Raw genomic sequence first — 57671 nt, 5'->3', positions numbered from 1 at the left:
GCAGGGTGAGCCTGCCCGCCTGCCGATTCCGGCGTTGGATTGGACGGGTGTCTGGGCGACGAAGGCCGACGCCATCGCGGTGCCCGAGCGGGTTCGCTTCGAGCGTTCCTTCGATGCCGCCACCGGTCAATCGGTGCTGCGCGTGCGGGCACCCGCAGACACGCGCGAACTCCGTGTACGGCTGAAGAGCGGGGCGGTGGTGCGTAATGTGCAGTTGCAGGGCGAAGAAGTGCCCCTGCTGGACGAGGCGGACCGCTGGTCGCGTCTGCGCTGGCAGGCACCGGGGCCGGACGGCATCGAATTGCGCTGGCCAGCGGACAGCGGTCCGGTCGAGGTGCAGGCCGCGGCGGGAATCGATGGCTGGCCGAGGGATGCGACGCCACTGCCGGCGCGCTCGGCGCATGTCGTGCCGTGGTCGACCTCTGACATGACCTGGATTCTTGGCGCGACGCGCGTGAGCCCGGAGGGCGCCGCGCATTAGGGCGCGGTAATGCGCCCGACGGGATGGAGAGCCGGTGGCCCCTCCGTCCCAGCCAGCATCCACGGCGGCTTGTTGCGATCTACCGGAACCCATACAAACAAACGGCCCGCAGTGCGGGCCGTTTCTTTGGGTGCCTGTAACGCGTCCGAGCATGGCTCGGACCTACAGACCTGCCTCAGATATGCAGCGCATGCCCCAACGCACGCAGCGCCGCTTCCTGCACCGCCTCAGCCAGGGTCGGGTGCGGGCTGCGCATTGAACCGCTTCCAATTGCCGCCGGTCACCCTGCTTTTTCTCCACTGGCTCCGGCACTGCCTCTTTCTCTCTGGATTGCGGGTCCGGTGGGCGATGCTGCGGTGGATGGTCGCCCACGATGCGGCTGCGTGCCATTGAGCAGCGCATGGGCAATGAGTCCGACCACCAGGCCCCAGAACGCGCCTCCAATGCCCAGCAAGGTGATGTTGGCCGCTGCGGCGAGAAATGTAATCAACGATGCTTCGCGCGTAGTTGCGTCGGCCAGGGCGGTGCTCAGGCTGCTGCCGATCGCTCCCAGCAGCGCCAGTCCCGCCAGCGTGGTGATGAACGTGGCCGGGAAAGCCATGAAGACGGCAGCCAGCGTCACGCCGAAGAGCCCTACGAGGAGGTAGCACCCGCCTGCGGCGACGCCCGCCACCCAACGCTTGGAGGGGTCATCGTGCGCCTCGCGGCCGGTGGCGATGGCCGCCGTGATGGCGGCGATGTTGAAGGCATGCGAGCCAAACGGCGCCATCAGCAGCGAGCCCAGGCCGGTAAGCGTCACAATGGGGTTGGCGCTGGTCCTGAAGCCGTCGTTGCGCAGCACCAGCATGCCGGGCATGTACTGCCCGGTGAGCGTAATGAGAAACAGCGGCAGCGCGACGCTCAACAGCGCGCTGAGCGAGAACGCCGGCATGGTGAACAGTGGTGTGGCCAGTTCCAGTCGCAGCCCGGACAGATCGATCCTATCCTGACTCAGCAGGAAGGCCAGCCCCAACACCAGGATGCCGACCACTGCATAGCGCGCGGAGAACCGCTTGAACACCAGATAGGCAAGGATGAGCAGCCCTGCCAGCAACGGGTCGATGCTCATGCCTGCGAATGCGCCGATGCCGAACTGCAGCAGGATGCCCGCGAGCAAGCCTGCGGCTACGCCCGGCGGGATCAGGCGGATGACACGCTCGAAACAACCCGACAGGCCGAGCAGCACAAATGCCGCTGCTGAAATCAGATAGGCACCCACGGCCTCCGCGTAGGACGTGGTTGCCAGTGCCGTGACCAGAAACGCGGCCGCAGGCGTGGACCACGCGGTGATGATCGGCTCGCGGAACCTCCAGCTCAGGATGATCCCCGTCACCCCCACGCCGATGGAAATCGACCACACCCAAGAGGCGGTCAGTTCCGGGCTCAGGCCCGCGACCTTGGCGGCCTGGAACACAAGAATGAAAGTGCCGCCGTAGTTGACGATGACCGAGATCAGTCCAGCCACGATGGGATGGGTGAGATCGCTCCAGCGAGTCGATGAAGGTGGAGAAGGGAGTGACATGGGATGACGGTGGTTCCTGGCGACGGCCTGAAGGCCTGTGGAACGTATTTTTAGTTCTAAAATGGACTGGTGTTCCCATCCATTTATTTCGAAACGGGCAGGCCAATTGTTCAAGCACGCGCAACTTGAGTCGGTCAAAGCCTGGATCGGGGACCCCGCGCACGGGGCTTTGCCGCTGCATGCGCGTCTACAGCGGGCCGTTCGCCAGTTGATCCTCGACGGGGTGCTTTGCGTCGGCAGGCCATTGCCTGCGTCACGGGCGCTGGCCAAGTCCCTGGGGGTTTCACGCGATACGGTCGAATCGGCCTATGGTCAATTGCACGCGGATGGCTTCATCGAGCGGCGGGTGGGCAGCGGCAGCTTTGTGTCCGAGCGCGCCCGACATCTGCCGTGCCGCGGCCGGCCCCGGCGGAGCGGGGTGGACGGTAAGGCCGCGCTGCGCCTCAGCCGGCGTGGCAGCGCGCTGTTCCAGAGTGGCGGCGTGCGCGACGCCCGGACACCTCGCCCGTTCGCGCCCGGGGTGCCCGAAACGCGCAGCTTTCCGTTACAGACCTGGGAGCGATTGGGGCGGCAGGTAATAAAGGAATACGGCACGCTTGCGTTGTTGCACGGCCCGCCGCAAGGCGTGGAGCCGCTGCGCCGCGCCATCGCCGATTATGTCAATCTTGAACGTGGCGCGCGGGCCAGTCCCGAGCGCGTGCTGGTGCTGACCAGTTCCCAGCAGGCCTTGACGCTGTGCGCGACGGTCTTGCTCGATCCGGGCGAGCGGATTTTCATCGAAGATCCCGTGTACCACGGGGCACGCAAGGCCTTTGACGCCGCCGGACTGGTGTGCGTGCCCGTGCCGGTGGATGCAGACGGCCTGCGGGTGGAGCAGCTGGTCGAGGCCAGCAAAATGCCGGGCGAACCGGCCAGGGCAGTGTTTGTGACGCCATCGCACCAGTTTCCGACGGGGGCGACACTGGCGCTGGAGCGGCGCCTGGCGGTCATCGAATGGGCCCGACAGCACCAGAGCTGGATCATCGAGGACGACTACGACAGCGAGTTCCATTACGCAGGCAAGCCCACCGCATGCGTACAGGGACTGGATCCGCATGAGCGCACGATCTACATCGGCACGTTCACCAAGTCACTGTTTCCCGGCCTGCGCATCGGTTACATGGTACTGCCACCGGAGCTGGTGGCGCCGATGACCGTGGCCCGCACCCTGCTGGACGGCCACAGTGCAGCGATTCCACAGCTTACGCTGGCGCGTTTCATGGAAGGTGGCCATTTCGGCGCGCATGTACGCAGCATGCGCGCGGTCTACGCCGCGCGCCGCGACGTGCTGGCGATGTTGCTGCACGAGCATCTGGCCGACGTCGTGGAGCCGGCGGTGCCCGACGGCGGCATGCAGATGCCGTGCATGTTGATCGGCGACATTCCCGAGTGCGAGGCCGTGGACGGCGCCCGCCGTGCCGGAATCGAGCTGCTCGGGCTGAAGGAACTGTATGCGTCGAGCGGGCACAGGGCAGGTTTCCTGATGGGATTTGCCGCCCACGCCCCGCATGAACTGGAAAGTGCGGTCAAGCAGCTTGCCACGGTGCTGCGTGGGCTGCGTCGTCCACATCCAAGTACGAACTGAGGCTTCTGACATCACACGTTGTCCGAGCATGGCTCGGACCTACACGCCTGCCTCAGATATGCAGCGCATGCCCCAGCGCACGCAGCGCGGCCTCCTGCGCCGCCTCACCCAGGGTCGGGTGCGGGCGGATGGTGCCAGCGATATGTTCCAGCGTGGCGCCCATCTCGATGGACTGCACGAAGGCGATCGACAGCTCCGACACCTGCACGCCCACGGCCTGCCAGCCGAGGATGCGGTGGTCGCGGCTGCGCGCCACGACGCGCACGAAGCCGTCGGTGGATTCCAGCGACATCGCACGGCCATTGGCCGCGAACGGGAATAGCGCGACCTTGGTCTCGATGCCCTGCGCCTTGGCTTCGTCCGGCGACGGCCCGACCACCACGATTTCCGGGTCGGTATCGAGTGAACTCACCTGCTGCGCTGGAAAGCGGCAGTCGGCGACATTGGGTCGGACCGGTGTTTAGGCGAGGATAGCCTGGCCGATCCTGCTGCGCGCAACAGGCCCTGGAAAGTAGGGCAGTCAGCATGATTCTCGGCCGGGCACACGGCCGCGTGCCGCAGACCCTTGCTCAGCGCTTTTAGCCTTGCGACTGTAGCGTCCACCTCGTCGGCTTTCGCTGTCAGAGCGCTGCGGTTGATGTTCGTCCGCCCATCCGCGGAAAACATGACCTTGATTTCATCGAGGGAGAAGCCTGCAGATTGCCCCAGTGCAATCAGCGCAAGCTGGTCTACGACAGAAGGCGAAAAGATTCGCCGGAGCCCGGAGCGTCCCGTCGAGGCGATCAAGCCCTTCTCCTCGTAGTAGCGCAGCGCTGAAGCGGGCACACCAGACCGCTTTGCCACCTCGGCGATGTCCATGCGAAACCCCTTGACCTCAAGTTGACTTGAAGTTGCATAGTCCAACTCACATCTCATCACGTCAAGGACAGCAAATTGAACGACATACCGGTCAGCCCTGAACGTTCCCGGTCCACGCAGAGTCTGGAGACAGACTCCATTCGTAGCTCGTTGGACGTCGCGATGGAGGCCATAACGAAGGAATGGGGTCCACTCAGCACCAGGGTTGTCGCTGCGTGTCGAGGCCACTTGGAGCATCTCCTCAAGGCGCCGGCCACTGAGGGTTGGCTGGAGGAACTGTATCGGGATGCGCCCGCGAACAAGGAACTGCACCGCGACGCCCTCAATGGGTTCGTCCTCTTGGCACATACCGAACCAATGGGGCTGTATAGGCCGCCTCACGACCACGGCCGGGGGTGGGTCATCTATGCACTTCAACAGGGTGAAATCGAAATGGGTACCTACGCCCGCTTGGTCAGCGCCGACGGCAGCGTTCAGTTGGTGCAGAGAGGGTCGACGACGGTGCGTCCAGGCGAGGTCCAGGTCTATCTTCCGGGGGATATCCACGACACACGCTGCGTGAATGGACCCGCGTTGCTGTACCGCTTCACGGAGCGGGACCTGAAGAAGGAGGACAAAGAAGAGCATCGCGTCACCCGGTACGTTGATCGCGATGGCACATGGATGCCGGAAGGCTCGTGACTGCCCCGCTCGCACCGGTGGCCGCAATGGAACAATGCCCAAAGTTGCCTGGGCGACGGAGGGCTGCCGCGACTGTTGCCGTGTTAATGGCCATGGTTCTCGCCGTCCTCGACGCAGCCGTGGTCAACGTTGCACTACCGAGCATGGCCCGCTCTTTACAGGTGTCCCCGGGAACATCGATCTGGATCATCACTGCTTACCAGCTCGCGTTGGTGATGGCCCTGCTGCCGTGCGCTGCGCTGGGGGATAGTCTTGGCCATCGCCGGGTTTTCACCGGCGGAGTTGCGCTGTTCACGGCCGCGTCCGTGTTGTGTGCAGTGTCGCCATCACTTCCTTGGCTCGTCGCGTCACGTTTCCTTCAAGGTCTAGGTGCTGCCGCGATCATGGCGCTCGGCATCGCCTTGCTTCGCGCCATCGTGCCCCAGGACCGGTTCGGAACCGCGATCGGCTGGAACGCGCTGGCCGTGGCGCTCTCGTCTGCGGCGGGCCCCACCATCGGCGCAGCGATCCTCGCTGGCGCAAGTTGGCCGTGGCTATTTGCTCTGAACCTGCCGTTGGGTGCAATGGTTCTTCTTGCCACGCGCGCACTGCCTGACGTCAAAGGCACGGCGTGCCCCCTCGACAAGATCAGTGTCGCCTTGAACGCCGCCGCGTTTGCATCGCTCGTCGTCGGCATGGAACTACTGACTGCGCATTCCGTGCCAGCGGGATTGCTGATCGGTGCCGCAGCCATCACCCTGGCGGCCTTGATCCGACGGGAACTGCCGAAGGAGAGGCCGTTGATTCCTCTAGACCTGCTGCGCAGGCCTTCGTTTCGCACTTCGGTGGTCGCATCGTTCTGCTGTTTCGCCGGCATAACCCTCGGCTTGCTGGCGCTGCCGTTCTACCTGCAGCACAATCTCGGGCTGGACCCCTTGATGACGGCGTTCTACATGGCGCCCTGGCCGCTGACTGTCGCGATCGCGGCGCCATTGGTTGGCCGTCTTGCTGATCGCGTCTCAACAGCTTGGCTGTGCGTCGTAGGCGGTGCATGCCTGGCGGTGGGGCTGTCTGCGACCGCAATGTGGGATCTACAGCAGAGCGCACGCCCCTTGGTGATCTTCATGGTGCTGTGCGGGCTGGGTTTTGGCCTTTTCCAAGTGCCCAACAATCGCAACCTGTTCCTGGCGGCGCCCCGCGCAAGAAGCGGTGCTGCCGGGGGCATGCAGGCCACGGCCCGTCTGGCGGGGCAAACCGTCGGCGGGGTCGTCATGACTCTGATCTTTGCCCGTTTCGCCGTCGACACGGCGCCGATGCTTGCGTTGGGGGTTGGTGCCACGCTGACGCTGGCAGCTGGTGTTCTGAGTGCGCTTCGGGTGGACACGTAGGAAGGTGTTGGTGGCGATACGCCGACGGTCTTCCCGCAAGCCTCCTGGGCGGAGGCGCACTATCCGGGCATGGCCCGGATCTACCATTGCCCGCTAGAACAAACGGCCCGCAATGCGGGCCGTTTGTTTTTCTAGATATGCAACGCATGCCCCAACGCACGCAGCGCCGCTTCCTGCACCGCCTCACCCAGCGTCGGGTGCGGGTGGATCGTGCCGGCGATATCCTCCAGCGCGGCGCCCATCTCGATGGACTGCACGAAGGCGATCGACAGTTCCGAGACCTGCACGCCCACGGCCTGCCAGCCGAGGATCCGGTGGTCGCTGCTGCGCGCGACAACACGCACGAAGCCATCGGTGGATTCCAGCGACATCGCACGGCCATTGGCCGCGAACGGGAACAGCGCGACCTTGGTCTCGATGCCCTGTGCCTTGGCTTCGTCCGGCGACAGCCCGACCACCACGATTTCCGGATCGGTGAAGCACACCGCCGGAATCGCGGCCGGCACGAAGTGGCGCTTCCTGCCGCTGATGATCTCGGCCACCAGTTCGCCCTGCGCCATCGCCCGGTGCGCGAGCATCGGCTCACCGGCGACATCGCCGATCGCCCACACGTTGCGCATCGAGGTCTTGCACTGGTCGTCGATCTTGATCGCCTTGCCGGTCAGATCCAGCTGCAGCGATTCCAGATTGAAGCCGTCGGTCTTCGGGCGACGACCCACCGCGACCAGGATCTGGTCGGCGTCCAGCGCGATTTCGTTACCGTCCTTGTCACGTACGCGCAGCTTGCCGTTGTCGGCCAGGCCGAGCACGCTGTGGCCGGTCAGCAGCTTCACGCCGGACTTCTCCAGGTGCGTGGCCACCGGCTTGGTCAGCTCGGCGTCGTAGGCCGGCAGGATCCGCTCCTGGGCCTCGACCACGGTGACTTCGCAGCCGAGCTTGCGGTACACCGTGCCCAGCTCCAGGCCGATGTAACCGCCACCGACGACGATCAGCTGTTTGGGCAGCGAGGTCGGCGAGAGGGCTTCGGTGGAGGAGATGACCTTGCCGCCGAAGGGCAGGAACGGCAGCTCCACCGGCACCGAGCCGGACGCCAGCAGCAGGTGCTCGCAGGTGATGCGCAGCGTGCCGCCATCTTCGGCGGCACCGGCGATCTCGACGGTCTTGCCGTCGACGATCGTGGCCCAGCCCTTGATCAGCTGCGCGCCGTTCTTTTTCAGCAGTGCACTGACGCCACCGGTCAGCTTCTTGACGATGCCGGCCTTCCACGCCACGGTCTTGGCCAGGTCCAGCGACGGGGCCTGCACGCTGATGCCCAGCGGCGAGGTACCTGCCGCATACGCGGTGACCTTGGCGAACTCCTCGGCGGCATGGATCAGCGCCTTGGAGGGAATGCAGCCGATGTTGAGGCAGGTACCACCCGGATTGACGCCCTCGACCACGATGGTCTTGACGCCGAGCTGGCCGGCGCGGATGCCGGCGATGTAACCGCCGGGACCGCCGCCGATGATCAGCAACTGGGTTTGAAGGGTATTGGACATCGCTTACTCCACGAACAGCAGGGCCGGGGTTTCCAGGCGGGTACGGATCGCCTGCACGAACTCGGCCGCATCCATGCCATCGACGATGCGATGGTCGAACGAGGACGACAGATTCATCAGCTTGCGCGCCACCACCTGGCCCTCGCGGAACATCGGGCGTTCGATGATGCGGTTGACGCCGACGATCGCCACTTCCGGATGGTTGATGATCGGGGTCGAGACCAGGCCACCAATCGCGCCGAGGCTGCTGAGGGTGATGGTCGAACCGGACAGCTCCTCACGGGTGGCCTTGCCCACGCGCACGGCACTGGCCAGGCGCGCGATCTCCGCGGCGGTCTGCCACAGGTCCAGCGACTCGGCATGCGCGACCACCGGCACCGACAGGCCGACCTCGCTCTGGGTCGCGATGCCCAGCTGCACGCCCTCGTAGCGGGTCACGATGTTGGCCTGGTCATCGTAGCGGGCGTTCATCTGCGGGAAGTCGCGTGCGGCCAGCACGACCGCGCGTGCCAGCAACGGCAGCAGGGTCAGCTTGCCGCGTTCCTTGGCCCAGCGCTCATTGAGCCTGGCGCGCAGGGCGTCCACTTCCGTGACGTCGATCTCTTCCACATAGGTGATATGCGGAATGGTCGACCACGACTGCTGCATCTTCTGCGCGATCTTGCGGCGCAGGCCCATGATCGGCACCTGCTGCTCGCCGGTACGGCGTGCGTAGCTGCTGCCGCCGGCACTGCCACCGACCGGCTGTGCCTTGCCACCGGCGGCGGCGTAGGCATCCAGGTCGGCCTGCAGGATGCGACCCCCCGGGCCGGTCGCCGGCACGTAGCGAAGCTCGACACCCAGGTCCCAGGCACGGCGGCGCACGGCCGGCGAGGCCAGCGGGGCTTCACCGGCGTTGAGCACACCGTTGGTGACCGCGCCACGCGGGTCCTGCTTGGCGGCGCAGGCGGGTGCGGAGGCAGCGGCGGCCTTGGCCGGCGTCGCAGCGGGTGCAGACTCAGCGGCGGCCGCAGGTGCCGCTGCCGGTGCAGCCGCCTTGGGCGCAGCTACCGGTTCGGCCGGCGCCGCGGCGGCCGGTGCACTGGCGGCGCTGGCGTTGCCCGCACCGTCCACTTCCAGGCGGATCAGCTCGCTGCCGACGGCCATCATCTGGCCAGGCTTGCCGCCCAGTGAGACCACGGTGCCTGACACGGGCGAGGGGATCTCGACCATGGCCTTGTCGGTCATGACCTCGGCCACGACCTGGTCTTCGGCGACCGGGCCACCGACCTCGACCTTCCAGGTGATCAGTTCGACTTCGGCGATACCTTCACCGATGTCCGGCATCTTGATGACGTGATGTCCCATGGTTCAGTCCTCCAGCACGCGCTGCATTGCATCGATGACCCGGGACGGACCCGGGAAGTAGTCCCATTCCTGCGCGTGCGGATACGGGGTGTCCCAGCCGGTAACGCGTTCCACCGGTGCCTGCAGGTGGTAGAAGCAATGCTCCTGCACCAGCGCGACCAGTTCGGCGCCGAAGCCGCAGGTGCGGGTGGCTTCGTGCAGCACGATGCAGCGGCCGGTCTTCTTGACCGAGTTGACGATGGCCTCCAGATCCAGCGGCCACAGGCTGCGCAGGTCGATCACTTCGGCGTCGATCCCGGCATCTTCGGCGGCGGCCTTGGCCACCCACACGGTGGTGCCGTAGGTGATGATCGTCAGGGCCTTGCCTTCGCGGGCGATGGCGGCCTTGTCCAGCGGTACGTTGTAGTAGCCCTCCGGCACCAGGTTGTCCGGGTACTTGGACCACGCGGTGACCGGGCGGTCGTGATGACCGTCGAACGGGCCGTTGTACAGGCGCTTGGGCTCCAGGAAGATCACCGGATCGTCGTTCTCGATCGAGGCGATCAGCAGGCCCTTGGCGTCGTACGGGTTGGACGGCATGACCGTGCGCAGGCCGGTGGCGTGCGCGAAGATCGCCTCCGGGCTCTGGCTGTGGGTCTGGCCACCGTAGATGCCGCCGCCACACGGGGTGCGGAACACCAGCGAGGACGTGAAGCTGCCGCCGGAGCGATAGCGCATGCGCGCCGCTTCGGAGACGATCTGATCGTAGGCCGGGTAGATGTAATCGGCGAACTGGATTTCGGCGACCGGGCGCAGGCCGTAGGCGGCCATGCCGATCGCCGCGCCGGCGATGCCGTTCTCGGAAATCGGTGCATCGAACACGCGCTGCTTGCCGTACTTGGTCTGCAGGCCGTCGGTGCAGCGGAACACGCCGCCGAAGTAGCCCACGTCCTGGCCGAAGACCACCACGTTGTCGTCGCGTTCCAGCATCACGTCCATCGCCGAGCGCAGCGCCTGGATCATGGTCATCGGCGTGCCGCCGGTGTTGTTCTGTTCAATCCCGCTCATGGTGTTCAGACTCCCAACTGCTGACGCTGGCGACGGAGGTGTTCGGGCATGTCCTTGTAGACGTCTTCGAACATGAGGGCCGCGCCAGGACGGTTGTCGCTGCCGAGCAACCCGTGGGTTTCGGCTTCCTTGAGGGCACGCAGGACCTCGGCATCGAGTTCGGTGCGCACTTCGTCGTGCTGCTGCTCGCTCCACAGGCCGCGCTTGATCAGGTGCTGCTTCAGGCGGTCGATCGGATCGCCGAGCGGGAAGTGCTGCGCGTCGTCGGCAGGGCGGTACTTGGACGGATCATCCGAGGTCGAATGCGGGCCGGCGCGGTAGGTCACCCACTCGATCAGGGTCGGGCCGAGGTTGCTGCGGGCGCGTTCGGCGGCCCAGCGCGAGGCCGCGTACACGGCCAGCAGATCGTTGCCGTCCACGCGCAGCGACGGAATGCCGTAGCCCACGCCGCGCGCGGCGAAGGTGGTGTTCTCACCGCCGGCAATCGCCTGGAAGGTGGAGATCGCCCACTGGTTGTTGACCACGTTGAGCACGACCGGGGCGCGGTACACGTGCGCGAAGGTCAGCGCGGCGTGGAAATCGCCTTCGGCGGTCGCGCCATCACCCACCCATGCGGTGGCGATGCGGGTGTCGCCCTTGATCGCCGAGGCCATCGCCCAGCCCACCGCCTGGATGTACTGGGTGGTCAGGTTGCCGGAGATCGAGAAGAAGCCGTAGTCCTTGTACGAATACATGATCGGCAGCTGGCGGCCCTTCAGCGGGTCGGCCGCGTTGGACAGCACCTGGCAGATCATGTCGACCAGCGAGACGTCCTTGGTGATCAGGATGCCCTGCTGGCGGTAGGTCGGGAACTGCATGTCGTCATCGCGCAGCGCCAGGGTCTGGCCGACGGCGATCGCTTCCTCACCCAGGCACTGGATGTAGAACGAGGTCTTCTTCTGGCGCTGGGCGATCAGCAGGCGGGCGTCGTAGGCGCGCGTCTTGAGCATGGCGTGCATGGCACGCAGCAGCACGGCGTCGTCGATGTCGGCGGCCCACGGACCCACGGCGTCGCCGTTGTCGTCCAGCACGCGGATCAGCTGGCCGGTCAGCGGCGCGGTCTGGCTGGCGCTCACGTCCACGGGCGGCTTGTCGACCGCGCCGGCGGGGCTCAGCTTCAGATAGGAAAAGTCGGTGGCCTGGCCGGGACGGGCGCTGGGCTCGGGCACGTGCAGATGCAACGGCTCGCTCGTGGCGGGAATCTGGGGTGATGACATGTCAGGGGCCTCGCTGGGCTTGGGTCATGGAGCTACAGGCATACCGCAGGCGGGGGGCAACGGTAATGGCGATGTTGGCGCGCCGACATCCGGGCGGGATCTCGTCGCGAAGCGGGTAAGGACCAGCGCTTGCAAGGCGGCTGGGGCCATGGCGCATTGCACCCAGTGTGAAGTCTAGAGGCACAGCGGCTTATCGTAAATTTGTTTAATTGCGTATGAGGTATTGTTTATTCAGATATCCTCATTCCGTGGGACCCCGTGCATGCAAATCCCCGCCAACATGACCCTGCGCCAGCTACGTTACTTTGCCGAAGCGGCTGAATTGGGGCAGTTCTCGCAGGCCGCGCGCAAGCTGCACGTCTCCCAATCCGTGATCACCACGGCGGTCGCCCAGCTGGAAACCTCGCTGGGCCTGAAGCTGTTCGACCGCATGCCGCACGGGGTCGGCCTCACCGCCGAGGGTCACCGCTTCCACCAGCATGTGCGGCACATCCTGGATACGCTGCAGGACGCGCTCAGCGAGCCGATGTTCCTGGCCAACACCCTCCCGGGCCGGGTGCGGATCGGCGCGTCCTATACGGTGCTGGGCTACTTCCTGCCGAGCCTGCTGGCGCGCTTCAAGCGCTCCTACCCACAGGTGGAGGTCGACCTGGTCGACATGGACCGTGCCGCGATCGAGCAGGGCGTCAGCAGCGGCGACCTCGACTTCGGCTTGTGCATCATTTCCAACATGGCCGAGCCCTATGTGCTGCGGCGCCAGGTGCTGATCCGCTCGCGCCGCCAACTGTGGCTGGCCGAGTCGCATCCGCTGCTGCAGCTGCCGGTGATCAGCCCGGCCGACGTGGAGCCGTATCCGTACATCATGCTGATGGTCGACGAGGGCCAGGAGTCGGCGATGCGCTACTGGCGCTCGGTCGGGCGCGAACCCAACGTCGTGTTCCGGACCTCGTCGCTGGAAGCGCTGCGCGGCATGGTCGCCTACGGGTTCGGGGTCAGCATCCTGTCGGACATGGTCTATCGGCCATGGTCGCTGGAGGGGCGCCGGATCGACGTACGCACCCTCACCGACGCGGTGCCGCCGATGGAAGTCGGCCTGGTCTGGCGCCCGGACGAAGACCTGTCCGCGCCGGCACGCGCACTGCATCAGTTCCTGGTCTTCGCCTGTGGCGGATGAGCGCCGATGGCATCGGCCAACGCGGGACGCGGATCGGGCAGGTCGCCCACGGGCGCGGTGAAGGCCTGCCCGCGGCGTGACCCGATCTGCCACGCCGAATAGGCCAGCAACGGCACCACGTAAGTGGCCAGGATGGCGTAGGCCAGCAGCCGGTATCCCTTCGCGATCAGTGCCACCAGGCCGATCCCATCGGCCATGAACACGGCCATCAGCAGGATCGCCACGATGATCGCCACGCGTACGCCGCGCTTCGGTGCGGCACCGGTGCGTTCTTTCCAGTTGACGCTGATGCGGCCATCCACGGAGGCCATCAGCGTGACCCCGGTTTCCACCAGCGCCACCATGATCATCAGGCGGAACAGCCACTGGAACCACGGCAGGCCGAGCTGGCCGAGCATGAGGTCCGACGGCAGCGGCGCGTCGGCGATGTCCGGCAGGAACGCGATCATGCAGACGTAGAAGACGATTGCCGGCAGGATCGCCAGCGGGCCGGCCAAGGCGCCTGCGATCACCGCATCGCGGCGGCACAGCAGGTGGCGTACGACCAGCAGGATCGAGACCGCGGCGAACATGTTGTAACCGGCGTAGGTCACGCCGTTGAGCACCCAGTCCTTGCCCAGTTCATGGGTGTTGGACAACTGTGCCATCGCGCCGCCACCGAAGCGGTACAGGATCAGGCACGCCGCGATGGCGTAGACCAGGTACATGAAGGCCGACATCAGCTTGAACATGCGCTCGACGGCGGTGGTGCCGGCCTGCACCACGCCGGTGATGATCGCCACCAGCACCAGCGTGCCGACGATCCGCGGCCAGCCGAACATGGTCGCCGCCAGTTCGCCGGCGGCCGCGCCGAAGACCGCCAGCACCACCACGATCAATGCCAGGTAGGCGACTTCGAAGGTCCACCAGCCGCGGCCCAGCAGATGCCGGAAGAAGGTGCGGTAGTCGTTGGCACGGATCGCCCGTGCCAACAGGAACGTCAGGATGCAGATCACGCTCCAGATCAGCATCGACAACACCATCGCGGCCAGGCCACCCCACGGGCCCGATGGCAGGAAAAACTCCGCCAGCTCACGGCCGGTCGCGTATCCGCCGCCGATCACGGCGGACTTGAACGCCAGACCGGGCAACAGATACCGCTGGAACCGGCTGGCGGCGGCGGTCACTTGCGGGCGGCCGTGGGCTGCAGCAGGTAGAAGTCGCGCACGGTGCGCGCGATCTCGGCGATCACCCGCTCACGTTCGCTGCGCGGGGCATTGCTCGCTTTGACGAAGACCGAGATGGCGAACTGGTTGCCGTCGGGCAGGGTGACCACGCCGACGTCGTTGACGGTGCCGGCGACGGTGCCGCTCTTGTCCGCCACCTTGGTGCCCGGCGGCAGGCTCCCGCGCAGGCGTGCGCTGCAGGTCCGGCAACGCTCCATGATCTGCACCAGCACCTCGGTGCTGGCCGGGCTGAGTGCCTTGCCGGTGAACAGCTGGGTCAGCAGGGTCGACATCGCACGCGGCGTGGAGGTGTCGCGCGGATCCTTGTCGAACGCCTCGCTGCCGGACTTGGTGCGCTTGGCGACCTCGGGGTCGAGGGTCAGTTCCGCGACGCGTTCCTTGGTCAGCGGCTCATCGCCGAGGCCGAAGATGTCGCTCAGCAACTGCCGGGTGTTGCGGTCCAGGCGCTGGCCTTCGATGCCGTGTGCGCGCAGCCAGGCGGTGACCGCGGCCGGTCCACCGGCCTGGGCCACCAGCACGTCGGTGGCGGTGTTGTCGCTCTGGGTCAACATCACTTCGAGCAGGTTGTGCACCGACAGGCTCACGCCGTCGTGGATGAAACGGTCGGCGATCACTTCCGAATCGACATAGAAGGATTTCGGTACCGGCACCATCGTGGTCAGCGCCAGTTCGCCGGCATCCACCTTGCTGAGGATCACGGCGGCGACGGCGACCTTGAACGTGCTGGCCATCGGGAAGCCTTCATCGGGATTCAGATGCACCTGCTCGCCCTTGCCATCCAGGCGCCATGCCGAGACACCGACCTTGCCGTCGATCAACGTGGCCAGGCGTGCGACTTCGGTTTCCACCGGACTGGTCCGGCTGGCGCTGAAGGCGGCGAGCGGGCTCAGGCCCAGCATGGCCGCGACGCACAGGCTCAAGGTACGGGATGTCATCTTCATGCGATGCAGGCCTCCAGCAAACGGTTGAATTCCCCATCTTGCCGCATCGGATCCGCCACCGGCAGACCCAGGCGCGCGCTGACCTCGGCGCAGGCGGCTGATGCCGCTGCCTCGGTCATGCCATGGGTGTTGAGACTGACGCCGACGCAGCGGATGTCCGGGTTGGTACGACGCCCGAGCTGCACGGTCAACGCGATCACTTCCTCGATGGAGGGCAGCGGATAGTCCGGATAGCCGAGCACATGCTTGCGCCCCGGCTGGTGGCAGACCACGAACACATCCGGCTGGCTGCCATGCAGCAGGCCGAGGCTGACACCGGCGTAGGCGGGATGGAACAGCGAGCCCTGGCCTTCGATGACATCCCAGTGGTCGTCGGCTGCATTCGGGCTGAGCAGTTCGGCGGCGCCCGCCGAGAAATCGGCGACCACCGCGTCCATCGGAATGCCGCTGCCGGCGATCAGGATGCCGGTCTGGCCGCTGGCGCGGAAGTCGGCATCCACGCCGAGCCCGCGCAGGCCGCGGGCCAGGGCCAGTGCGGTGTACTTCTTGCCCAGCGCGCAGTCCGTGCCGACGGTGAGCACGCGCTTGCCGGTGCGCTTGCGCCCGTTACCGACCGGAATACCACGCGGCGGCACGCGGACGTTGATCAGCTCGCGCCCATGGCGTTCGGCGGCGGCGGCCAGTTCCGGGATGTCACCCAGTTTCTGGTGCATGCCGCTGACCAGGTCCAGGCCGTTTTCGAGGGCGTCGACCAGTGCCGGCAGCCACTGCGGGGGAATCACGCCGCCGCCGTTGGCCACGCCGATCACCATCGCACGCGCACCGGCGGCGCGCGCCTGGGCCGGCGTCATGGTGGGCAGGCCGGTGGTGATCGGGCAGCCGGGCAGGCTCCATTCGGCGACACACACTTCCGGCGCCCAGTCGTGCAGCCCGATCGCGGTCTTGGCGAAGCCGGCTTCGGTGGTGTCGCCCAGGAACAGCAGGTACGGCTGGGGGAGGGCGGGGAGGGCCTGTACGGCAGCGGTGGGCGTCGGGCTCATGAGGGTTCCAGTGGTCGGGGGAGAGAAGAGAGGAGAGGCATTCACGGCGAGAACTCGCTGTTGTTTGACCTGGCTCGATCTGTATAAGTCCTAATCAGAGAATATGCAACCTAATCAGGATAATTCCTCACTCTCTTCTGACGGTGTGTCCGAAGCCCCTCAGTAGCGATAGTCGATCGACATGCCGATGGTGCGCGGCTGCAGCGGAACGCCGGTCACGGCGACGTAGCGGTTGAGTGCGTCGCGCACGGCGCCGGTCGAGACATAGGCGCGCTCGTCGGTGGCGTTGCGCGCATACAGACGCACGGTCCACGTCATGTTGGTCAGCTCGGCATGCAGGTCCAGCGCGTTGTAGCTGTCGATGTCGTACGCACCGGCCACCCGCTCGCCGGTGACGCGATACCCGGCGCCGATCCGGCCCTGCCACTGGTCGCTCACATCGATGTCGTAGTCGATGGTGGTCGACCAGCTCAGCCGCGGCGTCATCGGCATGCGGCTGCCGGAGACCAGGCCGCTGGACGGCGGCACGTCACCGATCTTCGAATCGATGTAGGCGGCATTGAGACCGATCGTCAGGCGCTCGGCCGGCCGCACCATGAAGCTCAGTTCCGCGCCCTGGCTGCGCGCGCTGCCGGCGTTGCCCATCCAGCTCAGGCCGTTTTCCGAAACGCGCACCTGGATGTCGTCCCAGTCGATCCGGAACAGGGCCATGTCGATCATCGCGCGACGGTCCCAGAAGTGCGATTTGAAGCCGAGCTCGAGGTTGTCCAGCGTATCGGCCTTGGTCATCGGCACCACGCCGGAGGTCGATACGTTCGGCCCGCCCGGGCGGTAGCCGGTGGCGTAACGCGCGTAGATCATCGCGCTGTCGTTGAGGTGCCAGCGCGAGGCCAGCTTCCACGTCGTCACGTTGTCATCGGCGGAGTCGGCCAGATCGATCGGCCGCGGGCCGTACAGCAGGCCGATGCTGTGCTGCTCGAAATCCTGCTGGTTGCGCGCGTGCCGGACACCGGCGGAGACATCGAAGCGGGGGCTGAACTTGTAGGTGACATCGGCGAAGATCGCCTGCTCGTCATAGCTGCCGGGCAGGCTCGCGGTGCCGGGATTGAAGGGCAACGGGATGCCATTCGCATCGTAGGCGCTGACCTGCTGGCGGTTGGTGTTCTTCTCACCGGTGAAGAAGGTGCCGAGCAGCCATTCGAAGCGCTCGCTCTCCTTGGAGCTGAGCCGGAACTCCTGGGTCCACTTGCGGGTGCCGAGGAATACATCGAACTGCGCCTGGCCGGCCGGGTACCGGGTCAGCAGGGGCCACGCCGCGCCGTACACCAGCGTGGAGTCCTGCACTTCGTCCATGCGGGTTTCGGAGAAGCTGGTGGCCGACACGACATCGACGTTGCCCAGATCCCAGTCCAGGATCGCCGAGTAGTAGTCGGTTTCCATCCGGTACGGCGTCGCGCGCTGCAGGATGCCTTCCAGCGGGCCGCGGATCGGCTCCAGCGTGGGATAGGTCAGGCCCACCGCGCTGGAGTTGTCGGCATCCACGATCTGAGACAGCGCCTGCACGCGCAGGTTGGCGGTGTCGCTGATGCGCCAGGTCAGCGCCAGGCGCGAGGCCAGCTGGTAGTAGCCGTTGCTGTCCTTGGCATCCTCGCCGCTGAGGTCGGGCTGGTCGACGTAGCCGGGGGTGCCCTGGCGCGACAGACTGGCGCGCATGCCCAGCTTGCCTTCGATCAGCGGCACGTTGAAGGAGGTGCGCACGCCGGTGCCCACGTCACCGGCTTCCTTGGTGGCGTTGACGTCCATGCCGGCGCGGAACTCGAAGCCGTCCGGATCGGCCGCCTTGGTGATGTACTTGAACAGGCCGCCCATCGAGCTGGCGCCGTACAGCGTGCCCTGCGGGCCGCGCAGCACCTCCACGCTCTGGATGTCATACGGCAGCAGATCCAGCGCGTAGGTGGTCGCGCGCTGCTTGTTGCTGCTCGGGCCGATCGGGGTGTCATCGATGTAGGTGCCGATGATCGAGCCGCCGCCAAGCGGTGCCACGCCGCGCAGCGCCATCGTGGTCTGGCCCGGTGCGCCGCCACTGTCGACCTGGAAGCCGGGCACGTAGGCGGCGAAGTCGTTCAGGCGGGTTGCGCCGAACGCTTCCAGCCGCTCTTCGCTGATCACGCTGACGCCGGCCGCCACCTCCATGACGTTCTCGCTGCGCTTCTGTGCGGTGGCCACCACGCGATCGAGCTCGACGACATCGGGCGGGCTGCGGCCGCCTTCGGCATCGGCGTCCTGGGCCATCGCCGCAGTGGCGAGACTCATGCAGCACAGCGTGACGGTGGAGGCGAGGATCGAACGTTTCATCGGCTTGCGCATGTGGCGGGCTCTCTGGAATCAGGAACGAAGTCGGGCGGTAAGCACAACGGTCATCCACGGCCGGGGCGGCCGTGTGGCGAGCTGACGCGGGGGGAATACGGGCACGCGTGCGGTCGAGACCGCGCCGTGCCGGCACGGCGACCTCATCGCGCGGTCACTGCATCGTCAGCCGGGACGGCCTCCTGCGCTGCAGGCGACCCATTGCCGGCAAGCAAGGGCCGAGCACGTCGCTCCAGGCGCAGCAACAGCACAGCGACGATCAGGCAGGTACCAGCCATCAGCGAGAAGAACACCGCGCTGGAGAGCGTCGACCACAGCGTGCCGACCGCGCCGGCCAGCAGGTTGCCGCCGAACGACGCGAGGAACCAGAACGCGATGATCGTGGCGCCGAAGCCGACCGGCGCCAGGCGGGCGAACAGGCCCAGCCCGACCGGCAGGATGAAGAGCTCGCCGAAGGTGAAGATCGCAAAGAACAGCGCGGCCCACAGCCAGCCGACCTTGGCCGTTGGTTCGCCACCGAGTATCGCCACCAGCGCGAACGACAGTCCGACCACGGCGGCACCGATCGCCATCTTGGTCAGTGCAGCCGGCTCGCGGCCGTCGCGGGCCTGCCGCATCCAGCGCCGCACCAGCAGCGGGGTAATCAGGAAGACCAGCAGCGGGTTGAGCGAGAAGAACCACGTCATCGGAAGGGTGAAATCCGCGGTGAGCACGCGGTCCACGCCGGTATCGAGCCAGATCGCGATGGTATTGCCGATCTGCTCGTAGGCCAGACGGAACACCACGATCAGGCCGGCAATCATCGCCATCAGTTGCAGCAGCGGGCGATAGGCCGGTTGCCACAGCGCGGAGAAGGGCAGCGTGGCGCGCGCGCTGCGCGGCGGATCCGGCGGCAGGTGGCGGCGGCCGGTGATGTAGATCACCAGCCCCAGCAGCATGCCGATGCCGGCCGCGGAGAAGCCAACGTGCCAGCCATACACCTCACCCAGCGTGCCGCAGACCAGCGGGGCGAGGAACGCACCGAGGTTGATGCCCACGTAGTACACATTGAACGCCGAGCCACGGCGCGGATCATCGCGCTGGTAGAGGTCGCCGACCTGGCCGGGCAGGGTGGGCAGGAACAAACCATTACCGAGCACGATCGCCAGCAGAGCGGGATACAGCAGCGCATCGAAGGCCATCAGGAAGTGCCCGAACGCCATGATCGCGCCGCCCAGGATCACCGCACGGCGCTTGCCCAGCCAGCGGTCGGCGAGCATCCCGCCGAACACCGGACTGAGGTAGGCCAGCGCGGTGTACAGGCCATAGACCATCGAGGCCTGTTCCTGCGAGAACAACAGTTGCTTGGTCATGTAATAGACCAGCAGCGCCCGCATGCCGTAGTAGGAGAATTTCTCCCACATCTCGGTGAGGAACAGGATGGTCAGGCCTGGCGGTTGCCCGAACCAGGCCTTGCGCGGTGCGTCGAGGGTCATCGGGCAGGGCGTCCGGGGGTCAGAGCTGCAGGCCGGTACTGATCAGGCGCTGAGTGATGGCGACGAACGCGACGACCAGGCCCGACAGTGCGACCATCCATGCGCCGGAGCGGCGTAGACGCGGCCAGCTGGCGGGCTTGCGGACTGCCACCCAGACCAGTGCGACGGCGGCAATCACGCTCAGCCAGGACACCGCCTGGACCAGGAGCAACGGTCCGTTGCTGTAACTGGAGATGCCGCCCGGCGCGGACATCGCCTTCACATACGCCAGCCAGGCGATCACGCTGCCCAGCAGCACAGTGATCGACAACGTCTGCAGTCGACGCAGGCCACGGCCTTCGGCCGGCGCGGGAACCCGGTAGTAGCGACGCACGAACACGCCACCCACGCGCAACACCGCCGACAGCAACAGCAGCCCCAGTGCGACAATCAATGCGGGGCGCAACCAGCTGGGCGACCGCCAGCCGGGCATCGGTTCAAACCCGAATACCGACGCGAACGGGCCGCCGGAGAAGTACACCGGACGGCCATCGACCACCTTCACTTCAAGCAGGCTGCGGCCATGCTCTTGCTGCCACAACCAGGGTGACACTTCGCGCCAGCGCAGCAGCTGGCCATTGAGGCCCTTCTGGCCATCGACGGTGATGGTGCCGTCGTCCTGCGGTTGCACGCGCACCGGCGAGAACAGCGACAGCAGGCGCAGATACGAGCTGTCCGAGCGACGGGTGCTGTGCCAGTCCACCTTGGCCAGTGCGGCGGCATGCTGGCGGGCGGTGTCGGCGTCCACGCCGGGACCGGCGGCCTGGATCGGCAGGGGCGGCAGGAAGTTCTCGACGAAGCGCTCCCATACCTGGGCACGCAGCGCCGAACCGGCCGCATCACGCCCGACGCTGTTGGTGGAAACGAACACGCCGATGTTGCGCTCCGGGATCATCCACAGCCACGAATAGAAGAACAGCATCGTGCCGCCGTGTGAGCGGGTGTCGTAGCCGCCGGTATCCGAGGCCATCCAGCCCAGGGTCATGCGCGGCAGGTGCGGCAGCACCGCCGGCTGCGGGGTCAGCATCTGTGCGTTGGTCTCGGCGCGCATGATGCGCTGGCCATCGAGTTCGCCGTGGTTGAGCGTGGCCATCATGAAGCGTGCCATCGCCGAGCCGGAGGCATATAAGCCACCCACGCCCGGAGCGGTGTTCTTCTCGGCCGGGTAGCTCTTGCCCGAACCGAGCCGGTAGCCCTTGGCGGCGTGTGGCAGCAGCTCGGCCGGCAGCTTCTGTTCGAAACTGGCGTACTTCATGCCCAGCGGCTGCAGGATGTGCTGCCGGGCATAGTCCTCGAACCGCTGGCCGCTGACCCGCTCCACGATGTAGGAGGCGATGCCGGTGGCGTAGTTGGAATAGGCCGGCACGGTGCCGGGCCGGTTGATCTGGTTCGGCATCCATTCCTTGAGATAGTTGTCGCGGTTGGCCGGATGGTCCGGGCCCAGCACGATCAGGTAGCGCATGCGCTCTTCCAGACCGCTGGTGTGGGTCATGATCTGGCGCAGCGTGATCGGCTCGCCCTTGGCCTGGACTTTGATGTCCAGGTAGGTGTTGATATCGGCGTCCAGGTCCAGCTTGCCCTGTTCCACCAGCTGCATCACTGCGGTCCAGACGAACAGCTTCGAGATCGAGCCGGGACGGAACAACGTGGTCCTGGGATCGACCGGCGTGCGCTTCTCGACATCGGAGAACCCGAAGCCGCGTTCGGTGACGACCTTGCCGTTCTCGACCACCGTGACCACGGCACCGGCGAGATCGCCCTGGGCCATCAGGTAGGGCACCAGGCCATCAAGGAAGGTATCCACGCGCGCGGCATCCAGCGTGCCGGTGGGTGTCGGCGCGGGCGCGATGCTGTCAGCGGCTTCGGTCGCCGCGGGCACCGCCGGTGCAGCGACGGGGGCCGGTGCCTGCGCATGCACTGGCGAGAACGCGGCAGTCGAGGCCAGCAGCAGCCCGGCGGCCAGGGTGCGCCACTGCGTGGCGCGCGGACGATGCGATGTCATGTTCATGCCTGTACTCCCTTGCCCCACACGGCGTCGTCGCAATGCACCAGTCCCTCGTCGTAGCGCAGGCCGGGAACGCGGTCATCGCGCAGGAACAGCGGACCATCGAGATCGACGACGTCGCAATGCTGGCCCACGATGAAGGCCGGGCCCATCGCCCAACTGCTGCCGATCATGTTGCCGACCATCACCTGCATGCCCAGCGAGCGGGCCTTGCCGACCATCGCCAGGCTTTCGGTGAGTCCGCCGGCCTTGTCCAGCTTGATGTTGATGACGTCGAACAGCCCGGCCAGCGCCTCGATCTCCGACGCATCCTGCACGCTCTCGTCGGCGGCGAAGGGTAATGGCCGCGCGAAGCCCTTGAGGTCGGCCTCGCGGCCGCGCGGCAGCGGCTGCTCCAGCAGTCTGACATCGTTGTCCAGCAGCACGGGAATGAGCGCGTCGAGCGCATCCACGTGGTAGCCTTGGTTGGCATCCACCCCCAGCCACACGTCAGGTCGCACCCGGCGCACCGCGCGTACGCGTTCGATATCGATGTCGAGCTCGCCGCTGAGCTTGAGCTTGAGTGCCTTGGCCGGCGCATAACGGCCGGTGGCGATCGATTGCATCGTCGCTGGATCGTCAGCACCCAGGGTCCAGGTGGTCAGCAGCGGTCGCGTCTGCGACAACCCGGCCAGTGCCCAGGCGGGCTTGCCGGCGCGGCTGGCTTCAAGGTCCCACAGCGCGCAATCGAGCGCATTGCGGGCACCACCGCGCGGCAGCAGTTGCTGCAGGTCGGCGCGGCTGATGCCTGCTTCGATCTGTGCCCGCAGTGCTTCCAGCGTGGCCAGCATCTGCGCGGGCGTGTCATCGAAGTAGTACACACCGCTGGCTTCGCCACGGCCCCGATGGCCGCCGTCGTCCAGTTCCACGCGCAGTACCGGCGCATGCTGGAACACGTGGCCGCTGATCCGGAAGGGCGCCAGCAAGGCAAGCGAGTCGATCTGCAGGGTCAGTTTCACAGAGAAAATCTCCAGCCCCCGGGAGGGCGACGGGTCAGTAGTTGAGAGCGAAATCGGCCAGGCCCATCAGGAAGATGGCGTAGCCAAGCAGGATGGCCGAGGCCAGCAGCAGCAGCGCCCACAGCCGCGCCAGCCAGCCGCGACCGGCGCGCACGGTGTGCAGCAGGTTCCAGCCCATCGCCGCGATGCCGCCGACGATGGCGATCACCGAGGCGATGCCCAATGCGATGACGGCCGGATCCAGGCGGTCGTCGATGCGGGCGAAATCCACCGACACCCAGGCCATCAACGCCATGGCCACTGCCGGAACCAGCAGCAGCAACCAGCAGGCCGCGCGGCTGAGGCTATAGGCACGCAGGGTAGTGCGTGGCCAGCCCAGTACCCGACCGTGGCGGCGGCGTACCAGCGCGGCGATCGGCCAGGCCAGCGCCGACAGCGCCAGCACGCTGGCCGCGGCGATCAGCAGCGGCATCAGCCAGCGTGCCGAGCGGTAGCCCTCTGCGCGCACGAACACGTTGTAGGGCGAGGACGAGTCCACCGCGAAGCCGATGGGCTCCCCGTCCTTCACGATGGCAGCCAGGCGCAGCTCACTGTCGGTCGCCTGCCATACCCACGGTGCGATTGGCCTGAAGGTAGTGGGCTGTCCGTTCGGCTGTTTCATGCGGTCGAGGCGCAGCGCGCCGTCGTCCAGGGCATCCAGCCGGGTCTGCGACAGGATGCCGGTGAGGCCGATACCTGTCTGCGCGCGGCGCGAAGTGAGATAGCTCTGCGCGGCCAGTGCGCGTGCCTGCTGCCTGGCCAGCGCCAGGTCGACCACCGGCGCCGGTGTGGCGGTGGCTTTCGGGAAGTAGCGTTCGGCGAAGCTCTCCAGCAGTTGCCGCCGGATCGGCCCGGTGATGCCCTTGGCGCCGGCACTGTTGAAGGAGACGAACAGGCCGACGTCGTGGTCACGGAACAGGGACAGCTGGGAGTGGAACAACAGCGTGTCGCCGGCATGCGACACCACCCGCTGGCCGTTGACGTTGCTCTCGTAGAAACCCAGCGCCATGGTGCTCAACGGCGGGGCGAAACGGACCTGGGGGGTCAGCATCTGCGCGCTGGTGGCTGCCTTGAGGAGGGCGGTGTCGGCGCCGCCCGCGGCACTCAGATGAGCGATCATGAAGCGCGCCATGTCGGTGCCGCTGGCGGTCAGCGCACCGGCCGGCGCCGAGGGGGTCACCTCGAACGCACGCGGCGTGCCCGAGCCGAGTGCATAGCCTTGGCTGACCATCCGGCGCAGGGCCGGCGGCAGCGGCTGGCGGAAGCTGGCGTGCTGCATCTGCAGGGGCGCGAAAATGTGCTGCTCCACGTACTCGGCGAAGGGCTGGCCCGAGACGCGCTCGACGATATAGCCGGCCAGGCTGGTGCCGTAGTTGGAGTACGCCGGCACGGTGCCCGGCGGGAAGATCTGCGCCGGTACCCGCTGCTTGAGGTAGGGGCCCAGTTCGGCACCGCCGCCTGCGGCCACCGCCTCGGTAGTCCACATGTACTTGAGGTTGGCTTCGAAGCCACCGGTATGCGTCATCAGCTGGCGCAGCGTGATCGGCAGGCCGCGTTCGGGCACCTTGAAGTCCAGGTACTGGTTGATGTCCGCGTCAAGGTCCAGCTTGCCGGCCTCCACCAGCTGCATCACCGCAGTCCAGGTCATCAGTTTGGAGACCGAGGCCATCCGGAATAGCGTGCGGTCCGGATCCACCGGGGTCTGTTTTGCGACGTCGGAGAAGCCGTAGCCGCGACGGACCAGGATCTGGCCGTCCTTGACCACGGTGACCACCGCGCCGGCGATATCGCCGCGCGCGATGGCATACGGCATGAACCCATCCAGCCAGGTGGCCGCGTCATCCGCAGTCAATCGGGCAACGGTGTCCACGCGGGTGGGCGCGGCCTCCGGGAGCGGGGACGACGGCCGCTGTGCATCGGCCTGGAAGGACAGCAACAGCCCACAACACAACGCGACAAGCCCTGACAACGCACGCATGTGACGATCCCCTCTGGAACTGGAAGACGAGGCACCCCGCACAAACGATCGGAGGACCAAAAACCATCTCAATCAGACAACAATATTCCTGATTAGAGAAATGTCAATTGCGCGTGATCTCGTCCGGCTGCCGCCGAGCGGGGGCGATTGCGACTGTTGTATGCCCTGGATGCGCCATTTCGGGGCCAATGAGAACGATTACAGGGCGCTGGGCGTCGCCATATGAGGCGAACGCGACAAGAAACCATCCTGATCAGGATGGCATTCATCTGTACGTAGTATCGTATCCACAACTTCACCAGCAATAGCCCAAAGGTCCTGTCGATGAGCCCCAAAAGCCCGACGCTCGGAACCCTGCTGCGCGGCCTGCGCACGCGTCAGGGTTGGACGCTCAAAGAAATGAGCGAGCACACCGAAATCCCCCTGTCCACGCTGTCCAAGATCGAGCACGACCGCCTGACCTTGACCTACGACAAGCTCCAGCACCTGGCGCAGCGCCTGAACCTGCGCATGTCCGATCTGTTCTCCGAGCCCGACGCCGACAGCGCGCCGAAGCCGGTCACCGCACGGCGCAGCCTCGGCTCGCTCGACAAGGCGCTGCGGGTCCAGACCGACAACTACGATTACTACTATCTGTGCACCGAACTGCGCCGCAAGCGCATGATCCCGATCCTGACCAAGGTGCGGGCCAAGACCACCGCCGAGTTCGGCGACCTGGTCCGCCACCCGGGCGAGGAGTACGTGCACGTGATGGAAGGCCGCATCCAGGTCCACACCGAGTTCTACGATCCGGTGGTGCTGGAGACCGGGCAGGGCATCTACATCGACAGCCAGATGGGGCACGCCTACATCGTCGATACCGGCTGCGAGGAAGCGGTGCTGCTGGCCGTGTGTGCGAGTGCGGACGAAGACCTGATGGAATCGCTGATCACCCTGCATGAGCATGAGGGGAGCGTCTGAGCGCGCTGTCGCGTGCAGCGGTCGCGCGACACGTGTTGAATGAAAAGGGCGCCTACGGCGCCCTTTTCTGTGATCTTCCCGCCCTGCTCAGCCCAGCGGCCTGGCGAAGACGTCCATGCCCTTGCCGGTTTCCAGCAGGGATTTGAGGCTGGACAGGACGATCGGCCAGCCCTGCCGGATGCCGGTATCCATGCCGCTGCCCGGCTCGAGCTGGTCATGGGTCACGGTGAGCCGGACCATGCCGTCATACGGCACGATATCGAACGTCACCCGGCTGTAGGCCTGCGCGTCATCGGCCTGCGACGCGGCGGCCCAGGTGATGACCAGGCGCGAGGGCGGGGTGCTTTCGACCACCTCGCCGACCAGCTCGACCTTCCTTGCCGCGTCGGCACGGACGTGCTGCCAGCGTGAACCGGGCTGCCAGTCCGATACGTTCTCATGGCCCCAATAGGTGCGGGCGATCTCTGGCCGGGTGATGGCCTCGAATACGCTTTCGGCGGTGGAGGCGATATAGATCACGTGGATGAAGCAGGTAGACACCGTGGACATCGTCATTCTCCTTCGAGTTCTTTTTTCAGGTCATGCAGCAGGCTCAGCCGTTGGTGCTCGAACTTGCGTACCCACCGCTCGTAAACCTCGTGCAGAGGCACGGGGTTGATGAAGTGCAGCTTCTCGCGGCCGCGCCTGACGGTGCTGATCAGGTTGGCCTCTTCCAGCAGGCCCAGATGCTGGGTGACCGATTGCCGTGCCATCTGCAGGTGCGCGCAGAGCTGCCCCAGCGACTGACCGTTGGTCTGGCAGAGCGCATCCAGCAACGCCCTGCGGGTGGGATCGCCCAGCGCCTTGAACACCTTGTCTGCATCCATCCACGTTCCTCGCTGCTCGTGATCCAGGTAACGCCCCGGGCCTTTGATGGCGCCCGTCGACGATTCGATAATATGCAGGCAAATGCCTGCATGTCAAGGCGGGTCATGCCGGGCACTGCCACGACGGGACCAAGGCTTGCGTCGTACCGTCGACCGGCAGGGCTGACCGGGCTCTAGACCTTCATCGGCCGACAGAGCATCGCCATGCCGGCGGAGTGCAGCTCACCACGTCGCCTCCAGCCGACGGAACGGCTGCTTCAGCAGCACCCCGCGCGCGTCGTAGTCACTCACGACGCGCCCATCTACCCGTACCGAGGTCGGGCGCGTGCGGCTCGGCCACCACACACGGACCGCGGTGTCCGTGCGCAGCCCCTTGCCCAGCCTGAGGTCCAGCGTGCCGTCGCGCTGCCGTGCCTGCAGGGCCAGGGTGCCGTAGGCGGTCGGCAGGCGATCCACCGCCAGCCCGTCGCCGGCCACCCACGAGGGCGGGGTGCCTGGCAGCAGCGACAGCGCGTCATCGTCTTCGCGCATCAGCATCCCGAACAGCGTGCGTCCGTACTCGGCGCCGATCCAGGTATGCGGCATGTCGCCGAGATAACGCGGGAAGCGCAGCCGCGAATGGACCACCTCGGCGAGCACCTGCCATTCCAGCGGGCGGCGGTCATGCAGCAGGCCCTGCAGCAGTTCGTCGGCGGCCTCGGGCTGGTCCAGATGCACATAGCTCAGCACGTTGCGGATTTCGTACGGGGTATAGGCATACAACGCGCGCGGCTCGCCGCGCTTGCGGACATCGTCCAGATAGCGGGCGAACGTGGTGCGCAGCGCCTCGGCCGGCAACACATCCTGTGCGCCGGTGGGATCGAGCGCGATCGACACGCCGGTCGGATCACCATCGCCAAGGTCGGCCGAAGAGGGAATGAAATCGATGCCCTTCCACGCCATCGTGGCGCGGATCGAGGCAGCCAGCGCATCGTGCAGGGCGGTGTACTGTTCGCGCGCCCACGCGGCGGTTTCATGATCGCACAGCGACTCCGCCAGCCACGCACCGTCATGCCAGCCCTTCAGGCCCCAGTAGTCGTCCCAGTAGCTGTGCGTGGGCGAGGGATAGCCCTCATGGCTGATCGAGGGCGCCAGGATGCCGGCGAAGCGTTCCGGCGAAGGCTGGCTGGCCATGTAGCCGGGCACCAGCGTGCGCTCGCGCAGTTCCTGCAGGAAGCGCATCGCGGCTTTCACCTTGGGCAGATAGGCGCGTACGGAGTCCGGTCCGCCATCCAGCCGCGCGACATCGGCCACCAGGCTGATGTACTGGCCCTGGCTGTCGTACTCGATGTCCGAGCCGAAGCCGGTGTTGACGCTGCCGTCGTCGTTGAGAATCGGCGAGACCAGCCCGTTGGCATGCACGCCGTGCTCGCTGTACCAGGCCAGGTAATCGCGCGCGACCCTGGATTCGCCCATGCGCAGCAGCACCGCGGAGGTGGCCATGCCGTCGCGGATGAAGGAGCGGTTGTAGTTGCGCGGGCCGGGCTGCATGGCCGGGCCGGTCTGGTTGATCAGCATGTACGCCGCCTGCGCGCGCAGCATGTCCACCAGCGAGGGATCGGGCAGGCGCAGGCCGACCTGGCCCAGGCGTGCCTGCCAGTCGTCGGAGGCACGCTTGGCGAGTGCGTCGTATGCCGCATCGGGTGCACGCGGGACGCCAGACAGCGCCAGTGGTGGTGCATCCGGCAGCGAACCGTCCTGGGCCGAAGCGGCGGTGCCCAGCGGGAAGGCGACCACCACCGAGCGGCTGGCACCCGGCGCGAGCTGCACGCGGTAGGCCAGCGCCGCGGACGCGAGACCCTCGGCATCGCGTGCCTGCGTGGCCGCGGGCAAGGTACCGCTGGCGATGGCCGCGGTGATCTCGGTGCTGCCCTCCGTGCCGAACGGCGCCGCACCCGCGGCATCGACCGGGGTCAGCGACTGCAGCAGGGCGCGCCCGTTGATGCGCACCTGTCGACCTTCCACGGCCACCTCGCGGATCGGCGAGAGGCCGCCGTTCTGCCACGGGGGGTTCATCTGCATTGGCCGTACCGCCAGTGTCAGGGTGCCCTCGAGAGGGGCGCTGCCGGTGTTGCGCAGTCGATGGCGCACGAAGGTGACCGGCTGTCCCCCCAGTTCGACCGCGAACGCCTCGCTCTGCAGGTCCAGCCCGGGTTGTGGCGACCACGTCGCCGAGGGCATCGGCTTCCAGCCATCGCGCAGCGCGTGCTGCACCGGCTGGTCGGCGGCGCCTGCGGCAACACCGTCCGCGTTGCGCCAGATCGGCTGCACCAGCGGCGCGCCCTTGAAGGCTTCGATGTTGCCGTACTCGTCGAAGATCGATTTCTGTCGGCCGGCGTGGATGCCGACCGCGGTCCAGTAGGTCTGCTGCATGTGCAGCGAGGCCGGGAACAATGCGCGCTGCGCGCCACTGGCGGCGATCTGGTAGCGCTTCATCGGCGTCATCACTGCCTTGGGGCCGAGCAGGCGCAGGCGCTCGACCCGGGGGGCGTCACCGTCCACCGTCAGCCGCAGCGCGGTGGCGGTCACGGCAGCAGCGCCCGCCAACCAACTCTGCTGGCGTGTACCGGCCTGCGGATCGCGTGCGAGGTCTATCCAGCGGCCCTGCGCATCGCGTGCCTGCAGCCGTGCGGCACCGTGCTCACCGTTCCAGTCCACGGACAGGCCGGTGGTGGAGACGGCACGCGGCAACGCGATCTCGAGCGTATGCGTACCGTCCTTGCCACGCGGAACGTCGATGGCACTGCCGCCCTGCCACAGCGCCGCGGCCTGGCTCGCATCCACGCCGGACACGCGCGCGCTCGTGGTGGAATCCAAGGGCTCCAGCTCGAAGATCGACACGCCCCAGTCCGAGGTGCGCGCCGGGCTGGCCAGGCGCAGATAGCGGGCGTTGCGCGGCGCAAAGAACAGCGTCTCGATACCGCCGAGCGAATCGCGCATGGTGTAGGCCGGCTGCCATCGTTGGCCGTCCAGCGAGGTCTGCAGGCTGTACCCCTCCGGATTGGAGACGTCCCAGGTGATCTGCACGCCGCTGAGCGTGCTCGGCCTGCCCAGGTCCACCTGGAACCAGTGGCCCGGGCTGAAAGCACCGCCGGTGACTGTTTTAGGGTCGCCGTCGATCAGGTGCCCGACCGCCATCGCCGGCACCTGCTGGGAGGAGCTGCTGGCCTGCCACTGGCTGCGCGGTGGCAGGTCCTGGGCGGCCGCGGTGAGGCTCAGTGCGAGGGCGGAGAAGAGCACGGTGCCGGCCATGATGCGGCGCGGTTGGTGCACGACGGTCGAACGGTCAGCCTGCAGCCTCATCAACATGCTCCTGATCTGAAACGACCCCGGCGGCGGGGTGGGAACACGCTAGCAGGGGATGTAATCGTTTACATGACGCGTCGCAATATTGAAGTCGCCATCAGGTGATCGGATTTGCGATCTGCTCGCGCGCGTCACCGAATGTCCGTACGCAGGCTGCCGCGGATCTGATCGCGCCAGTGTTCGGCGACGCCGGCCTCGTCGGCAAAGTGCGGCCAACGCAGCACGCTTTGCCGGACCTGCTCAATGATGTCGCGGGCGCGGCGGGCATTGATCGAGGCCGTCGCTGCACATGCGGCCAGGTCGGCCACGTCGAAACCCTCGCGCTTGCCGTTGATCGACATCTGGTGCCGCGCTGTCCAGTCGCCGTCCGGGTTGTACGCCCAGGTGATGTCGAACGCAGGTGACAGCGACCACTGGCCCTGCCGGTCCATCAGGTAGGCGATGTTCTTGACGTGGTCGTCCTGGTTGCGTGCGATCACGTTGAACACCATCCGCCGGAACTGTTCCTCCAGCTGCGCCATGGGCAGGCGCAACTGGCGCATGACCAGCAAGGCCTGCTCGTAGGAGTAGGCAGTGGGATCATTGAAGTCGAAGTGGGCCATCGCCGCCAACGACTGCATATGGCGCTTGCCTCCTGCATCGGTGCGGTCGAAGCGTTGGGTCATGAAGTGGCGGCGGCCGCCTTCCTCCAGCAGTCGGCACTCGCTGATCTGGATGCCCGCGTCACGCGCCATCAGCGCGTACGCGTACTCCACCACGCCGTAGCCCTTGGGGTCAGCCAGTTCCTTGTCGCGGTTGTTCTGCACGCCATCGAACTTGAGCAGCCAGTAGCTGAAGCCTGGCGCCGCTGCGGCCTGGCCCGATCGGACCTCGCCCGTGCCTTCGTTCCAGGCGATCACGGCTTTGGCCCGTGCGCCACCGGCCGAGGTACCCACGCGCAGAATGTCGCGCAGCGCATCGGCGCGCGCTTCATCGCCGAACGAGGCACGCAGGTTGTCGCGGTTGCTCAGGACCTCGGTGGCCAGCGCAACCAGGGCATCGATCTGAATCTTGTGCGCCGTGCGGACGCGCGGCCCATGCACCGGCGAGAACTCCAACGCCCCCATGCCGCGCGTGCCGGTGTAGCAGAGCCGCTCCACCGCATTGAAGCTGTCCGGGGTGCGGCCCTGGGTGGCCAGCCAGGCATTGATCAGGGTGTTGCCGTACTTGTCCGGCAGGGCGTCGGCGAGCAGGCCGGGCAAGCCATGGAAGCCTGCCGGGTTGAGGGAGGGGAAGCCGTAGATCCGATCCGCCGCGAGCGGCATGGTCAGCGGGGCGACCTCAATGCTGGAACGTGCGAATGCCGGGTCGTAGGCAAATTGTGCGATCCGCTCGCCGTCGGCCAGCGTCACCGCGCCGATCCGGCTGCCCCACAGGCGTACCTCGGCCGTGGTGTTCATTGCTCATCGCCCCAGGTCCAAGGCTTGGCCGGTGCCGGCTCTGCCACCCCCGGTCGCGCGCGCTGGCGCTGGTGGCCGCGGCGCTCCAGCAGATCGATCGGATTGGGACCGTCGCTGGGCAGCATCACCTCCAGCGCATCCAGCCTGCCGAGGGCGCGCAGGCACCGGATCAGGTTGGCCAGCTGGGCGGGCGTGCCGTCTTCCAGCCGCTGCACGGTGCGTTTGGAGACGCCCGCAGCATCGGCCAGCTGCTCCTGGGTGATGCCTTGCGAGAGCCGCACGCGGGCTAGACGTTGCCCCAGCTCAGCCAGAACAGCCTCGTCCGTCATCAGATGTGTGATCGTCATAAGGTGACCCTCCTGGCGCTTTGTATCGCACTATTGCGATAAAGCGTCAAGTTTGGCTTTTTACGACATTTACATTGTATTTCGATAAAGAGACAGATATGGCGCGTTATGGCAATTTATACAGTTAAGGCGGCAGAATTGACGCTTAACGAGGTGCATTTGTGGCACTGGCCCCGCGACGTTTGCTAAAATTCACCGTTCGACTCTGGACGATGTACGCAGAAGGATCCTGAATGAAGATTGCCGTCGCCGGTACCGGCTACGTAGGCCTCTCCAACGCGGTGCTGCTCGCGCAGCATCACGAGGTGGTGGCGCTGGACGTCGATCCAGCCAAGGTGGCGATGATCAACGCGCGCCAGTCGCCCATCGAGGATGCCGAGATCGAGGAGTTCCTCGCCAATCGCGCGCTGAACCTCACCGCCACGCTGGATCCTGCGCAGGCCTATGAAGGCGCGGACTTCGTCATCGTCGCTACGCCGACGGATTACGACCCCACATCGAATTACTTCAACACCGGCTCCGTCGAGGCGGTGATCGCCGATGTGCTGCGGATCCATCCGTCCGCCGTCATCGTAATCAAGTCGACCGTGCCGGTGGGCTGCACGCACGCGTTGCGGGCCACGTTCGGGACGGACACGATTCTGTTCTCGCCGGAATTCCTCCGCGAAGGCCGCGCGCTGTACGACAACCTGCACCCGAGTCGGATCATCGTCGGCGAACGCTCCGAACGCGCCGCGGTGTTTGCCGGGCTGCTCAAGGAAGGCGCGATCAAGAAGGACGTGCCAGTGCTGTTCACCGACGCCACCGAGGCGGAGGCGATCAAGCTGTTCTCCAATACCTATCTGGCGATGCGGGTGGCCTACTTCAACGAACTGGATACCTACGCCAGTTCGCACGGGCTGGACACGCGGCAGATGATCGAAGGCGTCAGCCTGGATCCGCGCATCGGCGATCACTACAACAACCCGTCCTTCGGCTACGGCGGCTACTGCCTGCCCAAGGATACGAAGCAGCTGCTGGCGAACTACAGCAAGGTGCCGCAGAACCTGATCCATGCCATCGTCGAGTCCAACCGCACCCGCAAGGATTTCATCGCCGATGACATCGTGGCGCGCAACCCGAAGGTGGTGGGCATCTACCGGCTGGTGATGAAGGCCGGCTCGGACAACTTCCGTGCCTCGGCGGTGCAGGGCGTGATGAAGCGGATCAAGGCCAAGGGTATCGAGGTCATCGTCCATGAGCCCGTGCTCACGGAGCCGACCTTCTACCGCTCCCGCGTGGTGAACGATTTTGCGGCGTTCCTTGCGGAGGCGGACATCATCGTCGCCAACCGGCTGACGCCGGAGCTGGAGGGCGTGGCGCACAAGGTCTACACGCGCGATCTGTTCGGATCGGATTGATCGTCGGAGTGCATCCACGCATGGCGTGGATCTACCCGAGGCGGTCGATTGTCACAGCGCGCATCCATGCATGGCGTGGATTTACCCCGGAGGTGGTCGGTTGTCGCGGGTAGGGCCACGCCGTGCGTGGACGAATGCTCCGGGCCACGCATTACGAATGGGCTGATGGACCCGGATCGGGGCCCATCCACGCCATGCGCGGGTCTATTCGCCCGGCTTGGCGGCCGCTGTGACCGCCTGCGATTTCGCCCGCCGTGCCAGCACCGCTTCGCGGTGGGCGATATAGGCGTTCGCGCCGAGGATGATCCCGGCGCCGATCACGGTCCAGCGGTCCAGGGCTTCATTGAACAAGAGCCAGCCCAGCAGGCTGACCAGCGGCAGCTGCATGAAGCTGATCGGGGTCAACGCAGAGACCTCGCCCAGGCGCAGGGCGCGCGTCCACAGCAGCTGGCCCAGCGTGCCGAGCACACCGGTCGCGACCAGCCAGACCCAGGCCAGGCCAGTCGGCCAGACCCAGACGAACAGCGCCGGCACCAGCGACAGCGGCACCCAGAACACATAGGTGTAGAACACCACCGTATCGGCGCTGTCGATGCGGGTGAGCTGCTTGATCTGGATCGCCACCAGCGAGCTCAGTACCGCAGCGCCGACGGCGACCAGGGTGCCGGGCGTGAAACTGGTCGAGCCGGGGCGCACGATGATCAGCACGCCGATGAAGCCTATGATCACCGCCGCCCAGCGGCGCATGCGCACGGTTTCGCCCAGCCACAGCACGGCAGCGATGGTCACGAACAGCGGTGTCGAATAGGAGAGCGAGATCGCCTGGGAGATCGGCAGGTGCCCGATCGCCCAGAACGCGCACAGCATCGAGGCCAGACCGATCGCGCTGCGCAGGAAGTAACGCGGCAGCTGCTGCGTCTTCAGCGGCGCGCTGCCGGGGCGGATCAGCATCGGCAGCAGTGCCAGCAGGCCGAAGGCGTTGCGGAAGAACGCCACTTCCTGGGTCGGCACGTAGCGGGTGGCGTAGCGGATCGCGATCGCCATCAGGCCGAAGGCCAGCGTACTGCCGAGCATCAGCAGGGCGGCCCGCAACGGCGTGGCCACCGGTAACGCGGGGGCGGGGTTCACCACTGTGCGCCGATCAGCCTGGGTTCCGGTTCGATCGGCACGCCGAACCTCTCCAGTACCGAGGCGGAGATCCGCCGCGCCAGTGCGAGCAGTTCTTCGCCGGTGGCCTGGCCGTGGTTGACCAGCACCAGCGCATGGCTTGGGGCGACGCCGGCATCGCCATCGCGGTAACCCTTCCAGCCACAACTTTCGATCATCCAGCCCGCGGAGATCTTGCGGCGGCTGTCGTCGTCGGCCGGGTACACGGGCAGCTCCGGGAAGTGCTGCAGCAGCACCTCCACCTGTTCCAGCGGCAGGATCGGGTTCTTGAAGAAGCTGCCCGCGTTGCCGAGCACGTCCGGATCCGGCAGCTTGCGGCGGCGGATGTTGATCACCGCGTTGGCCACATCGGCGGCCACCGGCAGTTCAACGCCCATCGCCTCCATTTCCTCGGCGATCCCGGCATAGCCCAGGCGCAGGCCATGCAGCAGCGGCAGGCGCAGCTCGATCGCGGTGATCAGGTAACGGTCCGGGTCGTGCTTGAAGATGCTGTCGCGGTAGGCGAACTGGCAGCCTTCCGCATCGAAGCGCACCCAGTCGTTCTCGTGTCGGTCCCAGGCATCGACCGCCTGGATGAACTCGCCGACCTGCGCGCCATAGGCGCCGATGTTCTGGATCGGCGAGGCGCCGGCGGTGCCGGGGATCAGGGCCAGGTTTTCCAGCCCGGATAGCCCGTTCTGCAACGACCACATCACCAGCCCATGCCAGTTCACGCCGGCACCGGCACGCACGATGGTGTGGTCGGCGCGGTGCTCCAGGATCTCGATGCCGCGGTTGGCGAACACCAGCACGGTGCCTTCCACGTTGTCCGCGATCAGCACGTTGCTGCCGCTGCCCAGCACCAGCAGCGGCTGCTCTGCGACGCGTGGCAGGGCCAGCACCTCCGGCAGCACGGAAGGATCGAACACCTCCAGCAGCTGCGCGGCCGTGGCGTCGACATGGAAAGTGTTGAGCGCCTTCAGCGAGGCGTTTTCAGTGATGGCCCAGGCAGTCATGGCGTCGTTCACAGCGGTGCCACCGCGCCGCGGCTGGGCGCCTCTCTGCGGCGACGGATCGCCTCCACGCAGTCATGTACCAGCTCCGGGCCACGGAAGATCAGGCCGCTGTAGCACTGCACCAGCGCGGCGCCGGCGGCCATCTTGGCCACCGCGTCCGCACCGGATTGAATGCCGCCCACGCCGATCAACGGCATCGATTCGGGCAGGCGCGCGCGCAGGCGGCGCAGCACCAGGGTCGATTGGCCCAGCAGCGGCGCACCGGACAGGCCGCCGGCTTCGTTCGCGCGCGGGTCACCGGCCACGGCACTGCGGTCGATGGTGGTGTTGGTGGCGATCACGCCGTCCACCTTGAGCTCGCCGAGCACGCGCGCGGCCGCATCGATGTCGCGATCGCTCAGGTCCGGGGCGACCTTGACCAGCATCGGCACCCGCTTGCCGTGCTTGGCGGCGAGGCTTTCCTGGCTTTCGCGCAGCTGCGAAATCAGCTGGCGCAACGCGGTCTCTTCCTGCAGCTCGCGCAGGCCGGCGGTGTTCGGCGAGGAGATGTTGACGGTGATGTAGTCGGCCAGCGGATACACCTTCTGCAGGCACTGCTGGTAATCGTCGAACGCCTGCTCGTTGGGGGTGTCCTTGTTCTTGCCGATGTTGATGCCGAGCAGGCCGGTGCGGCGCTTGGCGCGTTCGACATTGCGCACCAGCGCATCCACGCCCAGGTTGTTGAAGCCCATGCGGTTGATGATTGCGTTGTGCTCAGGCAGCCGGAACAGGCGCGGCTTCGGGTTCCCAGCCTGCGGACGCGGGGTGATCGTGCCGATCTCGACGAAGCCGAAGCCCAGGGCCAGCAGCGCATCGATGTGCTCGCCGTTCTTGTCCAGGCCGGCGGCCAGGCCCACCGGATTCGGGAAACTCACTCCGAACGCGTTGGTCGGCAGCGGGTCGATGCGGCGGCCCATCAGCGGCGTGGTGCCGGTGCGGTAGGCCAGGTCCAGCGCACTCAGGCCAAGGCCGTGGGCGCGTTCTGCATCAAGGGCGAACAGGAAGGGGCGGGCAAGCGAGTACATGGCGTTCAATCAGTCCAGCGTGCCGACAAAGGCACGGGTTTGGTATTCAAAGGCGATCTGGCCGTCCACCGCGTGGGCGTCGAACAGCTGTTGCAGTGCGTCCAGCATTGCCGCGTGGCGCGGGTGACCGGTCTGCGGTGCATACGAGGAGGACAGCAGGCGGCCGCGCAGGCCGTCGTAGTCCATGCGCTGCACATTCGGCAGCCGGGCCATGCCACGCAGACCCTCGCCAAACCACGCGCGCATGGTGTCATCGTCCTGATAGCGCTCGGCGACCTCGGTGTAATCGGTGCCGAACTCCAGCAGCAGCTGCTCGTAGCCGATCAGGAACGGCGAGGCATCGAGCAGGCGCGAGTTCCAGAACACCAGGGCCATGCCCTCGGGCTGCAGGATGCGCGCCCATTCGCGGCGCACCGCGGCGGTATCGAACCAGTGGAAGGCCTGCGCTGCGGCAACGAGGCCAACGCTGTTGTCGGCCAGGCCGGTGGCCTCGGCGGTGCCGTTGGCGACCTTCAGACGCAGATAGTCCGGCGCGAGCAACTGCTCGGCGGCCTCGCGCATGGCCGCGTTCGGTTCCACCGCGATGACCGGGTGGCCGGCGGCCAGGAACAGCCGGGTGGAAATGCCGGTGCCGGCGCCGATATCGGCGACCAGGGTTTCGGTGGGCACACCGATGTCCTGGTGCAGCCAATCCAGCAAGGCCGGGGGATAGTCGGGACGGTAGCGGACGTAGTCGGCCACCCGACTGCTGAAGCGTTCGGTCGAATCCGAGCGGCTCATGTGCACCTCACGATTGGGTAGCGGCAAACCAGGCCAGTCCGCCGAAGAACAACAGCACCACCACCATGGCGAGCAGGCTGCCGATCACCACGATCCAGCCCAGGATCAGGCCGGCCAGCGCCATGCCGTCGCCTTCCAGTTCCAGCGGCCGGCGGCGGATCTCGGCACGCGCCAGGTGGCCGGTGATGATCGCCGCGATGCTGCCGATGAAGGGCAGGGCGGTCCAGCCGAGGATGCCCATGATCAGGCTGACCACGGCCATGGCACTCGTTTGTCGGGGCGGAAGGCTCATGCAGGTCCTGGTCGCGGTGGGAGGGTTCGATGATAGGGCCAGCGGCGGGTTTATCCCATCAGGACCTGGCCACCATCGACATTCAAGGTATGCCCGGTAATCCAGCCCGCCAGCGGCGAGCACAGGAACAGCGCGGCGTTGGCGATGGCCGCCGGCTCGCCGAAGCGGCCGAACGGGATCTTCGCCAGGGTGTTTCGATACAGCTCGGGGTCCTGCTCGCGCCGGCGCGCCCACAGGCCATCCTCGAACTCGATCGAGCCCGGGGCGATGGCGTTGACGCGGATGCGCTGCGGCGCCAGGGCCAGGGCCTGCGAGGTGGTGTAGTGCATCAACGCGGCCTTGGCGGCCGCATACGGCGCGCCACCCGGGCGCGGCTGCTGGGCGGCGATCGAGGCCAGGTTGAGAATGCAGGCATCGCTGGACTGCTGCAGCCAGGGCAGGGCGAGTCGCGAGGCGCGCACGGCCGACATCAGATCGACATTCAAGCTGGCTTCCCAGCCCGCCTCATCGTCGGTCATACCGTAGCCGGTCGCGTTGTTGACCAGCACGTCGATGCCGCCGAGGGCCTGCGCGGCATCGGCCAGCCAGCGGCCGATGTCGTCCAGCCGGGAGAGGTCGGTACTGGCCGTATGCACGGCCAGGCCGAGGGCCCCGGCATCCGCACGCAGCGCGGCCAGACCGGCCTCACCGCGTGCGCAGACCGAGACGCGGGCGCCTGCCGAAGCAAACGCCAGCGCCATCGCGCGCCCGATGCCCTTGCTGCCCCCGGCGATCAGCACCCGGCGCCCGGTGAACTCCAGGCGCGGGCCGGCCGGCAGGTGGGGCGCGGCGTCCATCACAGGTCGAACTTGATGCCCTGGGCCAGCGGCAGCGAGTCGGAGTAGTTGATGGTGTTGGTCTGGCGGCGCATGTAGACCTTCCAGGCGTCCGAGCCGGACTCACGACCACCGCCGGTGTCCTTTTCGCCACCGAACGCACCGCCGATCTCCGCACCCGAGGTGCCGATGTTGACGTTGGCGATGCCGCAGTCCGACCCCGCTGCCGAGAGGAAGCGCTCGGCGGTCTTCAGGTTGGTGGTGAAGATCGAGGACGACAGGCCCTGCGGCACGCCGTTCTGCATGTCGATCGCTTCGTCCAGCGTGCTGTACTTCATCACATACAGGATCGGGGCGAAGGTCTCGTGCTGGACGACCTCGTCGCTGTTCTTCAGGCCGGTGACGATGGCCGGCAACACGAAGTTGCCCGCGCGGTCGATGCGGGTGCCGCCGGTCTGCACGGTGCCGCCGCTGGCCTTGGCCTTCTCGATCGAGGCCAGGAACTGCTCCACCGCGCCTTCGCTGTTGAGCGGGCCCATCAGGTTGGCCGGGTCGGTCGGATCGCCGATCTTGCCTTCGACCTGCTTGTACGCCTTGATCAGCGTGGCCAGCACGTCGTCATGGATGGATTCGTGCACGATCAGGCGGCGCGTGGTGGTGCAGCGCTGGCCGGCGGTACCGACGGCGCCGAACACGATGCCCGGGACCGCCAGCTTCAGGTCGGCGGTTTCGTCCAGGATGATCGCGTTGTTGCCACCCAGCTCCAGCAGGCAGCGGCCCAGGCGATGCGCGACCTTCTCGGCGACCTGACGGCCGACCTGGGTCGAGCCGGTGAAGCTGATCAGCGGCACGCGCTTGTCGGCCACCATCTTCTGCGACAGCTCGGTGCCGGCATCGTTGATCAGGAAGAACAGGTCCGGGAAGCCGCCCTCGCGCAGCGCTTCATTGCAGATGCGCATGGAGGCGATCGCGGTCAGCGGGGTCTTGTTGGACGGCTTCCACAGGCAGATATCGCCGCAGATCGTGGCCAGGAAGGAGTTCCAGGCCCACACCGCGACCGGGAAGTTGAACGCACTGATGATGCCGACCAGGCCCAGCGGCTGGTACTGCTCGTACATCCGGTGGCCCGGGCGCTCGGAATGCATGGTGTAGCCATAGAGCATGCGGCTCTGGCCCACGGCGAAGTCGGCGATGTCGATCATCTCCTGCACTTCGCCATCGCCTTCGGGCTTGCTCTTGCCCATTTCCAGCGCGACCAGCGAGCCCAGGGCATCCTTGTTGGCGCGCAGGGCGTTACCGCACAGGCGCACGGCTTCGCCACGGCGCGGGGCCGGGGTGGTGCGCCAGACCTTGAAGGCCTCCTGGGCGCGGGCCACGATGGTTTCGTAGTCGGCGTCGGTGGTCGCGTAGACCTGGGCGATGGCTTCGCCGGTGGTCGGGTTCACCGGGGTGATCACACCGGCATCAGTGGCCGTGGACCACTCGCCGTTGCCAAGGTAGGTGCCAGCGTTGGTCGCGTCGAGGCCGAGGGCCTTGAGCAGATCAGAGGACATGCAAACTCCTGTTGCGTTGCGTTTGTAAGGCGCTGGCCGCTGGCAGGGTGGGGGCGGCAAGCTGAACCCCGAATGGTAACAGAGGGGGGCAATGCCTCATCTGGCGGTGCAGCGCGGTTCTGGCCCACGCCTTGCTCTCGGGGCAGCCCGGGCCCCGAATTCATTTTTGCATTGCCTCAGGGGGGCGGCGTCCGGGCCGCCCTCCCATGCCTCACGCTGCCTGGGTGGACGCGTCGGCGTGAACGTGATGCGGGGACCAGCTTGGCTGATCACGGTGCCAGCGCCACGCACTCTCGATGATCGGCGACAGCTCGGTCCAACGTGGCGTCCAGCCGAGGAGTTCGCGCGCCTTGGTGCTGGAGGCAACCAGTCGGGCCGGATCGCCCACGCGGCGTGGCGCGACGTCGTACGGGATCGCAACACCCGATACGGAGGCGGCCGTCGCAATCACGTCGTGGACGGAGAAACCCTGGCCGTTGCCCAGATTGAAGGTGTGCGCCCCTTCGTGGCGGTCCATGAATCCCAATGCCAGTGCATGTGCCTGAGCAAGGTCCTGGACGTGGACATAGTCGCGCACGCAGGTGCCGTCGGCGGTGTCGTAATCGTTGCCGAAGATCTTTAGGGACGGCCCCTGGCCCAGCGCCGCTCTCAGGACGTTGGGGATCAGGTGTGTCTCGCAGGCGTGAGCTTCGCCGATGCCATGGTCGGGCAGGGCGCCCGCCGCATTGAAGTACCGCAGGGCCACCGAGCGCAGTCCGTAAGCATGCGCCGCATCTGCCAGGAAACGCTCTGCCATGAGCTTGCTGGCGCCGTAAGGATTGATCGGTGCCTTGGGGTGTTTCTCGTCAATCACATCTGAAACCGGATTGCCGAAGACTGCTGCGGTCGACGAAAACACCAGCTTGCGCACATCGTGACGGCGCATGGCTTCGAGGAGGTTGAGCGTGCCTGTCACGTTGTTTGCGTAGTAGGCGAAGGGCTCGGCAACCGACTCGCCTACCAGCGACTTGGCACAGAAGTGCATTACTGCGTCGAACCTGCGCCCGTGGAAGGCGCGCTCTAGTGCGGCTGGATCCAACAGATCGGCCTCGATCAGCTCGCCCCAACGGACGGCGCCGCGGTGGCCGGTGGAGAGGTTGTCGAGCACAGTGACCGAGTGCCCATGCTCGGCCAGCCATTGAGCCATGTGGCTGCCGATGTACCCGGCGCCACCGCAGATGAGGATGCTATTCATGAATCACTTCCAAAAAGTTTTTCGAGCTTAGTACTAAGTAGTTTGCGTGCGCAGACTACTAAACTCACTCCAGCGTTGATCGACATAGTCTCGAAACTGCCCCTGAAACCTCTCGACAGAGAATTTCTCAGCATGGCGCCTGCATGCCGCGGGTGATATTGGCTCAGGCATGGATTCGAAGCGATTAACCGCATCGATTATCGATTCCGGGGTCTGTTCAGCAAACCATAGGCCGGTCGTCGACTGTGGATTGCCGGCGCCCACAACAGTTTCCAATGAGCCGCCTTTCCCAAATGCGATCACTGGAGTCCCACATGCCTGTGCTTCGACTGGGATAATTCCAAAATCTTCCTCTGCGGCAAACACGAAGGCCTTTGCGCGCTGCATATGATTCTTAAGGGCGGAGAATGGCTGATACCCCAATAGCGCCACGTTTGGGGTCGAAAGCGACCTAATTTTGGACATTTCAGGGCCATCGCCAATGACCACAAGTTTCCGATCCGGCATCCGAGAAAAGGCCTTGACGATGAGGTCCATGCGTTTATAAGGTACCAAGCGAGACGCTGCAAGATAGAAATCGCCTTTGTTCTCGCAAAATTCGAAGGCGTCAACATCTACCGGCGGGTAGATCACGTCCGACTGACGGCCGTAAACTTTATGGACGCGCCGCCCAATGAAGTGCGAGTTAGCAATGAAGTGGTCGACGCCAGCAGCAGTTCGATAGTCCCAAATTCGGACCTTGTGCAGGAGCCATCGCACCAGCCAGCCTTTCGGCCCCCATCCGATCTTGGATTCGCGAAGGTACTGGTGCTGCAAGTCCCAGGCGTAACGAATGGGGGAGTGAATGTAACTAATATGAAGTTGATCAGGACCTGTAAGCACTCCTTTCGCAACTGCATGTGAACTGGAGATAATTACGTCGTACTTGGACAAATCCAACTGTTCGATCGCCAGTGGCATTAGTGGGAGGTACGAGCGGTAGTGTGTTCTAGATCCCGGAATTCGCTGTATAAACGTGGTTTTAGTTCGCTTGCCGCCAAGATGAGTGCGATCTTCGTCGGACAGGTGGTCCACGACGGAAAAAATATCCGCCTCTGGAAATAGTGATGCAATTCTCGCCAAAACCTGTTCGGAGCCCGCGAATGTAACGAGCCATTCATGCACGATGGCTACCTTCATGAGCGGGGTACCAATTTGACGAATTTCGACCGAATTGAACTATAATGAAGCCCAGAATTAGTGCGGGGCTGTCGCGCTACTGCACTTGTTGGGCTAATCGGTCCTGGGCATATTTCAATTATCATTATGTGTGGGTCGCTAATGGCTCGGTTGGATAGGCTATTTGCAGTCTTGCTCAAAGCTAAAGGAAGATGGATGGAAAGATTGCACGCGGAGATGGATGTCACTTTAGTCTCAACAGCGGATTGGGACAATCCATATTGGACAAATAAGCAGCACATGGCGGTTGAATTTGCTAGGCGGGGGCAGAAAGTTCTATATATTGAGTCCCAAGGGCTCCGGGCACCAACGGCCACGAAGAAGGACTTCGCCCGAATCGTTCGACGTCTGTCGAAAGGGCTTCGCCCCCCTAGGCAAGTTCGAGATAATCTGTGGGTTTGGTCGCCATTGGTAATTCCATTTCATGGTTCTGCTTTTGTCAGGTCTATTAATCGCTGGATACTTGAGGCCGGCGTTCGTTTTTGGCAATTCGTGAAGGGCGTTAGGCCTGACCTGCTTTGGACCTATTCGCCAATGACGACCAAGTTCTATGACCTGGCAAGGTATAGGTTGGTTGTGTATCACGCCGTTGATGACATCAAGACGCAGCCTGGAATGCCGAGGAGTGCCATTGAATTGGCAGAGGCGGAACTTTCCTCAAGGGCCGACGTCATCTTTGTGACAGCCAAAAATCTGTATCTACAGCACTCGAAGCTAAATTCAAATACGCACTACTTGTCAAATGTAGCAGATTTCTATCATTTCAACGCTGCCTTAGACGCTTCGACAGTAGTGCCGGAAGATATTTCTATAATTCCCAGGCCTCGGATCGGCTTTGTTGGGGCAATATCGAGCTATAAGATCGATTTTGAACTTGTCAGGAAGCTTGCATCTGAACGACCGAACTGGTCCTTTGTCTTCATCGGGGAAGTCGGTGAGGGTGATCCACTTACTGATTCATCGCTGCTATCTGGTCTTCCAAATGTCTATTTCTTGGGGGGGCGTGCTTATAGCAGTCTTCCCGGGTTCCTGAAGGGAATTGACGTCGCTATTCAGCCGAATAAGTTAAACGAATATACGCAATCAATGTTTCCAATGAAATTCTTTGAGTATCTTGCGGCCGGGCGATCTGTGGTGTCGGTCGATCTTCCAGCGCTTTCCGAGTATCGTGAAGTAGCTCACTTCTCCACGAGTTCGTCAGAATTTCTGTTGTGCATAGAGCGAGCTTTAGCGGGGGCTGGGCCCTCTTTGGAAGTTCGGCTGGCGGCCGCTCGAAAGCACACATATGAGCAACGAATGGATCGTATGTATCAAATTCTCGACGAATTAAAATCGTCTTGATGAGTTAAGTTACATTGAATCGTTTTTTGATGAATTCGGGTATCAGGGGCGAAAGAGCTCTTCGTAATTCAGGTACCGATAGGAATAGCGTCAGCCAAATCACTGACGTCATCAAGATGATCGGCACTATTTCGTTGCCCAGCTTAAACCTTGGTGCGAGGGTCTTGGTTGCGACAATTTGGATTAAGCAGCCAACTGACAGCCACGTTAGTAGAGGAAAGACGTCTCGCCAGAGCTTCAGTCGGGAAAGCCCCAAAGTCATCAGCACGGCCGAATATGCTGCGATCCCAAGGCCGGGTGTGCCGGCACCAATCTGGCGCCATAGGAGTGTGTTGACCATAATGTTGGCGGCGACTGCCATTGCCGTTATAAATAGAGCTTCGCGATTTCGAAGTTGCGCATTCAGTGCCTTAATTAGATAATAGCTAGTGATGGTCATTCCAAGCCCCGCTGCCATCCAGGTTAAGGCGGTGCTCGTCAGGGCTATTGAGTGTTCATTGAAGGCACCCCTTCCGAAAAGGATGCGCACGATAAATTCTGAGTTTAGCGAGGTAAATGCACCAATTGGGAATGCAATCGAGAGGGTTGCTTTTGTTGCGCTCACCACGTGTGCATGCATCGTGCGTGGGTTGGCGCCTGCCATCTTTGACATGGTGAGGACGCCAAGGGGCATCGCGATCACCTGTACTGCGGTGTCGCAGAGGAAACGGGCGTAATCGACGCTCGGGATTACACCGACTCCAATCTGAGACGAAATCATCCGCTCGACTAATACGTTGAGCTGTGCAATTAACGGAAGGCCGAGCAGAGGGGCGAGGTGCCGCATGAACACTGTCGAAATCTCGGTGGCTTCGCGTCTGCCAGGCACGCCTTTCGGCCAAACTGAGCCAATTCGTCTTAGTTGGAGCAACGTCCAAAGAAAAAGGCCGACGTGACTCGCCAGAACACCGATGGCCAGCCACACGTCTTGCCGAAGCCACACCGCAATTCCTGCGCCGGACATAGAGCCAATGTTAAGCAGCATTGGGCGCCATGCGATTGCACCATACTTTCCATGTGCGGCTTCGATGTAACTCAGCATCCCGCTTAGAATGAAGAACGGTGTCGACAGTGCCATTATCTTTAATAGACTGGACGCGAGGCTCAGTGCATTGGCGCTAGCGCCTGGGGCCACCACCCCTGCGACGTTTTTTGCGAAGACGTAAAGTATGGTGCTGACAACAAGTGAGACCGCGAGCGCATAAAGAGTAGCGATCAAAAGCAGGTTTCGTGCACTATCAGCACTGTGGTTTTGGCTCTTCTTGTAGAGTGGAAGAAGTCCTGCGCTCAGGCTATCGCCAACTAATGCCTGGATGGGAATCAGGTAGGTGGTCTGAGCGATGCGGTAGGCAGTCGCGGTCTCGCCTGTGCCAAACCAAGATGCAAATAGTAATTCCCTGACTAGCCCAACAGCTTTGGAGGCGATGTTGCCCGCTGCGATTGCGCCTACGCTACTCGCCATCAGCGGCTTTCCTTTTCGAAATTGCTCTGATGAGGCTGATGTATTTCTCGGAGATTGATGGCCAGCTGAACTTCTCGGCAGTCGCCCTGCAGTTGGATCTCACCGTCTCCATTCTTTGAGGCTGCTTCAAAAGAAAATCGACGTGTCTCGCGATGGCTATTGCGTTCTGGTCCGTAATGAATCCGTTATGTGGCTCATTAATGACCAAGCTTGCACAGCCGACTTCAGTCATGATCACTGGAAGGCCGCACGCCAGCGCCTCCAAGACCACCATTCCCCAAGTTTCATAATTGCTTGGGAACACAAAGCAATCAGCGGTCTTCATGAATAGGTCTACATCCATTCGAGTACCAAAAAACTCCACTCGGCCAGCTACGCCTATCCTTTCGGCGAGGTCCGCATAAGGCTTTGCATCACTAAACCGTCCCCCAACCACCCATAGGATTGCTCGGGAATCGCAGTGCTCAAGTGCTGCGATTACAAGGTCTAGACGCTTGGATTCAAATTCATGTGCAACAAACAATAGGATGAATGACCCGTCCGGAGCAGCCAGGTCGAATCGAAGTGCCTTGCGGACGTCATCGCCTACCGGCTTGTATCTATCGAGGTCGATCCCATTGGGTATGCATACTAGCTCGATTCCCGCACGGCTGTACTTCGCTGTCTGCGTCAGCGTTTCTTCGGATATGCAAACCGCGGCGCTGACTCCGGATGAACGCAGGACAATGCGCTCACGGGCAATGCGAAAGCTGAAGGCCGGGTTAAGATACTGTGGAACCCGCTGCAACCAAGGCCTTTGGTCACTTTTCGACTGTTCCGTAAATATGTTGTGCATCACAACGATGTCGCCGCCAAACGCCTCTATGTTGTGGTCAATTGTAATGTGGCCGTTCTTCCTGAGTCTGGTAAGCTGGACTTGACCATAAATTGAGAACAGCACGAGCCGCAAGAGGTGCCTGAAGCGAGATAGTATCTTTGATGTTGGATCCCAACTCCGCAGCGCATTTCCTATGGGCATTGTCATCGCTACGCAACCATCGACGAGGCCAGTGACATCATAGTCAGTAACTAAAGTTACATCGTGACCCAATCTGGTCATGCATCGCGCAGTCTCGATGGCGACAGTGCCCCCGCCAGTGCCTACCGCATCTCTTGCCGAGATTGCGATCTTTAATTTCGCTTCTCGATCCTCTTCGAGAGCAATGCGGCTATCGGCCATGATGCCCAATGCCTCTTGCCTCATCGTAGATCTCCTCTAGGCGCACAGTTTGCTTCCGGATGTCGAACTCGCTCTCGACCCTCGATCGGGCAGTGCGACCCATTCGCCCGCGTAGTTCGCTGTTGTCTAAAAGGATCTTCATGTGGTGCACGAGCCCGTCAACATCATGCTCGGGCGACAGAAATCCATTCTCTCCATGGATAATGGCTTCGGCGATTCCGCCTGACGAAAACGCAACAACAGGAACCCCAAGTGCGTTCGTTTCGGTTATGACAGTTGGTAGTCCCTCTCTGTCTCCGTCACGAGCAGTGATGCTGGGCACAGCCTTCAGCGCCGCGCGGGTATCCCAAGACTTGACGTCGTCTGGCGGAAGCATGCCTAAGAAACTAACGCGACTTGATATTCCCAATCGCTGCGCCTTGGCTTCCAGGGACGCGCGTAATGGTCCGTCTCCAATAACGATCAGTTTGACATCACTGTTGGTTACTGCAAGCTTGGCCACTGCCTCAAGCAGCAATGACGTACCTTTCTTTTCTACCAGTCGGGCGACATGAACAATTAGACCGCTCTCTCCTGAGTGCGTCCTTGCAGTTCTGGCTTCTGTATCAATGCCTATGTGATGAACCAATGTCTTATTCTCTGGAAAACCCCGACTGAGCGCTGCCTCGCGGATGAAGTTCGACACGCAAAGGAACATATCGCCCCTACGGGTCAAATGCTTCCTGAATAGCACTGCGTTTACTAGCGCGGGACGACAGGACTTGAGCATGTCCATTTCTGACCGAGTAACATCGAACCCATGTAGCGTCGTTATCAGAGGGCATCCAAGACTATCTGCTAGAGGCATCGCGTATACCGAGTCCACTGCAAAGTGTGCGTGAATGATTTTGGGGTGCTGTCTAAGTTGAGTCATCTCGTCCATAAATGGAGAGCTGAATCTAAGGGCCTGGATTGCTGCACCTTGCATCGTTCTGCCAAGCCAAGTCCTTGCGTTAGGTACTGCTACCGCGCGATCAATGGGGCTGCCGAATAGCTTGCGGCCAACATAGATGGGGTCATACCGTTGCAGGTTTGATGCTTGCTCTGTTATGAATGTCTCTGATGGTTTAAAGAGCTGGAGGCGAAACACTGCTACAGCATCTCGATTCCTGCTATCTTTTAACTGTTGCGATCCATTAATTGATTCGGTATTGCTTGCCATAAGCCACATCAACGGTAAGTTATTGAGTTGAGAGATGCACTTTAGTGTCACCGCTATCCAGCCTGTTGAAAGCCAGGGCCAGTAGCAGTCCCAGCATGGGCGCAAACTGTGGTGCGCCTAGGAGAGGCGTCGGATCACCCATTGACATGCCCGCCGCAGCTACCAACGAGAACAGCGACGCTCCCCCCCCTGGAGTCTGCTTGGTGGTTGCCAGTATCGCTCTCCAGATTAGGGCAAGCCAGAAGCAAACTAGAAGCACTACGCCAACAACTCCAGTTTCAATCCATGCCTGTAAGAGGCTGTTGTGTGGAGGCCAATTTGGATCTACCCCGAAGAATGTCGCTCGGCTTGACATAACCTCTGACCATCCGCCGAAACCAACTCCAAGAACTGGGTGAGATTTGATCGCATCGGCGGCTATGGTCCATAGTTGCAATCGATAGCCTCCGGTTTTGATTGTATCTTGGCCTAAGTCAGACGAGAAGAAGGTGCTCGATAGAGTTGATGAGAGCAGTGGTAGAAGTATGAAGAGTGGCAGTATGATTAGTAGTAAGCATATCGCGCGGATCTTTGACTTCTCAGTAACTGCGGAAACGGAGTATGACAAGATGGTAAGTGTTGCCAGGTAGAATATCCCGGATTTAGATCCGGTCGCCAGAACCCCCGCGCTGAGCACCAGAATCATAGCTAAAAAGCTGCTTCTAGAGAATCTATTCTTTGTTGCTATAAGCACGCCGATTGCAACGAGCGTAAATGTTGCAGCGGTGTTGGCATTATCAAATAGGCCGCCGGATTTGGAGGGGTCGAAGATGTTGAGGGAGATGTCGCCGAGTTCGTAGTTCGAGAGGCGGTCCGGATTCTTAAAGAGCCGAAGCGAGCCGGAGAGCAGAAACGTGGCTTTTAGATCCGGAAAAAATCGGAATCCAATTATGAGCAAAGAATGTACGGCTGCTATTAATGCGCTTAGCTTTAAGCAGCTTTCGAGTGCCGCTTCTCTGGACCCTCGCCCCAACAGGAAGGGAAGGGGGAATGCAAGGAAGAACAGGCAGTAGTTTGCCCAAGCTCCATGGTTGGGCGACCAGGCAACTGAGCAAAGGGTGACTACATAGTATGCTGCCAGAAGAAATATAATTCTTCTGTCTTTTCGTAATAGTTTTATTAGCGGTGCGGAAAGAAGTATCGGTAATATTGCAAGTGGAATGTAGGATCCGAATGCCCTGATTGTATAAATCTGTGGTAGTGCTAGTAAAGCGATTGCGGCGAGTATCCAGTACTTGTAGGTAGTGCTCGTGCGCTCGCCTTGCGGATCTAAGGTCATTGTTGTTCTTGATAGACTCTGAATCGACTCAGGTTGAGCCATTTTTGTGGACTCGATGAGGCTAATTTCTTATCTCTTTCTAGATAAGGAGAGTAAATAGATTTAGTGGTGATAGAGCTTGGAGGCTTAGGCAGGGGTAGTCATATTTTTGCCGTCGACTTTAGCGGCGTGCGACTGACTAATATGCGTTCTTATGCACAAACCCTTTGAGTAGTGTTAGGAATATGATTTTAATGTCGAACCAGAAAGACCAGTTCTCAATGTAGAAGAGATCGCATTCAATTCGCTTGTGCAGATCGGTGGATCCGCGCCAGCCATTGATCTGGGCCCATCCCGTGATGCCAGCTTTCACCATGTGCTTTTTCATGTAAGCCGGGATTTCGTTCTTGAATTTGTGCACGAAGATCGGGCGTTCAGGCCTAGGGCCTACGATGGACATGTCTCCCAGCAGAACATTAATGAATTGGGGAAGTTCATCGAGGCTTGTCTTTCGAAGGAATGCGCCGGTTCGGGTGGCGCGACTCTCGCCTGCTTTCGCCCACACGGCGCCTGAAGCTGTCTCCGCGTCGACTGGCATTGAGCGAAACTTCAGCATCCAGAAGTTCTTGTTGTTCCAGCTCATGCGCTCCTGCCGGTAGAAAACCGGTCCGGGTGAGCTGAGCTTGACCGCGGCCGCAATGGCAAGCATAAGTGGAGAGATCATCAACAAGATAATTCCAGCCAGTGCGCGGTCCTCAAGAGCTTTGAGCAGCCGTGCTCCACCTTGGAGGGGTGTCTGCTGAAGGTTGATGACTGGTAGGCCGGCAACCTGCTCGACGGAGTGGTTGAGCAGGTGAACCCCGAACATGTCCGGGACGAACTTGATATCCGCAGTGGAATGCTGAAGCTGGTTCAGGGCAACTGAGATGTGCGCCTCATCACGCATGGGAAGGGCGATCCAGACTTGATCGATATGATTGGCTTCGACATATGCCCCAAGGTGGGTGATGTCACCCAGAGGTGATGCGCCCTCAACCGTTCCGCGGTCTGAGGGGGTCGTGAACCAGCCGCAGACATCGATTCCGACCCATGGGTTCTGCCGGAGCGTATCTGCAATGTGCTGAGAATCCGGATTTGCGCCGACGATCACAGCGCTGCGAACGTCCATCCCCCGCGCCCGGACCCAAGCAGCAACCGCGCGAGCCATGACCCGCATGCCGACTACTCCAGCCAGGCTCAAGCCAAACCAGAGGGCCAGCCAGAGGCGGGATAGCTCGTCGGTGAGTTGCACGGCGGTTGAGTAGGCGAGGACCCCGCCAAAGATCACTACCCACTTGAGCAGCAATTGGACGGACTCGGCGAAGAGACCTCTACCGCGCCAACTCCCATAGAGCGAAGAGGTTCCAAGCACCAGCAGGCCAAACAGGAGCGTGATGGATATCAGTCGCCCGTAGTTCATCGGCATGGTGAGGTCGCCGAACCGCAACTCGTAGGCCGCCAACGCACCGATCAGGAGAATCGCCGGGTCACCAACTCTGAGAATGAGGGCCAGCGCAGCTGTGAACTTGTTGCCCGAAGCGTTCGACAGCCCGGATTGTCCCCGGATAGATAAATACGACATTGATGATCTCTTCCCTGTAGGAAATCTGCGCATCCAGCGATTGCGCAAGCCGTCCCTCTGATGCCAGGAGTGGCGCGGCGCAGCAGATTCTGTGACACCTGTTACAATTTATCACACCATGATAACAGACCGTTCACGTGACCGTAGCTCGGTGCGGGGCATGGCGTAGAATAGGCGGCTTCCCATCGAGATGCTGTGCTCTGCGCCTCGTAACATGGATCACGGGTGTCTCTTTCGGCGGAGCGGTGCTTTCTTCCTGCGCTCCCGAAGGTGATCGCGACTGAGGGATGAAGAGTCCATCGTGTACACTGGTGGGCTTGGTCAGCAAATCTTCAGCCTCGGCGACAACGTTGTTGGGATGTCAGAAAGATGAATAGGCGGGGTAGTCGTGTTTAAGAAGGTGCTGTTCGTCTGCATTGGCAACATCTGCCGAAGTCCGACCGCCGAAATCCTGATGCGCCACGAGCTGCGCGATCGCGAAGGAGTGGAGGTCACATCTGCGGGGCTTCAGGCCCTCGTCGGCAAGCCGATAGATGCCACGGCGGGCCAACTGCTGCATGAGGAAGGGCACGCGTCTGATGGCCATCGTGGCCGATTGGCGACGCCATCGGTGCTGTGCGCGGCTGATCTGATTCTTGTCATGGAACAGGCTCACGCGGTGAGAATCGCGCGTGACGTTCCTCAGGTGAGCGGCAAGACCTTTCTGCTCGGGCGCTGGGACAAGATGGAGATTCCTGATCCCTACCGCCAGCAGCGCATCGCTTTTGAGCACGTCTATGGGCTGATCAAGCAGGGCGTGTCTCGCTGGTCCGCTCACATCAAGTAATCGCCGCACTGGTGCGGTCTTTTTATATCGAAATGGAAGCTATGACTAAGGAAACCAGTTCGCGGGCAATCCGCGAAGACGATGAGATAGACCTGCGCGAACTGCTCGGTGTACTCATTGATCGCAAGTGGTGGATTCTCGGCACAACGCTGCTTTTCGCGTTGATCGGTGCTGCCTATGCGCTGCTGTCGGCACCTGTGTACCAGGCTCAGACCTTGGTCCAGGTCGAGTCGAAGATGCCTACGATTCCTGGTCTTGCGGATCTGACCTCCCTGGGGGGCGGTGGAAGTACTGCTGCGACCACCGAGGTTGCTTTGCTCACCTCCAGAACGATCGTCGGCACCGCAGTTGATCGTATGCAACTGAACGTCGTGGTGGAGCCCAATCGATTCCCGCTGCTGGGTGGATTTCTTGCTCGCCGTTTTGAGGGCCGAGAGCCCGATGAGGTTGCGGCTCCCGTACTGGGTCTCTCTCGCTTTGGCTGGGGCGGTGAGAGTCTGCTCATCCACCATCTTGAGGTGCCGGCGAAGCTTCTCAACGAGCCCATGACGCTTGTTGCTGGTGATACGGCCGGCACCTTCGCGCTTGTTGACGACAGCGGCGACGAGATCCTCCGCGGGAAAGTGGGGACTCCCGTTGAAGCAGCCGGCGTCAAGATCGAGATCGCGAAACTCCAGGCCAACCCGGGCACCCGCTTCAAGGTGACCAAGCTGCGCCGTCTCGATGTCATCTCTCAATTACAGGAAGAGATCCGAGCGTCGGAGCAGGGCAAGGAATCCGGCATTCTTCGCATCGTGTACGAGAATCCCGATCCACTTCTTGCCGAAACTTTCGTGCAGAACATTGCCGAAGCTTATGTCCGCCAGAATGTTGATCGCAGCTCGGCTGAGGCCGCTTCACAGCTGCAGTTCGTAAAAGATCAGCTTCCGACCGTGCGTAAGCAGGTGGAGGATGCACAGGTGGCCATGTCCACCTATCAGTCGCGTGCGAATTCGGTCGATATCACGATGCAGACCAAGGGTCTGCTCGAACAGGAAGTTGCGGTTGAGGGCAGCATCCAGCAGTTGCGCATGAAGCAGGCTGAGATGGATCGCAGCTTTACGCGTGAGCATCCAGCCTATCGTGCCATGCTCAAGCAGATCAGTGACCTCCAGGGTCGGAAGGATAGTTTCCGGCGCGAGGTGAGTGCGCTGCCTGATACGCAGCAGGAGCTGCTACGGCTGACACGCGACCTGCAGGTCAGCAATGAACTGTACACCGCGTTGCTCAACCAGGCGCAGCAGTTGGACGTTGCTCGTGCTGGTACGGTCGGAAACGTTCGAATCGTTGATGACGCGGTGGTGGACACAAGCAAGCCAGTCAAGCCGCGCAAGTCGTTGATCGTCCTTGTGTCGCTTTTGCTGGGCGCGTTCCTGTCGATTGGCGGCGTCTTCCTCGCGCGCATGCTGAACCCGGGGGTCGAGGATCCGGCACAGATCGAAGAGTTGGGCCTGCCTGTCTATGCGGCAATTCCTTTGAGTGTTTCCAGCAACCTGCTGAAGATCCAGAAGGGGCGGGGTGGTAAAACCCGCGTAGTGGCTGACGGCAGGTCACACCTGCTCGCCGCAGCGGAGCCGGCAGATCTGGCTGTTGAGGCTCTGCGCAGCCTGCGGACGAGTCTTCATTTCGCGATGATGGAAGCAAAGAACAACGTCATCGCAATTTCAGGTCCGCGTCCCGGCGTCGGCAAGACCTTCATTTCCGCCAATCTGGGTGCTGTTGTCGCTCAGGCGGGCCAGAAGGTCCTGGTCATCGACGTGGATATGCGCAAGGGCACGCTGCACAAGGTGCTCGGCGTGAGCCACGTCAGCGGTCTGTCGGACGTGTTGTCTGGCAAGCTGGCGGTGGGTGATGCAATTCACGCTGTTCCCGGTTTGGAGCAGATGCATTACATGACACGTGGTGATATTCCGCCGAATCCGTCCGAGTTGCTCATGCATCCTCGATTTGTTCGGATGCTTGAGGAACTGTCTGCTCAGTACGACTTGATCATCGTAGATACGCCGCCAATTCTGGCAGTGACGGATGCGGCGATCGTTTCCAGCCATGCTGGTTCGACGCTGATGGTGACGCGGTTCGGCGTCAATCAGCCGAAGGAGATCCTGCTTTCAATGAAGCGGTTCGAACAGAACGGTGTTCAGGTGAAGGGTGCGATCTTCAATGCGGTCGAGAGACGCGCGACCGGGTACTACAGTTACGGATACTACGAGTACGCGTCGAACGAGAAGTGATTCCACGACGAGGCGCGGCACTGCCGCGTCCTCTGGTGGATGGTTGCCGAGGTAGAGTTGGGATGCAAAAAAGGCCGGGAGCATGCATGCTCCCGGCCTTTTTTGATGGTCCCAGCGCTGATTTTGGCTGCGGAGCGAAGGTCAGTCGTCGATCGTCTTTATATTTTCAAAGAAGAACGTTGGGTCGCGCTCTGATGTCATTTGATAGAGCCCATAGCTACGTGCAAGGCGGGCGCCACCATCCCGATAGAGTGGGTTCCAGGTGAAGTTGGCGCGCGCGCGCGTGGAGCGCGGTAGCAGGAAGTCGAAGGGGACGGACACATAGATGCCCTTGTCGAAGCTGCCCTCACCGAAGTCCTTGGACGATATATCGGTCTTGGTCGCGTAGGCGCCCATGGTGACGCCGTTGTCGAACGCTCGGGATACGGCCATCGTGGCGCCCCAGTCCTTTGCCAAGTAACGCCCGGCGCTGAATGCGGTCACTACCCGTCGCTCTTCGCCCCACATGTAGTAGAAGCTCGCGTGGCCAGTTGCGACGCTGTAGTCGCGGAAGCTGAAGCGTTGATCAAAGTCGCGTTGCTTCACCCAGTTGGCCTCCACGCCCACCGCCCAGCGTTCGTTGAGCGGGCGATAGAGCAGCTCACCGCCAGCGCCAGCGTACATCGATTCAAGCAGTCCGGCGTAGACCATGCCATACGTGTCCTGCGTGAGCTGGTGTGTAGCAGTCAACTGTAGGTTGGGTAGCGTCAGGTCCTCGGTCGTCATGTACCGGCGGATGTCGGTGCGAACGCGTGGCAAACGGCTTGGTGCGTCGTAACGGAACTTGTCGTAGTTGTTGTAAGCGTTGTAGCTAATGGTGCCGTTGAGCCACAGGTTGCGAGCCAGGTATGCACTGGCACTGTAGGTGCCGGCCACCTGGAAAAGCACGAAGCCGTCAGGTCCGCCAAGTGATTGCTGGTAGCCGATGTTAAAGCCGCCGTCAAACCGACGCAGCGGTGCCTGATAGAGGGTCTGCCGGTGTTGAGCGGCGGGTGGCGCCATCTCGATATGCCCGGCTAGCCTGGTCAGGTCGGACTTGTGTTCGATGTAGTCGACGAAGGCTTCACGTTCGATGCTGATTTCGACAATGGGCACGCCCAGCCGTGCGTTCTGCACGGTGAACCAATTGATGTCGTCCGAGAGTGTGCCGTCCAGAATGCGGGCCGTGCGACCGACTCCCTGCGCCGGATAGTAGAAGCGCCGCTGCTCGCCGGTGACGATCAGTTCCGATCCGCGCTGGCTGATGCGTTGCACGCGCAAACCCGCATTCTGTTCCAGCTGGTTGGCGAGCCCTGGCCAGTCGAATGGTTGACTGGCTGCATCTGGGTTGTCTCTGCCCTCCGGTGCCGTTGCGACAGGACGCTGCTTCAACGGGACCGGCATCGGATCCAGCACTTTCGCCATGGAACTGGCTTGGGCGAGGTTGGCGCGTAGTGTGACGCCGAACATCGCCAAATCGCCGCGCTCCCAGCCGAGGTGCAGCTGGACGTTCTTATTGACTGCGTATGACGCGCCAAAGTTGAACGGGCTGTTCTGGCGTTGATTGTTGTTCTGCGGTTCTCGCTTGTAGTCGTTGCCGTCGTACTCCAGCTTCAACTGAAGCGGCTCCCACGGCGTCTGGTAAGCGACGCCACCGAATACGCCGACCGGGCCGCGGAACATCCCATCGCTGTTAAGGTTGCCGGTGCCTTGCGCGCGCGGGCGCGTTTCGAAGCGATCATCGATGGCAGTGAGCGGATTCCCGAAATCACCGCGATTGCCGATGTAGCCCGTGGCAAGGCCAACGCTGGCATCGAATGCGCCCATGCGCTTGCTGGCGACCAGATACTCACTGGAAAACAGGCCGGTGCCGCCCAGGTCGCGGAAGCCTGCCGCCACTTCAGGAAGCCAGTGGCTCTCTTCAAGCAGGCGAACCTTCAGGTCGATCGACTTGTCTTTGTAGTTTTGGCTTCCGCTCAACCACTCCGGTCCATAGCGGCGATTGGCCACTGAAACATATCGAAATGCGCCCTCCAACCAAGGTAGTGGCTGCAGCACCATGTTGTATCGGCTGTAAGGTGACGTATGACTGGCGGTGAAGGCAAGTTCGCCCTCAACGGCCATGCGAGCGGTTGGGGTCTGTAGCAGGCCAATGCCGCCCCAATCGCTGGCGGTGGGTGCCGGGGCACTCTGGGCATGAAGGGCTGTGCTGATGCTCAAGCTGAGCAGTGCTAGGCTCAGGCGAGCGGCCCGTGAGCTGGTGAGGCGGGTCACTTCGGTGCTCCGGGTGCATCCAGCACCTGGGTGGCGAGGAAGCGCGCAGCATCCTCGTTGAAATCTGGGCTCACGTCGCGCGTTGTTCCTGCGTTGAGCGGAACAAAGACGATCGCGCCGGGGGCGAGGGTCGACTCACTGCTGCGGTTCCAGAGTGCAATGCCGATCTTCTGTGTCTCGCCGTCCGGTTGGATGACAAACAGATCATCTTTGCTGGCGGCGAGCAGGGCAGGGCACTGTCGTGCATAGTCCAGCGGGCGCTGGAGAGGCCGGTGCGGGATCGAACAGGGCTGCTCAACCGCACCAAGGACGGTCACTGTGCTTGGCCTGGTTGGGTAGTACAGCCTGTCACCATCGGCCAATGGTCGATTGCTGCTCAGCTCCATCTCCAGCGCACGCGGGGCGAGCCCTTGGCGAATGCGGCCGGTTACCGGCATCGCCGACATTTCTCGCGCGATATGTGTTGCTGCCACGGAGCCGTCGGGGTCGCTGCTCTCCCGACTTTCAATGGCTTCGAGGTCGAACAACAGACCTGCTTTAAGGCGCGTCTGCGCAACGAGTTCGCTGCGCTTCAGCAGGGCGGCCCCCAGCATGTAGCTACGATCATCCGGCGCGCCCGCAAGGGCTGCATCAGACAAGCGGCTGGTTACGGGGAGTGTCAGCATGCCTGGATTCCGAACACTGCCCATCACCTCGACGGTGATGGACGGCGCGGCGTGCAGAGAGACAGAGACGGCCACGCCCAAGGCAAGGGCGGCCAAGCGAAAGGTGATCAACGGTTCAGATCCGGCGAATAGGGTTTGAGCTGGATGATTTCCAGACTGGCATCGGGTGCGATGGCCTGCAGACTCTTCCAGATGAAACCATTGGCCGGGTCGACCCAGTAATGGTTCTCGCGCTTCCAGTCCTGGCCTTTCAGGCGCTCTCGGACATGGAGCAGGGCGTGAGTGTTGCCAAGAATCTCGACGTTCTCGGTGCCGAGGCGTTCAAGGGTGCCGCTGACCGGCATGCCAAATCGGTAGCCAGGCATGACGTCGTACTGGCGCTGCACAGTGATGGGCGCTTGAACCCGGTGAAGGGCATGGAACGGGTTCTCCCCCTCGATTCGCATGTCGTGCAACTCGGGCGTGCCGCCATGCGTGCCCACGAGCAGGCCATCTTCGAGGAACACGATGCTGCGGTCGTTGCTGTACCAGCCTTGACGATCGCCATCAATGCTGCCCAGAACCAATACAGCACCGCCTCTGGGACCGTTGACCTTGATCTGGGGATAGCGATTTGCTGCAACGTCAGTAGCCGTCGGTTGAACATCAGGTTTGCCCTGCATGGCCAGTTGCACGGTTTTGACGCTGGTGCGCCCGACCACGCCGCAGCCTGACAGGCCGATCGCCATCAGCACGAGCGCGACCAGGCTGCGCATTCCTTGAGTCCGTTGCGGCGCAACGAGAGCGGTCCTGCTCATCATTGGCTCGCCGTCAATTATCGAGATCGTTACGCGCGCTTGCGGCGTTGCTGATGATCGAGGTGAACGGCAGCAGCTGATTCACGAAGCGACTCCAGCGGGTCACGCCGGCTGCGCCAACGAA

48 protein-coding genes (2 of these 48 only partly in view) are annotated in these 57671 nt (G+C 63.3%); 10 read left to right on the top strand and 38 right to left on the bottom strand.

The features are described 5' to 3' along the window. Positions 1 to 481: the 3' portion of a M20/M25/M40 family metallo-hydrolase gene (locus tag ABE473_RS07370; RefSeq protein WP_346489000.1), read on the top strand. The gene continues 1973 nt to the left of window position 1, outside the view; 481 of the gene's 2454 nt are visible here — the last part of the coding sequence; its start codon lies off the left edge, out of view; it ends in the stop codon at positions 479 to 481. Positions 482 to 761: 280 nt separating this feature from the next. On the opposite strand, the gene ABE473_RS07365 is transcribed toward ABE473_RS07370, so the two are convergent. Beyond that, positions 762 to 2042, bottom strand: a complete 1281-nt coding sequence (locus ABE473_RS07365) for a benzoate/H(+) symporter BenE family transporter (protein ID WP_346488999.1) — start codon at positions 2040 to 2042, stop codon at positions 762 to 764. Positions 2043 to 2103: 61 nt separating this feature from the next. Here ABE473_RS07365 and ABE473_RS07360 point away from each other — a divergent pair, with 61 nt between their 5' ends. After that, a complete protein-coding gene (locus tag ABE473_RS07360) occupies positions 2104 to 3666 on the top strand; it encodes a PLP-dependent aminotransferase family protein (protein ID WP_346488998.1) in 1563 nt (520 codons plus the stop codon). A gap of 52 nt (positions 3667 to 3718) precedes the next feature. Here the strand turns inward: ABE473_RS07360 and ABE473_RS07355 are convergent, their stop codons facing one another. Next, positions 3719 to 4078, bottom strand: coding sequence for a hypothetical protein (locus tag ABE473_RS07355; RefSeq protein WP_346488997.1), 360 nt, complete (start codon positions 4076 to 4078; stop codon positions 3719 to 3721). After that, positions 4075 to 4524 carry a helix-turn-helix domain-containing protein gene (locus ABE473_RS07350; RefSeq protein ID WP_346488996.1) on the bottom strand — a complete coding sequence of 150 codons (450 nt, stop codon included), beginning with the start codon at positions 4522 to 4524 and terminating at the stop codon, positions 4075 to 4077. Before ABE473_RS07350 ends, ABE473_RS07355 begins: the two co-directional genes overlap by 4 nt. Positions 4525 to 4752: 228 nt before the next feature. Between ABE473_RS07350 and ABE473_RS07345 the strand changes: the two genes are divergently transcribed. Then, positions 4753 to 5205, top strand: coding sequence for a hypothetical protein (locus ABE473_RS07345; RefSeq protein WP_346488995.1), 453 nt, complete (start codon positions 4753 to 4755; stop codon positions 5203 to 5205). Between the two features lie 92 nt (positions 5206 to 5297). After that, positions 5298 to 6572 (top strand): MFS transporter, encoded by a 1275-nt coding sequence (locus tag ABE473_RS07340; RefSeq protein ID WP_346488994.1) that lies wholly within the window; start codon positions 5298 to 5300, stop codon positions 6570 to 6572. A gap of 131 nt (positions 6573 to 6703) precedes the next feature. Here ABE473_RS07340 and lpdA read toward each other — a convergent pair whose 3' ends face one another. From lpdA to ABE473_RS07320, 4 genes are read right to left on the bottom strand one after another with little or no spacing between them, the layout of a single operon-like run. Further along, positions 6704 to 8110 (bottom strand): dihydrolipoyl dehydrogenase, encoded by a 1407-nt coding sequence (lpdA, locus tag ABE473_RS07335; protein ID WP_346488993.1) that lies wholly within the window; start codon positions 8108 to 8110, stop codon positions 6704 to 6706. A 3-nt stretch (positions 8111 to 8113) separates the two neighbouring features. Beyond that, positions 8114 to 9457, bottom strand: coding sequence for a dihydrolipoamide acetyltransferase family protein (locus ABE473_RS07330; RefSeq protein WP_346488992.1), 1344 nt, complete (start codon positions 9455 to 9457; stop codon positions 8114 to 8116). A 3-nt stretch (positions 9458 to 9460) separates the two neighbouring features. Beyond that, on the bottom strand, positions 9461 to 10504 hold the full coding sequence (locus ABE473_RS07325) for an alpha-ketoacid dehydrogenase subunit beta (RefSeq protein WP_123729076.1): 1044 nt from the start codon (positions 10502 to 10504) through the stop codon (positions 9461 to 9463). Between the two features lie 5 nt (positions 10505 to 10509). Further along, entirely contained in the window at positions 10510 to 11760 is a 1251-nt protein-coding gene (locus ABE473_RS07320; RefSeq protein WP_346488991.1) for a 3-methyl-2-oxobutanoate dehydrogenase (2-methylpropanoyl-transferring) subunit alpha, read from the bottom strand. A 262-nt stretch (positions 11761 to 12022) separates the two neighbouring features. Here ABE473_RS07320 and ABE473_RS07315 point away from each other — a divergent pair, with 262 nt between their 5' ends. Beyond that, on the top strand, positions 12023 to 12934 hold the full coding sequence (locus tag ABE473_RS07315) for a LysR substrate-binding domain-containing protein (protein WP_123729078.1): 912 nt from the start codon (positions 12023 to 12025) through the stop codon (positions 12932 to 12934). Here the strand turns inward: ABE473_RS07315 and ABE473_RS07310 are convergent. The 8 genes from ABE473_RS07310 to ABE473_RS07275 all read right to left on the bottom strand — a co-directional run bounded on the left by ABE473_RS07310 (position 12904) and on the right by ABE473_RS07275 (position 25042). After that, positions 12904 to 14100, bottom strand: coding sequence for a hypothetical protein (locus ABE473_RS07310; protein WP_346488990.1), 1197 nt, complete (start codon positions 14098 to 14100; stop codon positions 12904 to 12906). The genes ABE473_RS07315 and ABE473_RS07310 overlap by 31 nt on opposite strands. After that, positions 14097 to 15101: a class A beta-lactamase gene (gene bla / locus ABE473_RS07305; RefSeq protein WP_346488989.1), complete on the bottom strand. Its 1005-nt coding sequence runs from the start codon at positions 15099 to 15101 to the stop codon at positions 14097 to 14099. Before bla ends, ABE473_RS07310 begins: the two co-directional genes overlap by 4 nt. After that, positions 15098 to 16141, bottom strand: coding sequence for a DUF1611 domain-containing protein (locus ABE473_RS07300; RefSeq protein WP_346488988.1), 1044 nt, complete (start codon positions 16139 to 16141; stop codon positions 15098 to 15100). Before ABE473_RS07300 ends, bla begins: the two co-directional genes overlap by 4 nt. A 159-nt stretch (positions 16142 to 16300) precedes the next feature. Next, a complete protein-coding gene (locus tag ABE473_RS07295) occupies positions 16301 to 18496 on the bottom strand; it encodes a TonB-dependent receptor (RefSeq protein WP_346488987.1) in 2196 nt (731 codons plus the stop codon). A gap of 155 nt (positions 18497 to 18651) precedes the next feature. After that, the gene (locus ABE473_RS07290) at positions 18652 to 19983 is read right to left on the bottom strand and encodes a peptide MFS transporter (RefSeq protein WP_346488986.1); all 1332 of its coding nucleotides are present in this window, start codon (positions 19981 to 19983) and stop codon (positions 18652 to 18654) included. A 19-nt stretch (positions 19984 to 20002) separates the two neighbouring features. After that, positions 20003 to 22030 carry a serine hydrolase domain-containing protein gene (locus ABE473_RS07285; RefSeq protein WP_346488985.1) on the bottom strand — a complete coding sequence of 676 codons (2028 nt, stop codon included), beginning with the start codon at positions 22028 to 22030 and terminating at the stop codon, positions 20003 to 20005. After that, complete coding sequence (locus ABE473_RS07280; RefSeq protein WP_346488984.1) at positions 22027 to 23025, bottom strand: dipeptide epimerase; 999 nt, start codon at positions 23023 to 23025, stop codon at positions 22027 to 22029. Before ABE473_RS07280 ends, ABE473_RS07285 begins: the two co-directional genes overlap by 4 nt. Before the next feature lie 34 nt (positions 23026 to 23059). Beyond that, positions 23060 to 25042, bottom strand: a complete 1983-nt coding sequence (locus ABE473_RS07275; protein ID WP_346488983.1) for a serine hydrolase domain-containing protein — start codon at positions 25040 to 25042, stop codon at positions 23060 to 23062. Positions 25043 to 25366: 324 nt separating this feature from the next. Between ABE473_RS07275 and ABE473_RS07270 the strand changes: the two genes are divergently transcribed. Further along, positions 25367 to 26002 carry an XRE family transcriptional regulator gene (locus ABE473_RS07270; RefSeq protein ID WP_176989825.1) on the top strand — a complete coding sequence of 212 codons (636 nt, stop codon included), beginning with the start codon at positions 25367 to 25369 and terminating at the stop codon, positions 26000 to 26002. Positions 26003 to 26089: 87 nt separating this feature from the next. Here the strand turns inward: ABE473_RS07270 and ABE473_RS07265 are convergent, their stop codons facing one another. The 5 genes from ABE473_RS07265 to ABE473_RS07245 all read right to left on the bottom strand — a co-directional run bounded on the left by ABE473_RS07265 (position 26090) and on the right by ABE473_RS07245 (position 31999). Then, a complete protein-coding gene (locus ABE473_RS07265) occupies positions 26090 to 26551 on the bottom strand; it encodes an SRPBCC family protein (protein WP_179459110.1) in 462 nt (153 codons plus the stop codon). Positions 26552 to 26553: 2 nt separating this feature from the next. Continuing rightward, positions 26554 to 26868 (bottom strand): metalloregulator ArsR/SmtB family transcription factor, encoded by a 315-nt coding sequence (locus ABE473_RS07260; protein ID WP_346488982.1) that lies wholly within the window; start codon positions 26866 to 26868, stop codon positions 26554 to 26556. A 222-nt stretch (positions 26869 to 27090) separates the two neighbouring features. Further along, on the bottom strand, positions 27091 to 30210 hold the full coding sequence (locus tag ABE473_RS07255) for a discoidin domain-containing protein (protein ID WP_346488981.1): 3120 nt from the start codon (positions 30208 to 30210) through the stop codon (positions 27091 to 27093). Positions 30211 to 30344: 134 nt separating this feature from the next. Next, positions 30345 to 31652 carry a HipA domain-containing protein gene (locus ABE473_RS07250; RefSeq protein ID WP_346488980.1) on the bottom strand — a complete coding sequence of 436 codons (1308 nt, stop codon included), beginning with the start codon at positions 31650 to 31652 and terminating at the stop codon, positions 30345 to 30347. Beyond that, positions 31649 to 31999 (bottom strand): helix-turn-helix transcriptional regulator, encoded by a 351-nt coding sequence (locus ABE473_RS07245; protein ID WP_179459107.1) that lies wholly within the window; start codon positions 31997 to 31999, stop codon positions 31649 to 31651. The genes ABE473_RS07250 and ABE473_RS07245 overlap by 4 nt, the downstream gene beginning before the upstream one ends. Positions 32000 to 32232: 233 nt before the next feature. On the opposite strand from ABE473_RS07245, the gene ABE473_RS07240 reads away from it, so the two are divergent. Continuing rightward, positions 32233 to 33399: a nucleotide sugar dehydrogenase gene (locus tag ABE473_RS07240; RefSeq protein WP_346488979.1), complete on the top strand. Its 1167-nt coding sequence runs from the start codon at positions 32233 to 32235 to the stop codon at positions 33397 to 33399. Positions 33400 to 33603: 204 nt separating this feature from the next. Here the strand turns inward: ABE473_RS07240 and ABE473_RS07235 are convergent, their stop codons facing one another. The 9 genes from ABE473_RS07235 to ABE473_RS07195 form a co-directional block, all read right to left on the bottom strand. Continuing rightward, positions 33604 to 34491: a DMT family transporter gene (locus ABE473_RS07235; RefSeq protein ID WP_275135858.1), complete on the bottom strand. Its 888-nt coding sequence runs from the start codon at positions 34489 to 34491 to the stop codon at positions 33604 to 33606. Between the two features lie 32 nt (positions 34492 to 34523). Continuing rightward, positions 34524 to 35573, bottom strand: a complete 1050-nt coding sequence (gene murB, locus ABE473_RS07230) for a UDP-N-acetylmuramate dehydrogenase (RefSeq protein WP_346488978.1) — start codon at positions 35571 to 35573, stop codon at positions 34524 to 34526. Then, the gene (locus ABE473_RS07225) at positions 35570 to 36625 is read right to left on the bottom strand and encodes a quinone-dependent dihydroorotate dehydrogenase (protein ID WP_346488977.1); all 1056 of its coding nucleotides are present in this window, start codon (positions 36623 to 36625) and stop codon (positions 35570 to 35572) included. Before ABE473_RS07225 ends, murB begins: the two co-directional genes overlap by 4 nt. A gap of 9 nt (positions 36626 to 36634) precedes the next feature. Next, a complete protein-coding gene (locus ABE473_RS07220) occupies positions 36635 to 37405 on the bottom strand; it encodes a class I SAM-dependent methyltransferase (RefSeq protein WP_346488976.1) in 771 nt (256 codons plus the stop codon). Between the two features lie 7 nt (positions 37406 to 37412). Beyond that, on the bottom strand, positions 37413 to 37697 hold the full coding sequence (locus ABE473_RS07215) for a DUF4190 domain-containing protein (RefSeq protein ID WP_179459104.1): 285 nt from the start codon (positions 37695 to 37697) through the stop codon (positions 37413 to 37415). A 50-nt stretch (positions 37698 to 37747) separates the two neighbouring features. Further along, positions 37748 to 38533: an SDR family oxidoreductase gene (locus ABE473_RS07210; protein WP_346488975.1), complete on the bottom strand. Its 786-nt coding sequence runs from the start codon at positions 38531 to 38533 to the stop codon at positions 37748 to 37750. After that, on the bottom strand, positions 38533 to 40065 hold the full coding sequence (locus ABE473_RS07205; protein WP_179459102.1) for an aldehyde dehydrogenase family protein: 1533 nt from the start codon (positions 40063 to 40065) through the stop codon (positions 38533 to 38535). The genes ABE473_RS07210 and ABE473_RS07205 overlap by 1 nt, the downstream gene beginning before the upstream one ends. Positions 40066 to 40276: 211 nt before the next feature. Then, entirely contained in the window at positions 40277 to 41299 is a 1023-nt protein-coding gene (gene galE / locus ABE473_RS07200; protein WP_346488974.1) for a UDP-glucose 4-epimerase GalE, read from the bottom strand. A 33-nt stretch (positions 41300 to 41332) separates the two neighbouring features. After that, on the bottom strand, positions 41333 to 42478 hold the full coding sequence (locus tag ABE473_RS07195) for a glycosyltransferase family 4 protein (RefSeq protein ID WP_346488973.1): 1146 nt from the start codon (positions 42476 to 42478) through the stop codon (positions 41333 to 41335). Between the two features lie 195 nt (positions 42479 to 42673). Here ABE473_RS07195 and ABE473_RS07190 point away from each other — a divergent pair, with 195 nt between their 5' ends. After that, positions 42674 to 43858: a glycosyltransferase gene (locus tag ABE473_RS07190; protein ID WP_313218114.1), complete on the top strand. Its 1185-nt coding sequence runs from the start codon at positions 42674 to 42676 to the stop codon at positions 43856 to 43858. A gap of 4 nt (positions 43859 to 43862) precedes the next feature. Here the strand turns inward: ABE473_RS07190 and ABE473_RS07185 are convergent, their stop codons facing one another. The 5 genes from ABE473_RS07185 to ABE473_RS07165 form a co-directional block, all read right to left on the bottom strand. Continuing rightward, entirely contained in the window at positions 43863 to 45359 is a 1497-nt protein-coding gene (locus ABE473_RS07185) for a lipid II flippase MurJ (RefSeq protein WP_313218116.1), read from the bottom strand. After that, complete coding sequence (locus ABE473_RS07180) at positions 45349 to 46578, bottom strand: glycosyltransferase family 4 protein (RefSeq protein WP_346488972.1); 1230 nt, start codon at positions 46576 to 46578, stop codon at positions 45349 to 45351. The genes ABE473_RS07185 and ABE473_RS07180 overlap by 11 nt, the downstream gene beginning before the upstream one ends. After that, complete coding sequence (locus ABE473_RS07175; protein WP_346488971.1) at positions 46568 to 47779, bottom strand: glycosyltransferase; 1212 nt, start codon at positions 47777 to 47779, stop codon at positions 46568 to 46570. Before ABE473_RS07175 ends, ABE473_RS07180 begins: the two co-directional genes overlap by 11 nt. 19 nt (positions 47780 to 47798) lie before the next feature. Next, positions 47799 to 49097 (bottom strand): O-antigen ligase family protein, encoded by a 1299-nt coding sequence (locus ABE473_RS07170; protein WP_346488970.1) that lies wholly within the window; start codon positions 49095 to 49097, stop codon positions 47799 to 47801. 178 nt (positions 49098 to 49275) lie between these two features. Beyond that, the gene (locus ABE473_RS07165) at positions 49276 to 50697 is read right to left on the bottom strand and encodes an undecaprenyl-phosphate glucose phosphotransferase (RefSeq protein ID WP_346488969.1); all 1422 of its coding nucleotides are present in this window, start codon (positions 50695 to 50697) and stop codon (positions 49276 to 49278) included. A gap of 388 nt (positions 50698 to 51085) precedes the next feature. Between ABE473_RS07165 and ABE473_RS07160 the strand changes: the two genes are divergently transcribed. Together ABE473_RS07160 and ABE473_RS07155 are read left to right on the top strand one after the other, a co-directional pair. Beyond that, a complete protein-coding gene (locus tag ABE473_RS07160) occupies positions 51086 to 51523 on the top strand; it encodes a low molecular weight protein-tyrosine-phosphatase (RefSeq protein WP_319623931.1) in 438 nt (145 codons plus the stop codon). A gap of 41 nt (positions 51524 to 51564) precedes the next feature. Then, entirely contained in the window at positions 51565 to 53793 is a 2229-nt protein-coding gene (locus ABE473_RS07155; RefSeq protein WP_346488968.1) for a polysaccharide biosynthesis tyrosine autokinase, read from the top strand. Between the two features lie 141 nt (positions 53794 to 53934). Here the strand turns inward: ABE473_RS07155 and ABE473_RS07150 are convergent, their stop codons facing one another. The 4 genes in view from ABE473_RS07150 to ABE473_RS07135 are tightly spaced (at most 55 nt apart) and all read right to left on the bottom strand, a layout consistent with a single transcriptional unit that may run on beyond the window. Continuing rightward, positions 53935 to 56085: a YjbH domain-containing protein gene (locus ABE473_RS07150; protein ID WP_346488967.1), complete on the bottom strand. Its 2151-nt coding sequence runs from the start codon at positions 56083 to 56085 to the stop codon at positions 53935 to 53937. Continuing rightward, positions 56082 to 56861 (bottom strand): capsule biosynthesis GfcC family protein, encoded by a 780-nt coding sequence (locus ABE473_RS07145; protein ID WP_319623934.1) that lies wholly within the window; start codon positions 56859 to 56861, stop codon positions 56082 to 56084. Before ABE473_RS07145 ends, ABE473_RS07150 begins: the two co-directional genes overlap by 4 nt. Continuing rightward, positions 56858 to 57505 (bottom strand): YjbF family lipoprotein, encoded by a 648-nt coding sequence (locus ABE473_RS07140; RefSeq protein ID WP_346488966.1) that lies wholly within the window; start codon positions 57503 to 57505, stop codon positions 56858 to 56860. The genes ABE473_RS07145 and ABE473_RS07140 overlap by 4 nt, the downstream gene beginning before the upstream one ends. A gap of 55 nt (positions 57506 to 57560) precedes the next feature. Further along, positions 57561 to 57671: the 3' portion of a polysaccharide biosynthesis/export family protein gene (locus ABE473_RS07135; protein WP_346488965.1), read on the bottom strand. Its footprint extends 996 nt past the window's final position; the window shows 111 of its 1107 coding nt (coding positions 997–1107); the start codon falls outside the window, past its right edge; its stop codon occupies positions 57561 to 57563.

It is taken from the genome of Stenotrophomonas sp. TWI700 (assembly GCF_039673645.1).
Taxonomy (GTDB): domain Bacteria; phylum Pseudomonadota; class Gammaproteobacteria; order Xanthomonadales; family Xanthomonadaceae; genus Stenotrophomonas; species Stenotrophomonas maltophilia_AA.
This window is presented reverse-complemented; position numbering and strand designations above follow the sequence as displayed.

Coding starts and splice junctions, on each gene's coding strand:
- ABE473_RS07365 (WP_346488999.1), bottom strand. CDS start 2,042: ATGTCACTCCCTTCTCCACCTTCATCGACTCGCTGGAGCGATCTCACC.
- ABE473_RS07360 (WP_346488998.1), top strand. CDS start 2,104: ATGGACTGGTGTTCCCATCCATTTATTTCGAAACGGGCAGGCCAATTG.
- ABE473_RS07350 (WP_346488996.1), bottom strand. CDS start 4,524: ATGGACATCGCCGAGGTGGCAAAGCGGTCTGGTGTGCCCGCTTCAGCG.
- ABE473_RS07340 (WP_346488994.1), top strand. CDS start 5,298: ATGGTTCTCGCCGTCCTCGACGCAGCCGTGGTCAACGTTGCACTACCG.
- lpdA (WP_346488993.1), bottom strand. CDS start 8,110: ATGTCCAATACCCTTCAAACCCAGTTGCTGATCATCGGCGGCGGTCCC.
- ABE473_RS07330 (WP_346488992.1), bottom strand. CDS start 9,457: ATGGGACATCACGTCATCAAGATGCCGGACATCGGTGAAGGTATCGCC.
- ABE473_RS07325 (WP_123729076.1), bottom strand. CDS start 10,504: ATGAGCGGGATTGAACAGAACAACACCGGCGGCACGCCGATGACCATG.
- ABE473_RS07320 (WP_346488991.1), bottom strand. CDS start 11,760: ATGTCATCACCCCAGATTCCCGCCACGAGCGAGCCGTTGCATCTGCAC.
- ABE473_RS07315 (WP_123729078.1), top strand. CDS start 12,023: ATGCAAATCCCCGCCAACATGACCCTGCGCCAGCTACGTTACTTTGCC.
- bla (WP_346488989.1), bottom strand. CDS start 15,101: ATGAAGATGACATCCCGTACCTTGAGCCTGTGCGTCGCGGCCATGCTG.
- ABE473_RS07300 (WP_346488988.1), bottom strand. CDS start 16,141: ATGAGCCCGACGCCCACCGCTGCCGTACAGGCCCTCCCCGCCCTCCCC.
- ABE473_RS07295 (WP_346488987.1), bottom strand. CDS start 18,496: ATGAAACGTTCGATCCTCGCCTCCACCGTCACGCTGTGCTGCATGAGT.
- ABE473_RS07290 (WP_346488986.1), bottom strand. CDS start 19,983: ATGACCCTCGACGCACCGCGCAAGGCCTGGTTCGGGCAACCGCCAGGC.
- ABE473_RS07285 (WP_346488985.1), bottom strand. CDS start 22,030: ATGAACATGACATCGCATCGTCCGCGCGCCACGCAGTGGCGCACCCTG.
- ABE473_RS07275 (WP_346488983.1), bottom strand. CDS start 25,042: ATGCGTGCGTTGTCAGGGCTTGTCGCGTTGTGTTGTGGGCTGTTGCTG.
- ABE473_RS07270 (WP_176989825.1), top strand. CDS start 25,367: ATGAGCCCCAAAAGCCCGACGCTCGGAACCCTGCTGCGCGGCCTGCGC.
- ABE473_RS07265 (WP_179459110.1), bottom strand. CDS start 26,551: ATGTCCACGGTGTCTACCTGCTTCATCCACGTGATCTATATCGCCTCC.
- ABE473_RS07260 (WP_346488982.1), bottom strand. CDS start 26,868: ATGGATGCAGACAAGGTGTTCAAGGCGCTGGGCGATCCCACCCGCAGG.
- ABE473_RS07255 (WP_346488981.1), bottom strand. CDS start 30,210: ATGAGGCTGCAGGCTGACCGTTCGACCGTCGTGCACCAACCGCGCCGC.
- ABE473_RS07250 (WP_346488980.1), bottom strand. CDS start 31,652: ATGAACACCACGGCCGAGGTACGCCTGTGGGGCAGCCGGATCGGCGCG.
- ABE473_RS07245 (WP_179459107.1), bottom strand. CDS start 31,999: ATGACGATCACACATCTGATGACGGACGAGGCTGTTCTGGCTGAGCTG.
- ABE473_RS07240 (WP_346488979.1), top strand. CDS start 32,233: ATGAAGATTGCCGTCGCCGGTACCGGCTACGTAGGCCTCTCCAACGCG.
- ABE473_RS07225 (WP_346488977.1), bottom strand. CDS start 36,625: ATGTACTCGCTTGCCCGCCCCTTCCTGTTCGCCCTTGATGCAGAACGC.
- ABE473_RS07220 (WP_346488976.1), bottom strand. CDS start 37,405: ATGAGCCGCTCGGATTCGACCGAACGCTTCAGCAGTCGGGTGGCCGAC.
- ABE473_RS07215 (WP_179459104.1), bottom strand. CDS start 37,697: ATGAGCCTTCCGCCCCGACAAACGAGTGCCATGGCCGTGGTCAGCCTG.
- ABE473_RS07210 (WP_346488975.1), bottom strand. CDS start 38,533: ATGGACGCCGCGCCCCACCTGCCGGCCGGCCCGCGCCTGGAGTTCACC.
- ABE473_RS07205 (WP_179459102.1), bottom strand. CDS start 40,065: ATGTCCTCTGATCTGCTCAAGGCCCTCGGCCTCGACGCGACCAACGCT.
- galE (WP_346488974.1), bottom strand. CDS start 41,299: ATGAATAGCATCCTCATCTGCGGTGGCGCCGGGTACATCGGCAGCCAC.
- ABE473_RS07195 (WP_346488973.1), bottom strand. CDS start 42,478: ATGAAGGTAGCCATCGTGCATGAATGGCTCGTTACATTCGCGGGCTCC.
- ABE473_RS07190 (WP_313218114.1), top strand. CDS start 42,674: ATGGAAAGATTGCACGCGGAGATGGATGTCACTTTAGTCTCAACAGCG.
- ABE473_RS07185 (WP_313218116.1), bottom strand. CDS start 45,359: ATGGCGAGTAGCGTAGGCGCAATCGCAGCGGGCAACATCGCCTCCAAA.
- ABE473_RS07180 (WP_346488972.1), bottom strand. CDS start 46,578: ATGGCCGATAGCCGCATTGCTCTCGAAGAGGATCGAGAAGCGAAATTA.
- ABE473_RS07175 (WP_346488971.1), bottom strand. CDS start 47,779: ATGGCAAGCAATACCGAATCAATTAATGGATCGCAACAGTTAAAAGAT.
- ABE473_RS07170 (WP_346488970.1), bottom strand. CDS start 49,097: ATGACCTTAGATCCGCAAGGCGAGCGCACGAGCACTACCTACAAGTAC.
- ABE473_RS07165 (WP_346488969.1), bottom strand. CDS start 50,697: ATGTCGTATTTATCTATCCGGGGACAATCCGGGCTGTCGAACGCTTCG.
- ABE473_RS07155 (WP_346488968.1), top strand. CDS start 51,565: ATGACTAAGGAAACCAGTTCGCGGGCAATCCGCGAAGACGATGAGATA.
- ABE473_RS07140 (WP_346488966.1), bottom strand. CDS start 57,505: ATGCGCAGCCTGGTCGCGCTCGTGCTGATGGCGATCGGCCTGTCAGGC.